Origin of the sequence: Tardisphaera saccharovorans (assembly GCF_046635845.1) — an archaeon.
Classification (GTDB): Archaea; Thermoproteota; Thermoprotei_A; order Marsarchaeales; family UBA168; genus UBA168.
Genome location: NZ_JAQQXN010000003.1, coordinates 58,320 through 115,990, shown reverse-complemented (window position 1 = coordinate 115,990; position 57,671 = coordinate 58,320). Strand labels below are relative to the sequence as shown.

The window sequence follows — 57,671 nt, the reverse complement described above, 5'->3', positions numbered from 1 at the left end:
GGTCCTCCGCCCAAGTAAACAACATCGTACATACGTGCCTTTATTATGGCGTTATTAAGTGTATTGCTGTGCTTGCACATGCCAATGCCTTAAAAGCTATGTAATAACGCCGTTATGAAGGAAGAAGTCGCTTTGGATCTCGATGATTACGGCCAAGGAAGGGCTAACGTAGATCAGCGGTACTTCAACGACAACCTAGCTCCCGTTCCAAAGAGGTCGAGGGACTGGAGTTGGGTTAGCTTTACGACCGTATGGGCTGGCATGGTCCACAACGTGGTGCAGTTCGAGATAGCAGGGCTGCTTACCTTCGAATTTGGCCCCATCCTTGCCCTCGTGATCACCGCTTTGGCCTATGGAACGGAACTCGTGGCCATGTACCTCAACGGCCACATGGGAGCCAAGTGGGGTATACCCTTTCCCACGAGCATAAGGGCCTCATACGGCATTAGGGGATCATACATACCCATAGTGTTGAGGGCATTTTCGGCCCTCTTCTTTTTCGCGATACAGACTTACGTCGGTGCCACGCTTATCAGCTCGGTTATGGGACTTTACTTTCCGTGGTGGTCTTCGTTAACTCAAAACGTGATCGGAATGCCCCTGAACATGGCCATTTCCTTTGCGGCCTTCTGGCTGGTCAACTTGCTTGCCCTGTTCAGGGGAATGAAGGAGGTTAAGTACTTCGAGCTGGTGTTGGGACCCGTCATATTGGCGTCCTTCGTGGGCATGATGGCATATGGCCTTTACCTAGCGCATGGGCTTCAGGCGCTAACTTACGTGTCTTCTTTGGCGCATCCCAGCGCTAGTCCCTACTCCATGGCCTTGGCGGTAGCCTCTTTGGCCGGCGCCTACTCGACGCTGGTACTTAACATAATGGACTTCACGCGGTTTGCCAAGTCACAGCGTGATCAGTTAATAGGCCAAGCCATAGGCTTTCCCGTGATCTTCGTGGCCTTTTCTTTCGTAGCGGCTGGAACCATATCGTCGCTGATATACGTGTTTCACATCCCCTCCTCAGAGGCCATAACCTACGTTAATCCTGTGAACATAATGTACCTCTTGTCGGCTAACAAGTTGATTTCAGCTGCCATAGGGGTGACGCTCATAGCGGCCACCGTCGGGGTTAACGTTGCCGCAAACCTCGTCTCCCCAGTTTACGACGTGCTTTCCTTCTTCCCAAAGCTCAATTGGAGGAAGGCATCGGTGCTGGCGTCATTGGTGGGCGTGGCGTTCGCCCCGTGGTACTGGTACACAAGCGCCACAAACATATTGAACGCGCTAAACGTTCTCGGGAGCGCATTGGGTTCCGTGGCCGGCGTGATGATGGTTGATTACTGGATAATAAGGAAGAGAAAGATCTCCCTGGCTGACCTCTTCTTGAGGGGCGGGGCTTACTGGTATAACAACGGGATAAATGCTATGGCTTTGGTGGCGACGGCTCTAGGCGCCGCTATACCGGTATCCGGAGCGCTGTTGGGATTTGGCCCCTTGAGCGATTTTGGATGGTACATGGCTTTATTTGCTGGAGGAGGTACGTACCTATTCCTCGCGAAGGCGATGAGGTATGGCTTTCGTTGGTCGCAAAGTGAGCAAAGTAAGCCTTAACACAAATAAGAAGGTTATTGGGCAAATACCCTAAAATAAGCAGGCATGAGAAGCTTATGCAAACAGTTAGTTCTGAAAGGCCAAGCGAGCCCTCCCTTGAGGTTTATCACAGGAACAAAGAGGAGCTCGAGAAAATGCCTGTGCTTGGAAGGACGAAGACGGTATGCCCCGTGTGCAAGCGGATAATAGACGGCGTGATTTACAGGGACGGAGATTACGTGATGATAAGGAAGGAGTGCCCTGAACATGGCCTATTTATCGAGAAGTACTGGGAGGACTACTATCTTTACGACAAGATGAGCAAGTTGCAGTACAACGGAAGGGGACTGGAGAACCCCAACTACATTCCGGACACGCTGGGGGCGAACTGCCCCTTCGACTGCGGGCTGTGCCAGAGGCACCTGTCGCATACCGCCCTTGCAAACGTGGTCATCACAAACAGGTGCCACTTGAATTGCTGGTATTGCTTCTTCTACGCCAAGGAGGGAGAGCCCATTTACGAGCCGACCCTAGACGAGTTTAAGAAGCTCTTCGCGAACCTGAGGGCGCAGCGCCCTATTCCTCCCAACGCCATACAGCTCACTGGCGGCGAGCCCACCATGCACCCACAGATAGTCGAGATAGTGAAGGCCGCCAGGGAAGCCGGTTTTGAGCAGGTACAGCTGAACACAACAGGTATAAACCTTGGTCTGAATCCCGACCTCGCCGTGAGGTTGAGGTACGCGGGCGTCAACACGCTCTACCTCAGCTTTGACGGGGTAAGCATGAGGGCCAACCCCAAGAACCACTGGGAGATACCCTTCATTTTGGACGCGGCCAGGAAGGCCGAGCTGGGGATAGTTTTCGTGCCGACCGTCATAAGGGGTATAAATGACCAAGAGCTGGGCGCCATGGTGAACTTCGCCCTTAACCACCTTGACGTGGTGAGGGCTGTGAACTTCCAGCCCGTTTCGTTGGTCGGAAGGATGCCCGATAAGGCGAGGGAGAGCATGAGGATCACGATCCCCGGCATGATAAAGGAGCTGGAAGAGCAGACGCATGGTGTCATAAACAAGGACGACTGGTATAGCGTTCCGTACACCGGGGCTTTTGATAAGTTCCTTGAGGCGGCCACGGGCCGCTACATGTACGACATGTCGATCCACTTCGCGTGCGGCATGGGGACCTACGTCATACTTGACGACGACAAGAGGATAATACCGATACCCGAGTTCATTGACGTTTTGGGCCTTAACGAGTACCTCAAAGAGGAATATGAGGAGATAAAGGACGACAACCGCATCAGCAAGAAGATCAAGGCCGCCAAGGTCTTGCTTGGCGTGAGGAAGTTCATAGACGAGAAGAAGCAGCCGAAGTCCGTTAACTTCTTAAAGCTTCTGACGAACTTCCTTGTGAACAAGGACTTCAACTCTCTCGGCGCTATTCATCACAGGACCCTTTTCTTGGGCAGCATGCACTTCCAAGACGAGTACAACTACGACATAGCCAGGGTGGAGAGATGCGACATACATTACGCGATGCCAGATGGCGAGGTGCTTCCGTTCTGCACTTTCAACGTCTTCCCGGAGATATACAGGGACAAGATACAGAGGCAGTACAGCATACCGGCAGATGTTTGGAAGAAGCAGCACCCGAACTGGAGTTACGACGCTGATAAGTACAAGAGGGACGTAAAGAAGCTCCAGGAAAGCGAGCTGTACAGGAAGGTATATGGAGGTATAGTGGACTACTTCGCGCTTCCGGTTAACGGAGGAAAGCCAGTGCCGTTCGCGAGGCCGGAGCTTCCGTCGGTGGTAGACTCGACGGCCAACAGCGAGAAGTTCGGGGTAAGGGTGAAGAGGTGACCGAACGTGTCAGAAGTCCAGGACTCGGAGAAGAAGAAGCAGGCGGATGCGACCGGCGAGGGCGTGGAAGAGACGTCAAAGGTGGGAATTAGGATAAACGCGCGCGCCATCGGAAAGCACAAGGAGACCCTTTCCTTTTCTGAGGCCGGAGCTTCCTACGAGGATGAGCTGATTGAGGAGCTTGGCAAGAAGTATCACGTACCATACAGGATCGTTAGAGAGGCAGTTGTAGCCGTGAAGAGGGCGGATCTGGGAGATCAGGGAAGGGCGGCCATGCTCCAGTACAAGCTCATGACCGATGATGCCATAATAAAGGCCAGCGTGAACTACGTAACGGGAAAGATAACCGTCATATATAACCCCAAAGGCGCCAAGAACCTGAGGCCCAAGACCGATCTCGATGCCATAGTCGCAAAGCTTCACGCGGAAGGGATAGAGCCACTCAGTGTCGAGGAGCACGATTACGATTACTACCGCGAGTTTTACTCCTATGCGTTTAACCCTCCTAAGATCAGGGATAGGCCTCCCTACGGATATGATGCCGAGAAGTGGAAGAAGGTCAGAGAAGATTACGAGAAGGAAAGGCAGAAGCACGAAGAGGAGAAGAGGAGGAAGTTCAAGGAGTGGCAGCAGGAATACTACGAAAGGCACCGCGACGTCTTGGATAAGTTTCCTGCGGACTTGGCCTGATTGACCGCGGTTTTAATTGAAGGTGAGCCTTTTCGCACAGTTGAATATGCGAAAACCGCCCATGGATTTAGCCATTGATTTTCTGATAAATCCGATTTTTATAACATCTTAAATTTCCTTGATTTTTTGTTCACGAAATAATTGCACTTAATAAAATTTCAAGCGAATTATTTAACGAAGTGAGTCTGCCGATAGGTTTTAAAGCGGTGGTCATATAGCTTTTCATATTGGCAAGCGATGAGTCGCGCCCTTTTTGGAAGGGCTTGGTTTCGGAGCTTTCGTCCTTTGCGAGATCGCTTTACATTGAGAACGTCCCGTCTTACGGAAACAGCTTCTGGTTTCAGCTTGGCTTCTACATAATAGCGCTCGGCTTGCTGTTGGGCCTTACGGGAGGGATAATGCTCCTATTCGGCCCCTATTGGTGGAATTACACCACGGTCGGCATGTACGTTAGCCAAATCCACTTTTGGGCAGCGGAGCTGCTCATAACTCTCCTCTTCCTTCACGTGCTCGTTAACTTTTCGACATCCGCTTTCAAGAAAAGGAAGGACACGTGGGTCGTGGGCGCCCTCATGCTTGTCCTTGCGCTTATAACTTATGCCTTTGGCGTGGGGCTTAACAACACGGTCGTTGCTCAGTACAACGACAAAAGCGCTGCTGGTTTCTGGAACTCCCTCTTGCTTGGCTACTGGATAAACCCAGAGAATTTCGGCGCCGTCCTCGGTTGGCACGTGATGGTGGTGCCCGCGTTGCTAGTATTGCTGCTGGGTGTCCACTTTCTCTTGGTTGAGAAAAGAGGCATTAGCCTCCCTCATAGGAATGACGTCAAGTACTCCATGGTGAAAGCGGATCACAAGAAGATGTTCGTCAGGACAGGGGCGATCTTGGTCATTGCGGTGGCGTTGGGAGTGGGCCTGGGCCCGCTTTGGGCTAATCCCTTCGTCCCCGCGCTCAATACCACTTGGGCGTCTCAGCACTATCCCGATCTGTTCGCCTCGACCTTGATACTCGAGTACAATCGCACCTCGGGGACGGCAACATACATGAAGCTGAGTCCCATAGGTTTCGTCAACCCCTACTCTGATTCTTCAGATCCCATGACCTACGTTAATACCACTTGGGTTTACGTCGTTGGGCCTTACGAAAGGTACGTCAACTTGACTGGAGCCACCAACGAGCTCTCGAGGTTTTTAAGCGAGCCTGCCCCTGAACGGGTCGATCAGATAAACGCGGCTTATTCGTACTTTGCCAATAACGGTTCCATTGATGAAGCGATCAACTCATCAAACCCCATGGAGAGCGTAGCAGCAGATCTCACGAAGCTGGCCATGGACGGGATTTACGGCGGAATCCTGACGTCGGAGACCTACGATCACAGTAGTCTCGATCAGACTTACGAGATAAGGCTGTTAACGGACATGGGGCTCATACACAATGTGGAAGGGATACAGTACAAGATAAACGAGAAGTACATGGGGATGATCAAGTACAACGTCGAGCCTTGGCAAATCGGGGCTTACTGGATGGCCCCCTATGATGTTCTAGAGGCATGGGGAGACGGCGTGCCCGGCTGGCATTCTTTGTACAACGAACTCATAGTAACGGCGCTCTTCTTGATTCTGATCCTGTTGCCGTGGATCCCAGGTCTCAGGGACTTACCGGACGCGCTTCACCTGTACAAGCTCTTCTGGAACAGGTTCACGATCCCAGAGATGAGACCGAGATCAAAGGAACCTGTCGCGAAAGGCGGTTAGCACGTAAAGGAGGTTTCTCTCGGAGTTGTACGTTATCCGTCCAGAGTAGCAAAGCTCCACGATCCAGTCGTAGAAGTCTTTCCCGAGGTATTTCCTCGATGGGTTTAGGTAAAGCTCTCTCAGTTCCTCAGAGAAGTTTCCCTCCGGGTTAACGTCGTCAAGAGAAGATAGGGTTTCCTTCCACGCGTAGTCAAAACCCAACTTAAGCCTTATTAACGCCCTGGCTACGTCCGGCTCGTAAATGGGGCCAAGCTCTTCAAGAGCCCTGAGCGCGTCGATGGCCTTGGGCGAAAGGTTCTGAAGGGCGTCCACGAGGGATATGGGCTTCATGGGGCTAAGGTAAATGGTGCTGCTCAGCGTTGCCCTCGGCGCGCTTGAAACGCTCTTTGCTATCCATTGTGAGGCCTCTGGCATGAGTTGTGAAAGGCTCCACTTCCGCTGGGTGGGAAGCTTCTCGATGGTGTTTATCCCCCTCTGTTTTGCGTAGGCGTAGGCCGCAAACACCGCATTGAGCGTGGCTTCGTCCTCGAGTACTGAAGGGCCCCACTTAGCTAGGTATATGCCCAGGGCTGGATCGCAAGACTTTACCCTATCAATAAGCTCCGCAAGGGCATCGACGTCGTCGCCTCCGGCCTGCACGTAGGCCCTGTAAACCGGCTGAGCCTTTTCGGCTGACAGCCCAGTCAGCCTCAGAAACCGCCTGAACTTTGGGTCCTCGGTTGCCACGAAAGGATAGTTGCAGGGGTTAATACGCCTTCGTAAGCACCAAGCATAAAATGGTAGAGCGGTTAAAGTCATGATAGCTTACTTGGTAAGGCACGGTGAGGCGCAGAACAACGTGCAGAGCCTGTTTCCGGACGACGAGCACTCCGCGTACCGCTTGACCGAGGTCGGTCGGGCGCAGGCAACGGCTGCCGGGATGTGGTTAAGGAAGGTGAAGCCGACCCTCATAATAACGAGCCCAGTTACTCGTGCTCGCGAGACGGCGGAGCTTATATCCGCCGCCACGGGAGCTCCCGTAAGGGTGGAGGAGAGGCTCAGAGAAGCGAGGCTTGGTTTGCTGGCAGGAAAGAACTACGAGGAATTTGCGAAAGCCGATCCCAATTGGTACACGGATTACTTCGACGAGGCCAGCAAGTACGGCATTGAAAAGTTCATGTCAATAAGGCAGAGGATGATATCGGCGCTGGGCGAGAATTGGGGGCCAGGCCCCATAGTTGTGGTGAGCCATCTGGAACCCATAAGGTCTGTTGTGTCTCTGGCCCTCGGCATAACGGGGCCATCAGTAAGGAAGATAAGGATATTTAACGGTTCCATAACGGCGGTGGAAATATGTCCGGCATCAGACCCTCAACTCATAAGCCTGAACTGCGTTCCCACACCTTAAAATACCCTGGGAGAGATAGCGTTATGGCTTCTCGCGTGTCCGTGGTGAGGGCTGAAGATCACGAGCTTGCGGTTGGGTCCGCGCTTAGGCTGTTGGCCGAAGACTTTCCAAGGAAAATCAGAAAAGTTCTCATAAAGCCCAACTTCGTGTCCACGAGGGTGAAGCTCAGCGCGACTCCAGTCGAGACGGTGCGCGGTGTGCTGCGCTTCCTGTACGATTTCTCTGATTCAAGAGAGGTTCTTGTGGCCGAGTCACCTGCGGTGGGTGGATTCGAGGACGCGCTTAGGAACTTCGGCTACTATGAGCTCAAGAACGAGTTTCCCAGCATCGAGTTCGTGGACCTTGATTCCATGGAAGCGAGAAGCGTGAAGCTGAGCGATCAGCGCGGGGAAAGCTTTGAAGTCCCGGTTCCCTCGGTGATGTTCGACAGGTCGGTGCTGAAGCTATCTCCGGTCCGCCCTAAGACCCACGATACCGTGGTGGTCACGCTCACCGTGAAGAACCTTGTGATGGGAGCCATAAGGAAAGGGTACAAGTCTTCCATGCACACGGGCTACCTTGCCATAAATCGCAATATAGCTAAGCTTTTTTCGGCCATGGGTCCTTGTTGCGGAGTTGTCGACGGCATCGAAGGCATGGAAGGAGATGGGCCGGTTTCTGGCAGGGCTAAGAGATGGGGTTACGTGTTTGCCTCATGTAACTGCGCTGCGCTGGATCGCTTGGTAACCTTGGCAATGGGCTTTAATCCCGATGACGTCGGATATCTCTACTTCTTGAAAGGTCTCGCCGGCGAAGTGGTGCCGGTGGGTGAGCCCCTCTCAAGGACGTTCACAAAGTTCACGCCGCACCGCTCGTACCTCGATCAGCTTTCGTGGAAGGCAGAGCTGGCCAACAACGAAGCCAACAACGAAAAGGCGTAACAGCTCCCGTTTGAGAAATTCATGCTTGGAAAGGCGAGTCCTGAGGGTTGGCCGCTGGATTCGGGCGAGGCCGGCGATCTCGTGGTTTCCACCGCGCCTGCCATAGGTTTGCCGAAGGATACCCTTCCCTTCTTTTCTCTTTCTTACGCCATCGGCAACCTTCTTTCCTCGTTTGCGGAGCCGGTTTACGCCGTTGATGAGGTGCTGCTCCCGCCCGGAGGGAGGGCTGAGGAGGCATTAGAACTTGTTGAAGCTGTACGGGCGGAAGCGAGGAGTTTTGGAATCAGGGTAGTCGGCGGGCATACCGGGGCTTATGAGGGAATCGAGTTGCCGCTTATCGCGGTCACGGCCTGGGGAAAGAGGATAAGAAAGGCAAAGGACCCGTCTCCGGGAGATAGGCTTTACCTCCTTGGTGAGCCCTTCTTAGAATCCGCGTGGCTAGATTGGTTAACGGCGCAGGGAGAAGTCGAAGTTGACTGGAGAAGGTTGACGCCCGTGCCGATCTTGAAGGAACTGGTACGCATGGACGTAAAGGCGCTTCATGACGTTTCGGAGGGGGGAATTCAAAGGGCGATCTACGACGTCACCGGCGACCTTGGCTTCACGGAAGGACCTGCTATGGAAGAGCTGAGGAAAGTAAGAAGCCTTAGCGATCCCTCGTATGGTTGCGTTGTGGCAGTAGTACGCGATGACTACGCCTCGGAGTTCGCGAGCAAATGCAGGTCAAAGGGAATGAAGTTCTGGGAGTTAGGGAGAGTCGGAGGCGAGCGGCTCAGCATGCCCCAAATAGGAAGCACCTATGAAGAGTACGGCTTTCCAGCGTCAAGCTATGACAGGTACCTTAACGCGTACTCATTTTTCATCAAGCGCCTGTCTAGGCTTCCTTGCATCGCCCAGCTAATTCCTGAGGTTGGGATGAACGTGGCCCTTTGGACGCCAAAGGGATACGCAGGGGTTGACGGCAGGATAACGAGGGCCGAAAAGGGCATCCGCGCCGGGAGGCCCTCCTATGGCGCATCCAAGCACGTAGCTAAAGTGCTTGATGAAGTCAGGCGCTTGGGGTTAAGCAAGAACCTTGCCCTGAACGTAAGGCTTTCTGACGACATCATAGCTGCCCTGGAACGCGCGGGAATACATCCCCTCGAGACAAAGGGCCACGATCCCTTCTGTCCACTTGCTGGGTTCATCGAGGAAACCAGAGCGCTCGCAGACGCGTACGTGGAAGAACCGAACGTTGGCATAGAGGGGAACGTGGTTCTTCTGTTTCGGGATTTCGATGAGGCAATTAAAGTCCTAGACGCGTTGTGCATGGCTCTTCACCAGAAAAAATGAAAGCTTATATGAGCAGATATGCTCTTAACCATGATAAGTTTCGACATGGATTACGCTGGGGTAAGGCTGTACTTCGGAGAGCTTTCCGTCAAAAAGCTCGAGTCTCACCTCAAGGGCTTTCCGAGCGTTGCGTTGGCTACCAGTAAGAGCGCGGCTAAGGTATCAGGTGCACTGGAAGATATCACAGGCCTCCTCGAGACGCACTCCATATCCTACGAGGTTTACGATAAGTTCACGCCGAATCCCACAATAGAAGAAACGGTTGAGTTTGCGAGGCTTGCATGGGAGCACGGCGCTCAGGCCATAATAGCCATAGGCGGAGGAAGCGTTATAGATGCCGCGAAGGTTGCCGCCATAGCTAGGCTCAACGGGAACAACGTAGCAGACGTGGTCTACGGAAGGTCGCATGTCTTGACCGGCGTTCCCGTCTTTGCCGTAAACCTCACGCACGGGACGGGGACCGAGGTCGATAGGTACTCGGTGATATCCGATCCGGAAAGAAAGGAAAAGAGGGGGATGGTATCCCTTTATCCAACGGCCAGCGTTGACGATCCGAGGTACCTTATCACTTTGCCCAAGGATCAGACCATTTACACGGCACTTGACGCGTTCTATCATTCTTACGAAGCTGCGACGCGCCTTAGCTCATCACCGTACGTAGAGATGCTCTCGCGCGAGGCGGTATCGAAGATAAGGGATTGGCTTCCGAGGTCCCTTGCTGACCTCAAGGGCTTGGAGCCCAGGTACTGGCTGCTTTACGCCTCCATGGTGGCGGGGGTAGCCATAGACATGGCCGGAACGCACGTGATCCACACGCTCGAGCACGTGGTCAGCGGCATAAACCCCAAGGTCATTCACGGTGCTGGACTGGCCATGCTTGGCCCAAGGTCCGCGTACTACACTCATAAGCTTAGTCCCGTGAAGTCGGCGGCGGTGCTTTCGCTTTTCGATCCAACCATAAAGCCAACTTCCGATGACGCAGAACGCGCAGAGAGCGCGGTGAGGCAATTCCAGGAGAAGGTTGGCTTTGACCAGCGCCTATCTGATCACGGCTTTGGCAAGGACGATGTTCCATCCATGGTCGAGTACGTCGTCAGGAACAGGGCGCTACCAGGACCCGATCTAGTCCCCATAACGGAGGACATGGTTAGGGATATATTTATAAAGAGCCTCTGAGAGCTCGAACTCAGGCAACGTTTATATGCGGCCTTTTTTTCTTTTAAATGAAGAGCACGCTGGGTCTTACGCGCAGGCTTCCGTTGGCTTGCTTGTTTTTAGTTGGGATTGCTCTTGAGTCAGCCTCATTTGTTCAAGGACTTTCCTTCGCGAGGTTTCCTGCCGAAGGAGCGCCGGCTGCTTTTCCCAATTCACTCTATTTTTTCGGGGCAGTTCTTGCCGTGGTCCTAGAGGCGGTCGTCGGCATAGTATTGATGTGTTTTGGCATGTATGGATTTCTCAGTGGCCCTGCGGAGTCAAAGGAGGTGTTTATGCTGGCCTGCTCTTCATGCATCACGCTTATTGAGGCTGTCTCCTTGGCGCTTATGGGATGTGCTGCCTTTCTTTGGAGTGCTTACGTGGCCATTGGAGCGGTTTTTGCCTACGGAGCCTTGAGCAGGCGGCGGCTTTCGCGGGCCTTTTCATGAGAAAAGAGAAGAGCAAATAAGCTCACGCATGGCTTTGATTATGGCGAAACTCAGCGCGATAATTCCAGTGATGGTTCTTTTGCTGGCTTTCTTTCAAGGCAGCGCCACGAGCTCAGCAAGCTCAGCACAGGAGCTGCCAAAGGTCATGGCCGCCGTCAGCGGGACCCTGGTTTACACAAGTACTATGCCGGTTTGGAACGTTTTTTCTCCCAACAATTACGTCACCACGACCCCACAGAGCCCTGACCTACCCCTCATGTTTTACAATCCCTTCACTAACGCACTTCTGCCCGCTTTGGCGACGAGCGTCGCGGAGTTTCCGCGTAACGACACCATGTTGGTCTACCTGAGGAAGGGGCTGTACTGGTACAACGGAAGCGCCACGCTTCCCTTCACGGCATGGGACGTTTACACGGAATTTTACTTGGGTTGGAAGGTGTTTGGGTGGTACTCTCCTTACTTAAGTGGAATCAGGGTCATCGATGCCACAGCGGTGGAGTTCGCGTTTTCGACGTGGTCTCCCACGTTGCCCGACCTCATCCTTTCAACTCAGATCTCCACGCCTTATTCCGTTTGGAGGACTTTGCTAAATCAGGTTCAGAACGCGACCTCAGCGAAACTCATCGCGCTGCGCCCAAGGGTTGAGTCATTTCTTCAGCCTCCATGGTTCCTTGGGCCCTATTACGTGAGCGTGCTCCCTCCGTACGTCATATGGCACCTAGAGCCTTCGTCGTTGCTATACGGATGGGGCACCGTATTTCCCTATCACACGTGGCAATATTACAGGGAGGTCGTGATATGGTGGACTGGGGGCGTGGGGGAAACCATGGATGACGTCAGTCCCACAGGCATTAACTGGGAGGTTTCAGACCTATCCCCGGCCGAGTACCAAGTGCTTCAGACCACGGGATACGCGCTAGAGCTGCAACCCGCGTACAATTCGTGGGGTATCCTGGTCAACCCGGCCATTTATCCCCTTAACTTAACCGGGGTGAGGTTGGTACTGGCGCTTGCCATCAACAGGACAGAGGTGGTTAGCTCCTGGAACGCGGACGGCCTAAGGGTTTACGAACCTCAATCGATCCCGATCGGCTTCGCGCCTTACTCAGCGTATCCTCGGTGGCTTGACGCTTACGTTCAAAATTTCAGTTACGACCCAGCCAGGGCGTCTCAAATCCTCTTATCGCTGGGATTTAAGAGGATGGGAGGGCTTTGGTATACTCCCCAGGGGCAACAGTTCAAACTCACGCTCCTGCTGCCCTCCCAGTGGACTGACATGGATACCATGGGAGAGAACGTAGCATCACAGCTTACGGAATTTGGCATAGTGACGACGACCAGATCGGAGGACCTTTCAACTTACGAGTCGGTCGCCCTGCCCGCCGGTCAATTCCAGCTAGCCATATGGTATCTTCCACTTTATCAGGCAAGGAGCTTCTCGTCAGCTTGGATCGCGGGAAACTGGTGGCCTTATGACCTCGAGTACGTTAGCGGTAAGGGCTGGTCACCCAATGAATCCTATCCTTTCCAGTGGCCAAACGGCACGCTATCTTACTTCGATTTTAACGATTGGTACTCGCGCGTGATGCTTGAGGAACCCATGAGCGCGGCTTACAACGCAAGCTTTTCTCAGCTGGCCGCTTTTCTTTCTTACGAGATCCCAAACATACCCATAGCTGCGGGCTTCTACGGCGTGGTGTTCGATCAGCGCGCGTACAACGTGAGCTGGCTGAGCGGCCTCCCGGACCTGACTTACCAGACGGTGCTTTATCCTGGCATAAATCCCTTCTTCGTTGGCCAGGACACGGTCCTGTATTGGTTCACGCTTTTTGGCATAGGCCCGCAGGGCTTCCCGTCTCCTTTGGCGGTGGCGATATCTGAGAGGTCGGTAAGCCCTCGCTTTGCTGCTTTTATGGGTTTACCCTCAGAGCTTTCCTCGCATTATAAGCCAATGGTCATATCGCTGAGCTTAAGCGCGTCCGCAACGGCGGTCAGGACCAAAGGCGCGGTGCGGCTGAGCGCGCGGCTCACCTATGCAAACGGCACGCCAGTGGCTCGTGCTACGGTTATTTTCATGTCAAACGGTACATGGATAGGATCCGCTACTACGGCGAGCAACGGCGTCGCGGAGCTGAGCTGGGTCCCCGAAACGCCTGGCAACGCGACCTTGACGGCAGCTATGGAGAGTTGTCCGTCATGCGTATCGCGGTCCGTCACCATTACCGTGATATCTCAGGAAGCCGCCAGTTCCCTCTACTGGGTTCCTTACCTAATCGGGGCAGTTGCCGTGGGGCTCGGGATATTTTGGGCGGTAAGAAGGAACGAGCGCCCTGACAGAAAGAAAGAAGACGAGACGCCACAGGGATCTGTTCCCTGGGAAAGCGTTTAAGCGAGTGCCCTTATGCCCCCATGGAGTCCAGCTGGATAGATGTCAGCGTTGACCTAGAGCCTGGCATGGTCACGTACGAGGGGGACCTGCCTTACGAAGAATACGAGTTTAAGACTCATGAAAGAGACGGAGTTCACATAATGCGCGTGCTCATGGAAACGCACACCGGAACGCACGTGGATGCGCCCTATCACATGATTCCCAATGGGAAAAAAATCAGCGAGTTCGATCTGGATCGTTTTATAGGGAAGGCGCTGGTAGTAGAGGTACATGGAGATGAGATCGGTGAGGACGCAATTCCCCCTTCGTGTCCCCGCGTGGTCTTGTTCAAGACAAAAAATTCCTACCTTTACGATCGCTTTCACGGAGATTATGCCTACTTAACGCTTGGTGCGGCGCGCAAGCTCGTTGAGCACAAGGTCAAGGTCGTGGGCATAGACTACCTTTCCGTGGAGCGTTTTGGGTCGCCCAGATTTGACGTCCACAAGGAACTGATGAGTAATGACGTGGCCATAGTGGAGGGACTCAACCTTGCCCAAGCAAAACCAGGAATTCACGACTTTGTGTGCCTTCCTTTGAAGATGGGGCAAGACGGAGCCCCTTGCAGGGCAGCGATATCGAGAGGTACAGAAAGCGATGGTGGACTCGCACAGCAGCATTAGGAGAATAGCGCTGCTGGGCACCTTCAGGACCTTTCCCATGGCGCTGGTGGGCCCATTTACAGGACTGATACTCTACCTCAGGGGAATGCCGCTTGCGTACGTAAGCGCCTACTACGCCGTGCTTGCTGTCCTGGGAGCTGGAGGCCAACTGGTAGGAGGGCTTCTTTCAGACAGGAACGGAAGGAAGAGGACCATGATAGTTGGTCAATCGATGAGCGCGCTGTTCCTTTTTCTCATGGGTGTGGCGTTGGCGTTTCCCGGCTACGTTTGGTTTAGCGTTGCTGCTCTCACTCAGACTTTTTTCGGCAGCATTTCATTTTCCGCTTATAATACCTTCATAGGCGACCTTGGAGTTAACAAGGAGGGACTGGTGACCAGCTACGGGATAGCGAGGATGGGAATTAACATGGGCTGGGCGCTTGGCCCTCTGGTAGGTGGGTTTTTGCTTGAGGATGTGGGTTATCCCTTGACTTTTATGATCGCAGGTGTCCTCATAGGGGCGGCCATGGTGCTCTTCATAGGGCTGCAAGAGCCCGTAAAGCGCGCTGGGTTCGATCTTAGCGCCCTGAGGGACTCTCGTTACGCCTTGAGCATATTGCCCTTTGTGCTTGTGTTTGCATTCATAGCGCAGTTCGGCCTCACCCTCACCGTTTTCGAGAACACCGTGAACGGCTTCTCCTTCCTTGATCTGGGTCTCTTTTACTTAGTGAACGGTTTAACGGTCGTCGCGTTTCAGTACCCAATATCGCGTTTCTTGGCGCCAAAGGACCCGGTCAAGTGGGTCAACGCGGGGCTCATGCTTTACGGGATCAGCTACATGATGCTGGCTTTCGTCCGCGGGCTTTACGGCGTCATGTTCTCGGTTTTCGTGATGACCATAGGAGAAGACATAAGCACGCCCCTTCTGATGACCATCGCGAACTTGCTGGCAAGACCCGAGAAGAGGGGAAGCTACATGGGCATATACGGGGTCGTGAGCAGTTCGGCGAGGTCCGTTGGTTCCTCCATAGGAAGCGCTCTGATGTCTAGCTTAATCGGTTATCCAGAGGCGCTATGGGGTAGTGTTGACGTCCTCGGCATCGTCTCTGCTGTGGCAACGCAAGTCGTGACGGGGAGGTCGCTGAGGCAGAAGACGGCGCATGCGTGACCCGCTTTGCTAAGGCAGCGGACGTCGAGCGGTTTAAAACCCAGCACGCCGGAGTTTTATGAAGGTCGCTCAGGGCATTGACCTGATAGACGGAACCAACGCAAACGTTTACGTTTTCGCCGTGGACGGCGCGGTTGTCCAGGTTGACGCGGGTTTCGATAAGTCAGCCCAAGAGGTATTGAGCTATTACGAGAGCAAGGGGATAAAGCCGACGGCCGTCATCCTCACGCACTCTCACATAGACCACATAAGGGGATTAAAGGTCATTTTCGACCTGTATCGTCCTTCGGTCTATGCTCACAGGTACGAGATTCCCGTTATAACTGGTCAGAGGCCTCAGTACTCCAAGAACAGGCTCATGAGTATTCTCTCGCCTTTTTTCAAGGCCCCTCCCGTTCCGCTGATCAACGACGTAACTGGATTGACCCTTCCTAACGTGAGAGTAATCGAGACGCCTGGTCACACGCCGGGAAGCATAACGATTTTGCTTGAAAGGGCAGACGGAAGGTTTGCTTTCGTAGGGGATGCGGCTTTTGAGAGAGACGGGACGCTTTACGTTAACGAGAGGTACTCGCTTGACGTGCAAAAAGCCCGGGAGTCCCTGAGGGCCATAACGTCGCTTTCGCCGATCACCGTCCTTCCAGGCCACGGAAAGCCCTTGCGCGTTTAGGTTCAGGGCGGGCGCCCTGCACAGCTCTTGTTGTGCATCATGCCTTGCCTTTTCCTCCTGAGGATGTAGCCAACGGCAGCGATAGCGATCGCGATGAAGGCTGCGATAACGGCTATCGCGTAAAGGTAAAGGGCTGCTGAGGCACCAGAGGCGTAGATCGAGGTAGTGGATGTCACACCATCCAAGATCGCGCTTACGCGAGTTGCCCCCAAAGGTGGTTTGTAGGTCAGCGTTGAGTCGCCCGTCCCATTGGTCTTGGCGCTGGCCACCAGCGTCCCGTTGGCGTAGAAGTTTACGAGGGCTCCGCTTACGGGCGTCCCGTTGACATACGCGGCATGCGCGATCAAAGTTACAGAACTGCCAACGATCGTTGAGTTGGGAGATGCCGAAAGCGTCAGCGTTAGCTGAGGCAGCGTCACCGTTAGGATCTCGTGTGGGATCTGCATCAACGGCGAAATGATTGAATTGGGAAGTCCTATAGTGATCACGTATTTGCCTTCCGATGATGGCGCGTAAGCCGCGGACGCCAGCCCTGTCCCATTGGTCTTGGCGCTGGCCACCAGCGTCCCGTTGGCGTAGAAGTTTACGAGGGCTCCGCTTACGGGCGTCCCGTTGGCGCTCACGAGCGCGCAGGTGAGGGTTAGCGCTTCTCCCTCGGGTACCTTGGCTTGGCTGAGCGTAAGCGTGGAATAAGCGATAAAGGGGCTGTAGTAAAAGATCATCGGAGAGCTCTGGTGATCGAGTACAACCTTGCTCTGGTTAACCAGATAATACCCGTAGGGCAAAGATACGTTGGTTCCCCGTTCGTTGGCCCTGACCTCTTCTATTAGCAAGCGATCCCTTGAGTAAATGTAGACCGGGACGGCGCTTGTTGAGAAGAACGAAAGCGTTCCGAAGGAGCTTGATGCTGGCGTTGCGTTTACGCGATCTTTGGTTATGGTGATCACGGCGTCTGAGCTGAGGGACAAGGAGAAACTAGCCGCTCCGCTTTCACCCACCGTTATGACAGACGCGTTCGTGACGCTTCCAGTCGTCGGGTTCCAGCGTTCAAGCCAGTAAGAGCCCGGCTGCATTCTTAGCGCCACCTTTGCCGAAGTTGCCCTGCCTAGCTCGTAGTAGTTCGCCCAGTCGCTGGCTAGCGAGGAGTTAACTAGGAAGATGAGGGCGGCCGTCCCGTTTCCTACCGCCTCAGCGCTTCCGGAGCTTGACGAGACATCCAGTGGCCTAAACCCGGAAAAGTTGAGCTGGGAAACGAGGTTGCGTACCGCTTGAAACTGGAAGTACAGGTCGTTTGGGTCCACGAAACTGTCCCACCACCAGGTCATGGCCGTTCCGGCCGAGCCGCTTGCGACGGCAGACCACAACCCAAGCTGAAGCGATATTCCGACGGGGTCGTTAACGGCGCTTATGTAGCTTGCGCCAAACTCTGCGACCAAGATGGGCTTGTGAAATGACATGTACTGTCCAACCCAGTAGCTTATGTTGCTCGGTATCGCGTAAGGGCCGGACCCGTACAGGTGGAGCTGAGCGTAAGATATGCCAGGTATGCTGAAGAGCGAAAAGCCCTCCTCTGGGTTGCTTACGCTTATGGTTATCATGTGACGGTAGGGGTCGTTCTTCTCTATGTAACTGACCATGGCCCTGGTCCAAGCGGCCACAGCGGTCGAGTTGTAGCCTGGGGCTCCATCCACTTCATTGAAGAGCTCCCACGAGAACAGGTTTGGAAATGCGGAGTACTTCCCTATGAGGCTCCTTATCCAGAACTCCTCGAGCTTTATCATCTTCGGCGAGGAGAAGAAGGCAGCAGGGGCAACGTTAAACCACTCAGGTCCCTCATAGAAGCTTTGATCCGTGTACGGGCTGAAAAGGCAGAGCTGAACGTAAACGTGATTCTTGAGTGCGAAGTCCAGCATGGCGCTGTAATTTCCGGAGAACCAAGTGGCAGCGTAAGGGCTCCAGAGCCTTACCCAATTGCCTCCATTCTTGGCCAGCTTTCCGACGTAGTACTCCCAGCCGCCTGCTGAATCTCCTGGCGATGAGGCCCATGCCACGTCTTCTCCTACGAGGACGAGCGGGCTACCTCCCGCGTGGAAGTAGCTCTTGCCGGCTTCCGCTTCCGGCATGGGCTTTGGCCCGGCACTTACCAAGATCTCTCCCCCGCCTATTACGAAGGCGCCGGAGGAGTTCGTTAGCACCACCCTATAGGTGTATGTGGAAAGCGCGGTTGGCGTAAACCTTACCCCCCAAATTCCCTTGGCGTAGGGATAGCATGGCAACGAAAAACTACTTCCCTGACTTGAGAAGAACGCCGTCACGTTGACCTGTGTAGTGTTAAGCGGGTTCTCGTAACTTGTGGACGCCCTGAATTTGAGCAGGATTGGATATCCGAGCGTGGCCTGCGTGTTCGTTCCCTGGCCTGAGGCGCTGGCCACCGGGATCAGGACCAACAGAAAAATCGTTATGAGCGCGTACTTCATGAGTAAGTATTTTGAAAGAATTTTTAAGTCTATCTAGCTTGTGTTCAAGGTTATTTTCATTTTTCTTTTATTTTCTTTAGCAAATCTGCTGAGCGCGGTCTTAAGCATAACGGGATCTACACCGAGTTGCCCCGCCGCTGCGTCGCAGTCCTCAATGCCGTAGGCCTCCATTCCGGCCTTTAAAAGTGGGGTGGGCTTCTCCCTCACGTCACGCCACGTTATCTTCATGTCCCTGAGAAATATTGAAACAGTAACGTCGCCTATACCCTTTGCTAGCCCCTTTATCCTTTGTTCCAAGTCGTTCTCGTCGGTGGACTTCTCATGAAGGGCGCTCAGGGTTCCGTACCTTTCTTTGAGGTTCTTGGTAGCCTCGAGTATCTTTGTCGCTGTCGAAAAGTCATACCGGACGTATCCGCCGCGGTCGAGCGCCTCGACTAGCTTGGCCCAACCCGCGGCGAGCAGCGAGTCTGGATCCACAAGGCCTTCGGTCTCCAGGGACCTGTAGGTTCTGATAGCGGTTTCTTCCCTTATGGGTTTAGCGAAAAGCAGGGACGCGAGGAACCACTTGAAGATTTCCCTTTCGTCTCCGCTCTTGAGGTCGATTCCCAGCAACTCCGAATAGGGCTTGCCCAGCCTTTTTACGAGGTCGCCCAGCTCCTCCATGAAAAAAAGCGCCCTTAAGCTAAACGCCTTGTGCCTGATTATGGGGTAAATCCTTGGAAATTTTGGACTCAAAAAGTTAATAAAGGGAGTTCTCTTGGATCCCGATAAATTTTGGAGTACAAGTGGACAGCGCTGAGCGTGACCACGGTTGGCGCCATACTTGGTAGCATGCAAGGTTCGGCGTTGATGATAGCGCTTCCCAGTATGATGAGGGACCTGGACTTGAACTTCTTCTTTGCCATGTGGATAATATTGATTTACATGCTTCTCACGGTTGCCCTCGTGCCCATGTTGGGTAGGTTCGCGGATATAGTGGGCAGGAAGAAGCTTTACAACGTGGGCTTTGCCATATTCGGCCTTGGATCTTTGCTCAGCGGAATGACCATGGGAAAGGGGGCGGTCGCAGGGGTGGAGCTCATAGCCTTCAGGGGAATTCAAGCCGTTGGCGGGTCCTTCCTCATGGTTAACAGCGTGGCCATTGTCACGGATGCATTCAAGAAAGGCGAGGTAGGTCTCGGCCTTGGCGTCAACCAAGTGGCAGGGATAGCTGGTTTCACGACCGGCCCAGTGGTTGGTGGCATGCTTACGGCAATATCCTGGAGATGGGTCTTTCTCTTCAATATACCCATAGCCATATTTGCCGTTCCGTGGGCCTACTTTAGGCTAAGAGAGGTCGTTGAGCCGCTTAAGAACGAGTCCTTTGACTTCGTAGGTAACGTGCTGCTCTTGACAGGGCTCACGCTGATGTTGCTCGGCCTAACGTTCATAGCTTTTCCCGGCTTTCCCGAGATCTACACCGTGTTCCTCCTGATCGGCTCCTTGCCGTTTTTCGCGCTATTTGTTTACGTCGAAAGGAGGGTAAAGTATCCGCTGATAGACTTCTCGCTTTTCAGGAACAGGCTTTTCGCCTTGGGTAACATATCGAACCTTCTCAACGGCATAGCCACGGGAGCAGTGATGTTTTTGCTCATTTTCTTCCTTCAGGGTCCCTATGGGCAGACTCCGCTATCAGCGGGTATAATGATGATTCCCTTTGGTTTGGCCTTTCTAGCCGTTGGGCCCGTAAGTGGCAGGCTTTCAGATAAGTGGGGCTCAAGGATTTTAAGCACGGCGGGGCTAGGGGTAACTGCGATCGGCCTTCTCTTTCTGGCCACCATAACGAAGCAGACGCCCTATCCTTACCTAGCGGCTTACATGGCCATCATGGGAGCGGGAGGAGGGCTATTTGAGTCTCCGAACACCAATGCCGTCATGACCTCGGTGGACCCTCACAAGAGGGGAATCGCTTCGGGTGTTAGGACGATGCTTAGGAACACTGGCAGCATGCTGAGCCTTGCCGTCTCCTTCCCGTTTCTCATAAGCCGGGTCTCGGTTAACGACCTGATGCAGATAATGATATACGGTGGAGGAGTGCAGGATAAGGCCTTTAACCTCTCCTCTTTTGAGTACGGCCTTCACCTCGCCTTCTACTTCTCTTTGGTCATCAGCGTGGTTGCCATGATCTTGTCTTCGTTTAGGCCATCTCACTCTCCCATGGCAGAATCGCGGGCGGATCAAACTAATGCGCGTTAAGTGCTAAGGATACGAGCAAGAGATCTGGGCTTAAAATTTCGCCGGTTAAACGTTTGGAGAAGGGCATGAGGCAAGGGCTTACCTGAAGGTTAAATTTTAGAGGCGTGGCGTTTTTTGTGAGGTGGTAGTCTTACGAGAACTTGGGATAGGCACGCGTGAATCAGGGTTGCGCTCACAACGCTTCCGAGCAACTCGCCCCTTATGCACTTTAACTCTTCGGCTGAAATTTTCCTTTCCGGCTTGGCACTGGTTTGGCGGTTTACGCGTTTTAACTCGAGCTTGGGGAGAGGTAAAATCCCGTTTTCATGAATGGGTTTGTTCTTCGCGAAAAGCAAAAACTTCTACTTAAGGCCGTAGGCCCATTGCCCGATGGCGCCTTCCCGCAAAGCGCGGGCAAGGTGCTCGCGGGATGAGACAAGCGCGGCCTTTGCTGCAACCGCGCTTCAGGACTTAACGCCGCCAAATGTTCAATTGCCCTTCGGAAGCCATGGGCGCAAACTTTCTACACCTTAGCCATCTTTCGTGGATTACTGGGCTCCTACTCTGAGAACTGCGTTGAGATCAAGAGCAGATCCTTATCGCCTTTCACGAGTACAACTTCCGCAGTAGCTGGAATGCTATCGCTTTTACCGCTATTGCAAGCTAGCTAACGGGATCCCCGTTATTTGTAAGCCCGTTAGCCTACACGTCAGAGGTGCGATCATCGTTTCGCCATAAATAATTCTCATTGTATCTTGCTCTGTTGCACGCCTGCAGTTGCTGGGAAAATGCACCCTATTTGCCCTCTTGACGGCGATCTATGGCGCAATTAGCTAGCACGTTTCGCGGCAACGAAGACCACGACCGAATGGTCGTCGCTTGAGTCCAACAATAGCAGCGCGGCGCCGGCCTTGGCGTCTCATCATCGTTATCGGCGTCCCGTGAAGCGTGGAGTCTGCCTTTGGGTGCGGCGGCGTTCTTTGTCAAGGCGCCCAAGTAGGCAAAGTCAAGGACCTTTCGCCAGAACAGACAGCCTTATCGTTCATGCGAAGGCCGCAAGGGGTCGCAGGTGCTATTCGCCAAAAATAGCAGGCGCCAACGTTGGGTCGAGCGCGGTTGACATCGACGTACGGTCAACCCGAACTCGGTCACATGCCTGCAGCGGTCACAACTCCAAGCAACCACAGGGTGCCCTGCTTACTACGCTGGCGGTCTCGCCCTCAGCAGGCGCGGCAAGAAGGGACCGCAACAGCAGTGAAAATAAAAATTTCATTTCTCTCTTTTTTTAGAATCGTGGTAAATTTTTCCTCTCTGTTTTCCATTTTTTACTAATTCTAACACCCAGTTTGCAGGGCCCACGCGTAAAAGTGTGCCGATTCGTCAGGCTTTAAAGCCGTACCCAGAAAGGCATCATGAGCAAGCTCGGCTCCGCGCTTTACCTGCTGTTTTACACGCCGTACCTAATAGTGAGGCGCATATGGATGCAGCTTGTAGCTTTAGCGATTATGTTCGGTTTCGGCACCGTTGTTTTCATGTACTTCCAACATCTGGATTTCCTAACGGCGCTCCTGGGATCGGTTTCCACGATAACCACGATAGGCCTTTACGCGCCCAACCTCGTCACGATACCTCCGCTGGAAAAAATATTGCTTATAGTTATCTTCATAGTCAGCGTCGGGTTGGCGGCGTCGATAGTCCAGAGCACGGTTTCTGCAGCCGTCAGAAAGGAGATCCTAGCGGAGGAGGCGAGCAAGTTGAAGGCAAAGACCATGAAAGGGCACGTCATTGTAGGAGGATATAAGTTCTTGGGAAAGTACGTGGTCGACTACCTCAGGGAGCTTGGGCTTGACTTTGTGGTGTTGGTGCGCGATCAGACGCAACTCGACGCGCTTAGAAAGGACAACATACCCGCTCTTGGCGCGCCCATAACGCACACGTATGAGGCGCTTAGGGAGGCGAGCGTCGAGAAGGCATCAACGATAATAACGACGTTCGACGACGATGGCGACAACCTCCTCATGATACTAAACGCGAAGAAGCTTAACCCCAACATAAGGGTAGTTTCCATAGTCAACGATAAGGAACTCGTGGAAGGGGCGAAGACCGCCGGCGCGGACGTGGTAGTTGTGCCTAGCGAGCTGATAGGCAACGTCCTTGCGCTTTCGGCCATATCGGATGAAGTGGAGGGCGTGTTCCTGAACAACTCCCTTGGATTCAGGCATATAGCTTCATTTAACGTGGAAAGGGACGGCGTGGATTACAAAGATCTAAAGGGGATCTGCCCCATACTTTTTGTCAAGCGCGGAGATGAGATAATATATGACCTGGAAGGGAAAACGCTCAGAAAAGGGGACGTTGTGTACGTCCTAACCGATCACAACAGCCTAGAGGCGTTTCGTGAAAAGATAGGTTTAATAAACGCTAAGTCTGTCGATTATAAAGCTTAAATATCGCCACAATTTTATTTTATGATAATTAGCGGTGAGGTTCATTATCCTAGGGTGCCCAGAGAGCTGTGGATCGATCGCCTTAAGAAGCTCAAGAGGGCTGGCTTCAATTCCGTCACGCTTTACTTCTTCTGGAATTTTCACGAGCTATACCCAGGGATTTTTGACTTCTCGAAGCAGAGGGACGTGGGCTTTCTTATTGAAGAAATAGGGAAGCTTGGACTTAATGCCATAGCGAGAGTAGGCCCTTATGACTGTGCAGAGTGGGATAACGGAGGCCATCCGGCTTGGATAAGCTCAAGTGGAGCCAAGCTGCGCTCCCTTGATCCCGGTTACATGGGTCCCGCAGATCGCTGGCTAAGGATGGTGTTGTCATTTATCTCCAAGTACGACGCGAAAAACGGTGGGAACGTAATAGGTGTTCAGCTAGAGAACGAGTACTTCTGGGGTAACATCCCCTACCATGAGGCCTTAGCTAAGATAGCAAGGGAGTGCGGCGTAAAGGTCGATCTTTACACCAATGCCAACAGGTTTGCCAGAAACACGAACTTCATAGACACGCTGGACATGTACCCCGATCCCTGGAAGCTCGACTCGGTCGTGGGCCAGCTAAAGGACATCGCCGTCACTCAGCCCTCTTTTGCTCCAAAGATAATGGAGTACGAGGGAGGTTGGTTCTCAAAGATAACCAAGCCATTGCCCACCGAAAGGGGGCCCATACCAGCCAAGTGGACAAGGATGCTCTTCGCCACGGCGCTGGCCTATGGTTCCGACTTGATAAGCTTCTACATGTTCCACGGCGGTACCAATTTCGGAAGGTGGACCGGGCGTTGGATGACCACTACCTATGACTACGATGCCATGGTAAGGGAATGGGGAGAGTTGAGCGACAGATACTATGAGGTGAAGACGGTCGCTAAGCTCGCTCCGCTCCTGGAAGGAAGCCGCATGGTCTCAGAAGAGAAGCTCGATGACGGCAGGATCAGGATAGTAAGGGAGGCGAGAGGCGCGCTTTTTGCCTTTAGGATAAATAACTCGGACCAGGAGTGGCTAGACGGTGACGTTAGGGTTCCGGCAAGGGACGTGAGGATAACGGTTCACGATCTTAACTTTGGCGGGATGCGCGTTAGCTCCAACATCGACCTCCTTGGCGTGTACGACGACACGGTCATTTTCTTCGGCGACGAGGGAGAGAACTTCAGGGTCGAGTTAAACGGAGGTAACGTGGTGTCGAAGTACGGCGTCGAGCAGGAGGGCGGTTCGGTAACGGGTAAGATCAGCGGCGTAAGCGGTTGCCTAGTGGAGGCGGAGGGCCGCAAGAGGGTCCTAATCCTTGACAGAAAGCTCGCGCAGCGCACATGGGACTTCGGGTACCCGATCGTAAGCGATGCCTACTACGTGGAGGATGCTGACGGTTCGGGGATAACCGCCCAGCTTACCGGGCCCTCAACTTTCTACCTGCCTTTCCAGTTAAAGGACTGGATACCGGAACTGGCCCTCGGGAAGTTAAGCGCCTACGTTTCCCCATTACCGGTAAGCGCGAGGGTTTTGAGCACAACGCAAGCTCCCCTCATAGTTGAACCTCTGGGTCACTTCGACAACCCTCCCAGCGAGGAAGACCTTGGGCTATGGAGCGGGGCCATACTCTCTTACTCCACATCGCTTCCGAAGCAGGCTGATTACGCAGCGGTTGTAAACGACTTCGCCGTATCCTACGATGGCAACGCTAGTTCTGGCTACTGTGTTCTCGAGGGGAAAGCAGGGCCCGGAAACCTGACCCTCTTCGTCGACTTCACGGGTCGTCCAAACCACCCGGAGTGGAGCTTCGTGCCATACAAGAGCGGCCTTGTATCCCCTGTTTTGTACGGAAAGAAGGGCACGAGGAAGCTGACAAGCTGGAAGCACTCCTACGTCGACCTTGGTTACAGGTATCAGCCTGGACTCGCTACCTTCAACGACTACTCAAAGCTTTTAAACGAGGACCTTGAGAAGCAGCTTAGCGCTGCGAAGGACTGGTCCGAATCCCTACCGGAAGTGAGGTCACCTCTCATCATACTTTACTCGAAGGTTGAGTTCGAATCGGAAGGAGGTCCCATAACGCTCAGGATAAGCGATCAAAGAGCGCCCGTCGCCGTCATGCTGAACGGCAATCGCGTTTACCTTGGAAAGGGCAACGATGACTTCGACACGTACGTTTACGGGCAAGCGCAGGCCGGCGTCAACACGCTCGTGATAGCTTCTCCGGTCTATTCGGCTTCTGGTCAGGTTCGCCCCGCTTTCGGTGGCGTTGAGCTAACGCAATGGGAAGGTGAGGCTCAAGGGTACGAGGTCGGCCTGCTAAGGGAGGGAGAGTGGCGCGAGCTTTCTCGCGACCTTTCTTTCACGGCATCGTCTCCATCATCCATTTCCATCACCTTTGACCTATCTCAAGACCCCACCGGTGACGAGATCTCTCCCCTCTACGTTGAGCTTGACGGTCCCTTTGTCGCGGAGGTGCACCTCAATGGCCAGATGGTTGGCCACTACTACGACATAGGTTCTCAGAAGAGGTTCTACCTTCCCGAACCATATCTCAAGAAAGGCGACAACGAGCTGAAGCTCATAGTCCTGCCCACACGTGAGAACGCTCAGGTCAAGGTGGCCTTCGGTTCCTACTTCTCGGCCAAAAAAGTCAAGCTCCACAGGTAAGCGCTTTTTACCTAAGCCGCTACGGGGGCGTTGATGAGACCCATGACCGCGTTAGCAGCCGTTAGCGACGCCGCGAACAGCGCGTAATGAAGCAAGCAGATCAGGTGTCGCATGAACGCGACGAAGAATCCTCGTTTGAAAGGGTTTTCTATCGTTACCGTTATTCCAGCCCGCGAGGAGCATAAATCTGGCAGGACCTTCATCGCGACCCTTGAGACACCTGATTTCGGGATTGAACGCCAAAGGTCTTTCTCTCAGCGGGTAAAGGCCGATGAGTACCGCCTTGCCCAACACTGTTGCACGAGTAAAAACGGCTTTACGGTAAAGCTTCAGTGGAACGCCTCGGAAAAACGTCATGCGCGGTGGCCACGAAAGCCACCGATCCAGGTTTTCCCATCATAACAACCAGGATCAGGGCGATTCGCCCCTTTCCTAACGTCTGGATAGCGGATATAGCTCGTCATATGGCACATTTTGGGTATCAGCGGATTCGCGAAGAAGTTACAGATGAGAGTTGTACCGAGCGGCTCCATCAGAAGAAGTTCACGGCGGGAAAAGACGAAGTTTTGCCCTTGCGTTACGCTTGCGCTATCAGCGCCGCTCCCGTGGCCGCGTAAGGCGACATAACTCAATGCGGCGTTTGCGTTAAAGTGCGCGCGCTCCGCGCCGTTTCCGAAGCTGCGTTGATACGCGAATAAGAGCTTGAGTTCTCCCCGCGTCAATTTGCGTGCCGCACAGCGCTAGTCGCGGATCGGCGCGTGCGGTTTAAAAACCACCGGCTTATAACGTTGTCATGAAAGTAGGAGATAAGGCGCAGGATTTTTCGCTACCAAATCAGGACCTGAAGACGATCTCGTTGTCGCAGTTCTCCGGGAGAACCGTGGTTCTGGCCTTCTTCCCAGGGGCGTTCACGTCTGTCTGCACCAAGGAGATGTGCACGTTCCGCGATTCCATGGCCAAGTTCAACAAGCTAAACGCCATTGTACTTGGCATAAGCGTGGATCACCCGTTTTCACTTGCGGCTTTCAAGAAGTACAACGGGCTTAACTTCGATCTCCTTAGCGACTTCGACAAAAAGGTAAGCTCGGTATATGGCGGTCTTCATCACGATTTCGCTAGCGTGAAGGGGCTTGTGGCCGCGAAGCGCTCCGTGTTTGTGATCGCACCAGACGGTACCATAGCATACAGCTGGGTGAGCGAGGATCCGGGCAAGGAACCCGATTATTCCCAGATAGAGTCGGTGATCACGAACGTGCGCAAGGGCTCATGAGTCGAGCGGCTTTTGAGCCCTCAATTTTTTGATGGTATTCGTCGTGCGGTGAGTGTAATCAAGGCATGCCGGGCGCGAAAAAACGCAGCGCCAAGCTCAGCTCAGCATTATTACGTTAGCCGAGTGAGGCCTCAGCGTTACCCTCGCGGTCTGGTTCTCTAACCTCATGTCCTTTACATCCTCCACCTTAACCCTGTTGGGCTCGTCGAAGTCGTTTCTGTCGTTCTCGGATTCACCCGAAACCACCAAGTGTGTCGCGGAGTTATTCTCCCTGTTTAGGTGAACGGTAAGCTCCAAGGGCTCGTCCTTGTTTTTGTTGACAACGTGCAGGTATATGGTGGAACCAGATTCCGTGGCCGAGGCGTCCACGTACTCAACCCAACTGTCAAGCTCCTTCGAGTAAAAGCGAGGCGAGATCACGTCCGTGGCCAGCGCGGTATTTCCCGCGTTTTCGGTGAAGATCTTGAACACGAGGTACTGCGGGTTGACGTACATGCGGCCATCATCTCTTGTAACTACGAGCGGAAGCACGTTCACCGTTTGCGCGAAGGTCGCGATGGGCACGAGCTTGGAAAGCCTCTCCAGCACTATGAGCGTGTCACCCGTGAACACCCCGTCGGCAACCGAAGTTCCTTGGTCGTGAAGCGGTGGTTTTGCTACTGGATACCAGACGTTCCACTCGTCGAAGGATATGCCGATGTCTCTCTTTATCTCGTACTTTGTCCTCGCAAACTGAATGGCCGCTGACTTGGCGCGAAGCATTTCCTCGATGCCCTGAGGTGCTGCCATGAGATCTTCGTAGCTGCTCGGGTTTATGTACCTGTGCACGGATAGGTAGTCGATGTAGTTTCCAGCCGTCTTCACGACCTCTTGGTCCCATTCCAGGTCGCCGGTGCCGCGCCACCACGCATCTCCTCCAACCCCCACTATCTTTATGTTGCGGTCCACCATCCTCATCTCGCTGGCGAACTCCACGGTTCTCCTTGCGCACTCCTCCGCGCTCAGGCAATGCCCTATCTGCCAGCTTCCCCAAAGCTCGTTTCCGATGCTCCAGTACTTAACGTTATAGGGCTCGGGGTGCCCGTTTTTCCTGCGCAAGTCCGCGTACTTAGTGCTCTTGCTCGAGTTGCAGTACTCAACCCAGTTAGCTGCCTCCTCTGGGCTTCCGTTGCCAGCGTTGACGGTTATGAAGGGCTCAGCCCCGATCATCCTAACCCACTCCATGAACTCATCTGTCCCAAATTCGTTTGGCTCCTCGGCGCCCCAAGCCATATCGAACTTTTTCGGCCTATCTCCTCCAACGCCTTCAAGCCAATGATAGCCTGAGGCGAAGTTCCCGCCGGGCCACCTGACAAGAGGGGGGTGCAGGGCCTTAACCGCCTCGAGAACGTCCTTCCTGTAGCCTTTCACGTTCGGTATTTGGCTTTGCTTCCCGACCCACACCCCTCCGTATATGCACTTGCCGAGGTGCTCTATGAACTGGCCGTAAATTCCCTTGCTGAGAGGAGACCTTACATTAATGTCCACGAAAACCTCCGCTTTATCGGTCAACTTGACTCCTGCATTTCCTGCTTTATTAGGCTTTCGTATAGGTGAATAAATCTTAATTAACAAGCCCGATAGAATAAGATCTTTGATTAGCGTCTGTTGTAATCGGCCTTACGCACTTGAGGATCACATGATGATGTATAGTGCCTTAGATTGTAATCTTCTAGGCTTCTTATCCTGTCTGAGGCGTAATTTTTCAATGGTCAAAGGCCTTCAAGGAATACTTCGATGACATCTAATCAGACATATTAACAATAATTCCTGGGTAGAAGTTTATTCGTGGAAATATATAAATAAATTTTAAAGCGATCGTTATTGTTGACAAGGCCTCTTACTATTTTATTTTTAGATTAGAGATTAAGTTCATACCCGTGGGCCTTATGTTGGTATTGCAGCAGAGTTGTTCCTAGATTCAAAAGAGGGGCATCTATTGCATAGTGTATGGGACCGTCATAAAAATACCGAGCATAAGGTTGCTCCATCTATTAGTGTTAGAGCGAAAGGCCTGTATTATTGCATAATTCCAGAGAATTTTCATCACATAAGATGAGTACTGGTTAGAGCCACAAAGTCATGGCAGGCAGTAGCCCTAACCAGTGGAATGGGTCCTACCAAGAGATAAGCCAAAGCTGCCAAGTGCCAGTGAACTTGAAATTATTGCAGAACAAATAGGGCTGAAAGCCAGTTTGGTTGAAGAGTGCTTGGTTTACAGGTTCGACAAGTCAGGAAAGCAGAGGAGAAAGCACGTCGTTATAGTGATAACCGTGGATGCTAAGGGCAGGGGCTGCTGGGCGTTGACGTTTGCGTTGATGCAAGAGGCCATTCAACGGCAAAGACGGCCACTAAGATCGCCGGTATTAGGGAGAAGTGGAAAATGATAGAAGTCCATGGCAATGGCGCTTACGATACGAACCTTGCATTCTCTCTTATGGGAAGTGGATATGGTCGAAGATTAGAACGAGCGCGACCACTGATCGTTCCCGCGGTTTCAGAGGAGAAGATATGAAACTTAGAAATACCGTTCCCTGGGATACAGAAGGCGGAAAGGGCAAACATATTACATTAAGCGCTGGGCTGTTGAGGGCTTCTTCTCGGCGAAGAATCAGCTTTGAAGAGGAAGTTCGGTGAGTATACGAATTCTTGGATGCCTCAAACACTCATAGCGGAAGCGCTTCAGAGGGCCACGGGTCTATGATGCCATGACTTACTATGCCAAGGTTAGGGCGTAAAAGTAAAAACGAGCAGTGGATAGCGCGAAATCCTATAATCCAGGATTTATTCAAAAATTCAAAAGATCAAGGAGCTGGAATCATGCTTTAATTGAAGATTAATGTGCTAAAGTTTAAAAGCTAATGCTAACAATAAGTGGAGAATAAGTTGAGGAATTTCGTTAAAAAGGTTGCGGCTCTTTTTGCAGTAGCGGTCTTCCTGTTAAGTAGCCTCGCGATGGGTGGCTTCATCGCACCCGTTTCAGCTCAGCAGGCCCCGCAAATAGTTACCACGCAGAACTCCACTCTGTTGTACACGCCTTCTATGCCTGTTTGGAATATCTTCAATCCGTCGAGCCTTATAGACGCACAAGCCACAAACGATGTTCCCCTTATGTATTACGATAGGATGAATAACATATTTTTGCCAGGTCTAGCCGCGGGAATTTCCGAATATCCTCAGAATAGTAGCTTTATCTTGTACCTTAGGAAAGGATTATCGTGGTATAATGGAAGTGCTGCAATGCCGTTCAGCGCTTGGGACGTTTATGCACAATTTTATATTGGCGCAAAAGTTTATTCATGGTATGCGCCTTATCTTAATGCTAGCAAGATAAAGGTTATAAACAACTATACCATTGAGTTTACCCTTAACACATGGGCGCCAACGGTTCCCGACCTAATGCTGACTTCAGACATAGCCACGCCTTGGTACCTCTGGAAGTCGTGGGTAACAAAGCTTCAAGCAATGAACTCCACAGAGGCGGCGGCCCAGGGCACTGCAATAGAACAATATAACCAGCCACCATGGTTTATAGGTCCTTACTACGTTACAGTATCTCCGCCTTACGTCGTTTGGCACCTTGATCCTCAGAACTTGCTTAACGCGTGGGCAACTGTGTTCCCATACCACACGTGGCAAGACTATAACCCCGAGTTCATAATATGGTATACTGGTGGTAACGGACAAACGATGAATGCAATTCTAGCAGGACAGGTAACTTGGTCGACTGTATCTTTCTCGGCATCGCAAATAGGAGTTTTGAAGAGTGCAGGACAAGACGTGATGCTGGCTCCTGCTTTCTGGGGTCCGGAGCTTACGATAAATCCTGGTTTGTATCCACTTAATTACACGCAGGTAAGGTTAGCTCTTGAGTACGCTTTTAACCGTACCGAAGCTTGTGATGCTTGGAATGCACCGGGTGTCGAGTTGGTTGAACCCAATTATCACATCTTAGGCTTCACTCTGCCATACGACGACATACCATCATGGTATAATAAGATGCTGACGAACTTCACTTATAATCCTCAAGAAGCAGCACAATTGCTGGAGAGCGTTGGCTTTACTAAGAAAGGCGGAGTCTGGTATGCTCCCAACGGCCAAGAATTCACTCTGGCGATACAGACTGTTGCAGGATGGACAGCGGAGGACGACATAATCGAAAACGTGGCTAGCCAGTTGACAGCTTTTGGTATCCCAACGCAAGTATACGCAGACGATGCGAGCACGCTTTGGGGTAGTATAGAGCCCAACGGAGATTTCCAGCTTGGATTGATAGGCGCCATAGCGTTGGCTAACAGCTTTGCAACGGCTTGGCAAATCGGCTGGTGGTGGGCAGGTATTTATCCTACGTCTACTGCAAATGGCTGGTTGCCAAGCAAATACTATCCAATCACATATCCTAATGGGACAAAGGGCACTTTCCAGATGAATCAATGGTTCACGAAACTCGAATCGAGCGTGCCACTAAGTGCAGAGTACAACCAAACGATGATCCAGCTTGCAGCTTTTGTTGACAGCCAAGCTCCTGTGATTCCAATAGAAGCAAAGATGATACCCGTCCAATACAATCCGAAGGTCTTTAACTTGACCTGGATTAATTCCTTACCTTATACCACGCAGGAGCTATGGGAAACAGTGGCAATGTTGCCTTGGCCTCTTAACGCTAATATGGTTCAGTACTACACAATTATACTTGGAGTCACGCCACCAGGTGTTAACTCGCCCTTGGAGGAAGCTATAACAACTAATAGTCTTTCACCCGAATACGATGCCTTCCTCGGTTTGTCCCCGTCCTACTCGGCTCGGTATAGTGCCAGCGCACTGTCGACCAGTAAGATCTCGCTAATTGCCAGTCCCACGACCATGATTGCCGGGACTCCTACTACTTTAACAGCAACAGTTACCTACGCCAATGGAACTCCTGCCGCAGGCGTCACAGTTGCCTTCGTTGCGAGCGGAGCTGAAATAGGTTCAACTGTTACAGGATCTAACGGCCAGGCATCATTTGAATACACACCAACTCAAGCTGGGACGCAAGTTATCGCTGCTTACTTGGCTTATGAACCTACGATTAAGGCACCTGGTATTACGATAACCGTTGAGAAGCCAACCACCATAACCCCGACGAAGGTCTACCCGACCCTGTCCCTGTCCGTGAGCAAGTCCTCAGTCATACAGGGCTCTCCTGTGGTCCTTACGGCAACGGCCACGTTCCCGAACGGCACTCCCGCATCAGGCTACTCGGTTGGCTTCTTCGCCAACGGCGGCGGAATAGGTACTTCGACGACGGGTAGCAACGGTCAGGCCTCCTTCACCTACACGCCTTCCGCCGTTGGCGTTGAGACGCTAATGGCCAACCTGGTTTCGGCCCCATCCATAACCTCCAACACGGTATCGCTTAACGTCACCGCACCTTCAGTAACGCCTACACCTACCACCCCCTCCAGCAGCAACACCACGCTCTACGCCATCGTTACGGCAGTCGTGGTCGTAATAGTAGTGGTCGCAGTGGTGCTCGCGCTTAGCAGGCGCGGCGGCAAGAAGGGACCACAATCACAGCCGCAGCAGCAAAAATAATTTTTTCTATAAATGTTTGATTATGTTCCGAACATGAAGATCTTAAACGCTGAACTAAACATAGCTGACGATGAAAGCTTGATGCCAGCCATGTGAGCGTGCACGGTATTGTGACGAAGTTGATTGCTTTAACTGGCCGGATTGGTTATGGCGAGACGTTCTCCATATTTAGGTTTATGCTGGTTGCCTCTCCCATGAGTCAGGCACCGAGCTTTATACCGGTTGGGACGTCAAGCGGATAAGCTAGAATTTCCTAAAGGTAAAAGAGGGAATTTTTATCTCTCTAGTCTGTTGAGTCTGTAACTGGCAAGCCGTTTGATAATCTTTTCGAAAAGCTTGTGGCTTGGTATGAAAATATCGTCCTTGATTTGATGAATAATTTGAAATCTATTTATAAAACTGCTCATAAATTTTGGAACAAATCGTATTTCATGGAGGATCTTTGGCTTGTCTTGATTTCCTTCGCTTGATTTTCTTCATAAGAATCAATATGTGCTGAAAATTCATGAGCATTATCTAGCAGAACGTCTTGCCCAAACACTTAAATTTATTTTTCACATAAAATCTATGGAGTTTAAGTCTGTTATGGGGCTTCTTTTAATAGCTCTTTGCGCAGCAGTTCCCCATCAGACGCTGGCGCAAACGGCATCATCATCGTTCCCTCCCACTTACTCCTCGCTTCCTTGGATAACGGTGAGAGGCACGCGCCTCGCGTACTATAACGGCACTTACGTTCTCCTTCATGGTGCGGATTACTCGGGGCCAGAATTCGATAGTTTCACGTGCACTCTTGAGGACTTCCAGGCCATGGCCTCTTGGGGATTTAACGTGATAAGACTGCCCATAGATTGGAGCTTCGTAGAACCGAAGCCCGGGGTTTACAATTCGTCATACATGAGCCAGGTAAAGCAGGCAGTAGCAATGGCAAATCGCTACGGTATATACGTTATTATTGATATGCAACAGTTTTTGTGGTCTTCCGTTTTTAAGAGCGAAGGGGGTTATGGTCTTCCACTTTGGGCTGTGCCTTATGCAGGAGGGGAGAACGCGATGGAGAAGGACAAGGCCTACTTCTGGTCCAACACCACGGTTGAGCAGGACTTCGCGAACATGTGGGAGTACGTGGCGTCCCAGTTCGCCAACGATCCCGGAGTTCTGGGTTATGACCTATTCAACGAGCCCACTACCCCTACCAACTGGACTTCCCAGCAGATGTACGAAAACATGGCAAGGGTTTACGACATGGCCATATCGGCCATAAGGAAGGTGGACCAGAGGCACGTGATATTCTTCGAGACTTCTGAATGGGACTCTGGAACGCATCCCAACAACTGGGTTGAGCCAACCGACCCAGCGCACAAGTTGGCGCTGGAGGTTCACGACTACTGGGCTAACCCCTTGAGCGCTCCCCTTTACGCGGCGCTTACCGCGGGAGACCGTTGGGATGTGCCCGTTTACGTCGGGGAGTTTGGGTCAGGCTACAATTCTCCTCTCCTCTCCACTGAGGCGTTTAACCAATATGGCCTTGCCTGGACGTACTGGGGATATGGTTGGACCGGGTGGTGGCCCGACGTAAATTATAAGAGCAATCCCTTCTTGGGGATTCTCGATGAAGCCTATCCTCGCCTATCTTCAGTTCCAGTATCCTCACTTGTCGTAATGAACGTCACGTCAGATGGTGTCGTTAGCTCAGTCGTAGTTAACGCCACTTTCGCGGGTAAGTCGGGCTGGGCTGACTTCTTCATACCCGAGGGCTTCAACGTGGCATCTCCCAGCGGCGTCTTCAGCCCTTCCTCCAGGACCTTCAACGTCACCTTTGATGACGGCAACGTCTCCCTTCGCCTTAGCCCGCCTCCCGGGTACGGTTTCGCTGGGGCCCTTTTCACGATAGCGACCTCGCCGAGCGAGCCTTTGGCCGGTGTCCCGTTTAACGTAACCACTTGGGTCACCTCGTCAAGTGGCTTTGCCATGGGTAACGCAGATGTTATACTTCTCATAAACGGCAAGGAGGTTGCCAGCTCCACCACGGACGCCCAGGGCATGGCCCAGTTCACGGCCACCGTTGATGAGGCGGGCAACGTCTCCTTGGCGGTTGAGCTCCAGAAGTACCCGTTCGCCTGCGGAAACAGGACTATTCAGGTCCTTCCGCCTCCTTCCATATCCCTCTTCGAGTCGACCTCAGCGGTTCCGGTTGGTCATGAAGTAATCCTCACGGCATCTGCTACAAGTCAGGGAGCTCCCGTCTCGCGCGTTTCGATATCCTTCTACTGTAATGGCTCATATGTAGGTAGCACCACGACAAATTCTTCTGGCGTCGCAACGCTGGTATATATCCCCAAATCCGTTGGAGCCGTTTCGATAATGGCATTGCTCTCTTCTTATCCCTCGGTAAGCGCGTCCGGAAAGTTGACGGTCATACCTGCAACTGCGTTCAGAATTCAGATATCGGCAAAAGCTCCATCGATCATAATGGTTGGGCAAGCAGTAACCCTGACTGCCGTTGCTAAGTTCACAAACGGTACTCCAGTCAAGGGCGCAGATGTAAGCTTCTCCGTAAATGGTACAATTGTGGGAATTGAGACCACAGATGTTCGGGGTGTTGCGAACTTACCCTACGTGTTCTCAAAACGCGGAATCGCCAGCATTACTGCCTCGGTGGACGGTGTTAACTCTTCAACAAGCACTAGCGTTCAGCAGGCGAACAGGAAACAGGCCCTGTTACATCTTGTTGTTTACGCGGGCATAGTCGTACTTATACTGGGTATGATTGCCATAGTGTTCTTCTCTGTTCTTCGTCATCGCAAGCATCGATAACGCAAACCGAATCTGAGCATGTAAGCATCAAGGGCCTTAGCTGAGAAGCAGCTTAGCTACATATAGTGTTTGCGCGTCGTTGCGTTGACAAATTTTAGGCTACACTATTTTTGCCTCGTATACCTTCACAAATTGTCCTTTACCGATTTTGCGTTAGGGTGGCAAACGATCGCCTTGTATGTCCCTCCCCTTTGAATATCCTCCATCATAATTGTTTGGATTGTCTTGGTATCCTCATAAAAGTTTTTCTCTATTATTGAGAAAGACACTTCTGTAGAGCATTTCTTTCCATATCAGGTCTCTTCTTTTCGTTGCCTTGTAGCCTAAATAATTGTATCATGGGTTGCTAAAAATAAAGGCGCGCTATGGCTTTTTATAGAGCCGAGACCTCTTCCGGAGTTAGCACGAGGTCTCCAGCTCCTGCATCTTCAACCGCGTGCTCTGGCGTGGATGCCTTGGGTATGGCTACCACCTGCGGCTTGGAGACGAGCCAAGCCAGAGCAGCCTGAATCCAGCTCTTCCCGTGAGCGTTGCCGATCTTCTCCAGTTTTGCTCTTACCTCGTCCTCGCGAGAGAAAACCCTTCCGTGCTCCAAGGGGCTGTACGCGATCACGGTTATTTTCTCCTTCTCGCAGTAAGGCATGAGCTCCTTTTCTATCTTTCTATCCCATGGGCTATACCTCACCTGATTCGACACTACGTCGTACTTCTTCATCGAGGCCCTTGCCTCCTCAAGCTGTTTGACCGAGAAGTTGCTTACTCCTATGTACCTTATTTTCCCCTGGTCCACCAGCTCTTCCATGGCCTTCACCGTTTCCGATATGGGAACGGAGGGATTTGGCCAGTGGAGCTGGTAGAGGTCGATGGTGCTTAGGCCAAGCCTCTTCAGGCTTCCCTCGCATGACTTAATGACGTCGTCGTGGTGAAAGTGCTCAGGCGATACTTTCGTGGCCAGAAATACCTTAACGCCCTCAGCCTTTAGTTTTGACAGAGCTCTTCCCACTAGCGGTTCGGTTCCATAGGCCTCCGCCGTATCTATAAGGTAAGCTCCTGCTTTTACCCCAGCTATGAGGGCTTCCTCCCCGCGCTCGCCATAAAGGGCCCACGTGCCCAGCCCGATGACAGGTACCTTCTCTCCTGTCCGGCCTAATTCTTTTTCTATCATGATCTTACTTTGTGTCGTAAGATTAAAACCTGATGTCCCTAGCCCTCTACACCAGCGATTTCGCTCCTTGAATAGGCCTTAGGAATCGGGAGCGCTTAAAAGGGAATGCGCCCATGCCCTTATGCCTTACCTTTGGCCAAAGGCCAAAAAGGAGCTTTACAGGAACGGATGGATAGATCACAATAAGAACGGAATGAAGGATCCTTACGAGGATCCCTCTCTACCCATCGAGAGGCGCGTTGAGGACTTGCTCTCTCGCATGACGTTACAGGAGAAGCTTCGCGAGCTCAGGTCGAGCTTCAAATCCGATTCAGGCGTAGGGAACCTTTCAGTGGTTTTGAGGACCTTAGAGCCGCGGCAGGCGGCTGAAGAAGCCAACGAGCTTCAGAGGAAGGCGATCGAGGAAACGAGGCTTGGCGTACCCGTTATAGTTCACGACGAATGCCTTCACGGCTGCGTTGCCAGGCACTCCACGGTCTTTCCGCAGGCCATAGCGTTGGGTGCCACGTGGGATCCAGAGCTCGTGGGAAGGGTGGCGAGCGCCATAGCCAAGGAGACTAGGAACAGGGGAATAAGGCAGTGCCTTTCTCCAGTCGTCAACCTCACATGGGATGTTAGGGCAGGCAGGACCGAGGAGACCTTTGGAGAGGATCCGACCTTGGCCGCGAGCTTGGCCCGCTCTTACGTGGAGGCCTTTTCCCGGGAAAAGGTAATAGCTACCCCAAAGCACTTCATAATGAACTTCGTCGGGGAAGGAGGGAGGGATAGCGGCGAGATCCACCTCTCAGAGAGGATAATCAGGGAGACCGAGCTTATTCCCTTTGAGGAGAGCTTCAGGGCAGGAGCCCTTTCGGTGATGGCTGCCTACAATTCGATCGACGGTGTGCCGTGCTCTTCAAACAGGTGGCTGCTGACCGACCTCCTTCGCGGTGAGCTGGGCTTTAGCGGATTTGTGGTCTCAGACTACGGATCCGTCGCTGGCATCCTTTACAAGCACAGGGCCGCATCGTCGCCTGAGGAGGCAGCTGCCCTTGCGCTCAAATCTGGTCTCGACGTGGAGCTTCCTCAAGCCGAGCTCTACGAGAAGCCACTGGAGCGCGCCCTTGAACAGGGGCTGGTAAACGAAAAGGACGTGGACGAGGCGGTTAGAAGGGTGCTCAGGGCTAAGTTCGCAATAGGCCTCTTTGACGATCCCTACGTAAATCCCGATGACGCAGAAGCCGAGGACGCTGGGGCGCGCGAGCTCGCTTACGAGGCGGCCGTTGATTCCATGGTCCTGCTTAAGAACGACGGAATTCTTCCCCTTGCCAATGTGAGCTCGCTTTCGGTGATTGGAGAGTTTGCGGAGCGCGATAACTTGGGAGGCTACGCGGGGACGCCCAGGAGCGTCAAGACCATCCTTGAAGGCATAAGGGAAGAAGCGCAGAAAATGGGTATAAGCATCACGTACGAGCCTGGTTGCGATCCCGACATGGATGCCGATCTGACGATTCCGAACAGCTACTTAACGGCCCCCGATGGAAAGGAGAGAGGCCTTCTAGCTCAAGTTTTCAGCACCTCTGAGGGGGAACCGCGGGAAAAGCCAACCTGGAGTGGCATAGTCTCCCCTTGGGATGGGTTCTGCAGGTTTGACTGGGGATATGGCTCGCCCTTCCCGGGAATATCTGGCCAGTACTTTGCTTCCTTCTCGGGGTTTTTGAGCGTCCCCAAAGAAGGGAAGTACACCTTCAGGCTGGTGAGCATGGGAGGCGAGGCCACGTTAAACATCGATGGGAAAGAAGTGGTTCGGGCGCGCGATTCGACGGAAGATGGCTCCATTTCGCTTAGCGCTGGTAAGCGCGCTTTCGGCCTCGAGTACAGGAGAGCGGCTCACGGCTACGCGTATGTAAGGCTTGGTTGGGAAAGGGATGACGAGGCCGAAATTCGCAAGGCGGCGGAGGTCGCGTCAAGGGCGGATGCGGTAGTGGTAGTCGTCGGGCTGCATGAAGGTGAGCAAAGGGATAGGGCAAAGCTCGCGCTTTCGCGTCCCCAGGAGAAGCTAGTCAAAGAGGTGCTCAATGCCAACGAGAAAGCGGTGGTGGTCATAGTCGGTGGCTCCGCGGTCACGGGTGACTGGCTCAAAAAAGCAAGGGCCGTACTTCACGCCTGGTACCCGGGAGAGGAAGGAGGCTCCGCGGTGGCCGCCGTGCTCTTTGGAAAGGAGGACCCAGGTGGAAGGCTTCCCTTCACTTGGCCTCTCTTCGAGGGGCAACTTCCCCTTTACCACTACCAGAAGCCCTCCGGAAGGGTGAGCGATTACGTGGACATGCAGGGAACTCCACTTTTCCCCTTTGGGCATGGGCTGAGTTACGCGAGCTTTCGGTACGAGGATGGAAAGCTGGAAAGGGAAGGAAATGGGTGGAAGGTGAGGTTGACGATCGCTAACTCCTCAAGCAGAAGCGGGAAGTGCGTGGTGCAGCTTTACGCGCGTTACCCTCCTACCCACGTCTCCACGCCGCAGGTAGCGCTTAAGGCCTTCAAGAAGGTAACCGTAAGTGGCAACTCGAGAATTGCGGTGGAGCTGCCGCTTTCCCTTGACGACTTGGCCATTTACGATAGCGAGATGAGGAGGTACGTTCCCGCCGGGGACTACGAGCTTCTCGTGGGAAGCTCTGTGGGCGACCTTTCCCTTTCGCTGCCCTTAAGGGTTGAAAAAGAGATAAGAGCTAACGCGAGAGTTGAGAGGACTTCCCAATATGAGTTGAAAGTCGAGAACGGGGGACCGATTGCTGACCTGGTTCCCATAGAGCTGCTGGTCGACGGCAGGCCTCAGGTGCGCAGGCTTTACCTTAGGGCGGGAGAGGTAAAGGAGATGCGTTTGGTCGAACTGGGCGTCGCTCGAAAGCCCTTTACTTTCGGCAGAAGCCTGGGGGGCTTTTTTCCTTTTGAAGGTAAAGAAAAGGAATTTATGAGTTTAATTTCGGAATTACCTTTATTTCTTCTGGAGCGCTTTGTTTATCGCTGCTGACACCGGTGGACGCAGCGAGGCAGGGCCGTGCCTCACGCCCGGGCCGAGCCTGGCGGCAACTGACGGGCAAAAACCGAAGGGAGCGGTTGGGTAGGGCTCGGGCGTGGACGTTTTCGAGCGCTTAAAAGTCATGGGCAAGGCGTAAATTCTCACAACGAAATCAAGTGTGGCAATTGGCAAGCTCGCATCGCTAACCGTGTTAGTTGCGTTTTGCGTTGCCGCGTTTTTCGCGGCATTGCGCGAGGAAACGCTTTTGAGGCCTTACGTTGGCGGATTTTCGGTCTACGCGGCCCTAATAAACGTCACCATAGGTTCGGTCATCTTGCTCATAGGAATAGCGGCGCTTATGAGAAAGCGTCAGCGAAAGAAGCTGGCCGGAAATCAGGCGCTTGGACTCGACGCTCCTCGAAAGCGTCATCATGAGGTGGAAGCGACCCACGCAGGAGCGTTGCCATGGTATCGGTTAGCGAGCGAGCAGCCAAACGATCATCGGGCCAGGTTCGCGATTTGCCCACGCGTAATAGGGTACAGCGGTGAAGTTGACCGGAACCCTTTGAACATCGCCTGCTTCCTTCCTTTGGTACGTCCACTGCGCTGTCCTTAGCGCCGCTCCATTTCCCCTTACGACTTTTATCCTCATGGACTTTAGGACTCCGTCTTCCGCGGTAAACTCGTCGCTTGCGCTGATCGCAAGGTCCCAGGGGTCAAAGTCGTTACCTGCATGCTCTACGCAGTAAACGAGGGGTCCCCTTTTCAAGGCCACGCTTCCCCTGTCGTCAAGCACGCGTGGGTTTGCGATGAGCTTTTCCACGGGCATTGGAAGGTCAAGCTCTGCCTCGTCCTTGACCTCGATTTCCGCGTAGGTCCCCGGGACGCCTTCCACCGACTTTCCTTCAGCGCTTATCCTTGCCGAGCGAGCCCATCCGGGTATCCTAAGGTGGAGGCTTACGGGTTCCTGCGCGTCTACCTCAATCCTTATCCTGCCATCCCATGGGTAATCGGTCTCCTGCCTTACCTTCACGGTCCTTCCTGCGTGGCTTATGGTGGAGCTGCTCTTACCGTAAAGGTTAACGTAAATCCCGCGATCGGACACCCCATAGAACAGCGAGGGGAGATAGGCGAGAAGCCTTATTATGTTCGTGGGGCAACAAGCGCAGTCGAACCACTGCTGTCTCCTACTCTTTCCGCGATCGGCAAGCGGGTTCACGTAGAAGTAGCTGAGGCCGTCCAGCGATATCCCTGATAGCGCTCCGTTGTAGAGCGCGAGCTCCATGGCGTCCGCGTACTTCTCGTCGCCGGTTATGAGAAGCATCCTGTGGTTCCACATGACGTTAGCTATGGCCGCGCAGGTCTCGGCGTACGCGCGGGCGTTGGGAAGCTCGTAGGCCTCCCCTATGCTTTCCCACTCGTACCTGGAGCCGACGCCGCCGGTTACGTAGGTCTTCTTCTGGAGGTCTTCCCAGAGCCTACTCAAAGCTGAGAGGAGCGAGGCGTCTCCCGTTTCCGCGTAGACGTCCGCGACGCCGCTCATTAGATAAAGCGCCCTCACAGCGTGTCCCGTTATCTCCTTCATATCTCTGATTGGGACGTGATCGAGCTGGTAAGGGCTTCCCCCGATTATCCCCCTGCCCCTTAGGTCAATGAAGAGTTGTGCCTGATCTAGGTACCTTTTCTCTCCGGTCTCCCTGTAAAGCTCCACGAGGGCCATCTCGGTTACGGGGTGGCCGGGGACGGTCTTTTCTTTTGCAGGTCCGAAGAGATCGCAGATCAGATCGGCGAAGCGCCTTGACGCGTTAAAGAGCTTGGTATCGCCCATGGCCCTTTTTGTTGCTATACCTGCCTGAATTAGGTGGCCCGCGCAGTAGAGCTCGTGGTTATCCCTTTCGTTCTTCCACCGGTCCTTTTTTCTTTCACCGGTGAAGTACGTGTCGAGGTAGCCGTCAGCGTCCTGAGCCGCCACCACCTCATCTATGACGCTCGACGCCATGCCCATGAGCTCATGCCTGCCCGAATAGGCGTAGGAGTAGGCGACGGCCTCGAGCCACTTGTAAACGTCGCTGTCGTTGAAAATTAAGCCCTGAAAGTCTCCTGATGCCTTTCCCGCCGCCCTTCTGAAGTTCTCGATCCTTCCGGTTTTTTCAAAGATCTCGAGCTGGCTCGGGAGCGTGACCTCCCACAGGGTCCTCAGCCTGGGTGCCCAGAAGTCGTCCTCAAGCCTAACCGACCGAACGTCGATAGGCCTCATGAATACCCGCTGGCTTTTTGACATATCTATGACAAACGCCATGAGCACGAATCGCGGCCTACGTATAAGGCTGCGCTCGCTGTTCGTCAGCACCTTCTTGCTCTTCTGATCCCTCCGCGCCTTTCTCCAACCCGTACCTTCCCATCCCGGATGTCCTGCCAGCGCCAACGCCCACGATCTCCCCAAACCTAAGGAGTGCCGACGCCGTTTCGACCATCTTTTCGTAGTAAAGCTTCTTTGAGAAGGAGAAGTTTGCCCTTCCCACGAAGCCCACTGCCCACTTGTTAGTCATGGGATGCTCGTAAACCCTTTTCGTGAATATCCCGCCTGGGAAACCAGAGAGAAGAACCCCTCCCGCCTCAACCCAGCTCATGAACTCCTCAAGCCCTTCTCCTATTCCCACAAATTCCCTCCACGTCCTCACGAGGCTCCTGAACAGGAGGATCGGATCTGGAAGTGGAACGAACCTGTAAGGCGATGGGACGCTCGCGTTAAGGGAGTACTCCTTGGCAAGGTCGATCGGGGTCGCGCGAAAGTAGGTTGGAGTGTAGAAGTTCAGCGCGAAAGAGGAAAGCCTCTCCTTTGGCATGGAGAGGGGGTCTATCTGCTCCAGCCTGATCGTCGTGAGGGGAAGCTCCGAGTCGACGAGCTTGACGGTGCTCATACCCTTTCTGATCGCCTCCTCTACCACCCTTGCCTCGTCGTCCCTGAACAATATGAAGGAGAAGTCGGCGAGGCCCGGCGAGACGTGATCGTAGCACACGACGTTTTCCCTCTCCCTGTGCAGGATGACGGGAGTTACGGCGAACGGTGCCAACGCCTTTCCCTCATGTATTGACGAGGCGAGCGTTTCGTTAAGAGATGAAATGACATTGTAAAAGAACCCCCTTACCTCGAAGCCCGAAAAGCTCTGAAACTTAAGCGGCTGGGGGACGGCGAACTCGAAGGTTATCCTGTGAAGCATTGGCGCTCAGATAAGCGCGTTCGCTAAAAAGCGTTCGCCATCTATCGCTTCTCTGGAGATGCCCATGAAGCTGCGATCTCTCGCTATGGGGAAAGTAATTGCCGAAGGGCATGAACACCGGGAATGCTCCCCGACGCAACATCGCCGTGGAAGATCCGAACGCGAGCGCGAACCTCCTCGTTCTTGTGGTGGGCTTCGTGGCGCGCTGCTCCCCTCTTTTCTTTTTGTCTTTTCTTTTCTTGTCTTTTCTTCCGTTTGCGCGCTCCCCAATCGTGCCGCTCCCTGAGGCGCTGGGCCGCGTTTAAATCGCGATCGAGCGCTGCCAAGATAACTTCGGCTTTCAGGTAAGCATCTCAGAAATGCCCATGCGTTGGTTCATCTGCATCATCTTTTCTTGTCTTCCTCGGTCTTTCCCTAAAGATGGAATCTCCAGTTACGGAGATGAAGTCACGTGCCGAGGCACTTAAAAGTTGAGGGGAATTATGCGTTGGAAAGTAGATCTATATGGCTAAGCTCAGCTCAGTCCCAGTTAATTGCCCAAGGTTGAACGCCCAAGTCATCTTCGTGCTTAACTCCGACGGAAGCTCGAGCGTAGAGGGATGCCCGTACTATAGGGCGGGCGAGTGCACGTTGCCGTCGGCTCGCCCTTTCCACCTCTCGACGATCTCCGATAGATACTACGTTGATGGGCATTACGTCTGCCCCCGCTGCGGCACCCCGCTGGTCGCTACCCCTCAGGGCATACTGGTATGCCCAAGGGATGGAAGCGCTTACCTTCCCGCGAACTTGAGGGTGCGCTGTCTCTTCTACGCCGAGGGCAAGGAGCGATGACCTGAGCCGCAATGGGGTCTACGAGAAAATGAGCAAGCAAGAAAGTTCCATCCTTCAGGGATGAGATGAATTGCGAAAGACTTCTACGGTGATCACGTGCTCGCTCGTCAGGATAACCAACCGATGGTAGCGGGGACGCCCGAATTCACGCCTGCGGAGATCAACGCCTCCGTAACCCGCTTTCCGGGCGTGGCCGAAGGAAGGTTTCCAGCGTCGGGAAACCGCGCTCCGGTGGCATGGGGATCGAGCGCGGTCGTTGAAGCACGAACCTCACTCCCTTCAGGGAGGAGAGGATATCAGCCTAACGGGATCGGTGGCGAAGTCCACCGAAGGTATATGGTCTCTCATGGAAATCTGCAAATGACGTCGCGGCCAATGTCCGCAGAGCGCGGCCCGGATGCGCTCTCGTGGGTCGCTTCCTTGGTCCCTATTAGGTGCGCCAATGCAGGCGCTCGTCAGCCGTCAAGGCGGGAATCCCCCGCGCGTCAGTGCGCGGATTAGCTCGCAATGCAAGTTCGAACGCAGAGGCTCTTGACGACCCTAAATCGCTGATGGACAGATGGCGCCATAATTAAATTGTCTTTAAGTTAAGGGCGAAAAGCTGCGCGTTTGCGAGGTCGGCATTAGAGCTCATTACCCGGAGCGCGGGCATCAGGTCCCTTAAGTTACCAACACCGTGGTCTCGGTGACTAAGGTTGCAGTTCCTCGTAAAGCTTGTCGGGATGCCTAGGACGCGCTCATGATAAGTTCGGTCAAAGGGTCTTCCTTGCCTGCGTGAAACGATATTCTGATCGGGAACGACGTCTCCGGGTCTGGTTTTATCGGGAAAGCCCCCAAAGTCGGTTTGTCTTGCGCCCTTTCAAACCCGCGATCTGCCTCTGAAGTCGGCGCTTCGGTGCTGGCGTTACAAGGCAGCTTGGCTTTGCTTGACGCACTCGGGAGCGCGATGGGCAAAACGCGTAAATCCTTTTGGATCGCTTTTGCGATGACCCGGTTGAAAGTTGAAGTTATCTCGACTCCCCTTCTCTCTTTTGATGGCAGAAGGGGAGCGGCCCTTGTAGTTTTCAACGACCAGCGGAAACCGGTGAAGCTGAGCGTAAGGGGAGCTGAACCTGAGCAGCTTACCGCTGGACCCTTTTACTCTTACCACCTCCTGAAGATGTCAGGAGATGGGCGCTTGGAGGTAACGTCCGAGCTTGGCGAGAATTTCGAGTTCGACGTGAGGTTTGGCAGGCCAAGGCGCTTCAGGGTTTACCTCGTCCCCACCGTCCACACAGATTGGGGCTACACCGCCCCGCAGGACCAGGTGGCGGAGATACACAGGAAGAACACCGAGACCGGCCTCCAGTTGGCCTCCAGCGGCGTTAAGTGGGTCGCTGAGGTGATTTACCAGATGGTGGGCCACAGGGATGATCCGGCCATAAGGGAGCAGAACGCTCGTGGTTTATTCGGAATACAGGCCCTTCCCCTCAACGTCCTCATAGGTCTCTGCTCCCACGAGGAGCTGATCAGGCTTCTTTACCCGGCGGCGGAGCTCAGGAAGAGGGGTTACAGGATCAAGGTAGCAGCGCTTAACGACATCCCCACCGCCCCTTGGGGCCTCGTGACGGCCCTGGCGGACGCCGGCATACCCTACTACATACAAGGATCGAACCCCGACAGGGGGCCTCTGCACGTCAACGGCAACATAAGGAGCCCGTTTTACTGGGTAGGACCAGGAGGGAAAAAGGTGCTCGCCTGGTTCTCCGGCGGTTACGACGGCCTTCTTTTCGCCTTCAACGGCTACCACCAGGGGATGTCAGCTGGTCTGCTCTCCGATGCCTCAACGGCCGCCGCCGGTATAGGGCTTTTCACCGCCGAGTACGAGGCAAGGGGCTATCCTTACGAGGAGCTGCTCATGTACGGGGTATACGTGGACAATCGGCCCATAGACGGGAAGTACGCCGAGGTCCTGAGCGATTACTCCAAGGAGTGGGTCAACCCCCAGGTCCTCATCTCGACCCCCGAGGAGTTCTTTGAGGAGATCGAGAGAAAACATGGAGCGGAAATACCCGAGCTAAGAGGAGACTTCGGCTCGTACTGGGAAGATGGGGCGGCCTCCTCGGCGCGCGAGGAGGCCGCGAGCCTAGAGGTCAAGCGCCTTCTTGCTGGGTATGAGGCAATGAACGCCCTTGGCAAGGCCAACGACGAACTCGCGGCGCGCGCGTGGGACGACGTGATCTTCTGGGACGAGCACACGTGGGGAGACGCGAAGAGCGTCAGCGACCCGCACTGCGAGGCCCAGCTGAAGCAGTGGGAAGTCAAGTCGGCCTTTGCCACGAGGCCTCTCTCAGAGCTCAGGAAGGCCATGGGCGAGGGATTCTACTTCAACCCCTATCCCTATCCGCTGGACTTCTACGAGGAAGGGTCTCACTACTATCTCCCCTCCCTCTCATCGGCTCCCAAGAGGCCTGCGGATTCAGCCCCCAGGGCGTTCCCGGGCTTCCTCGAGGACGAGCACTACAGGTTGGACTTCGAGGGCGGCAGGATAGTGAGGGTAGTGGACAAGGAGACCGGCGACGTCATCTTCAAGGCAGGGACCTACTCCTTCGACGAAGTCGTGTACGTCGAAGGCGGAAAGGGGACAAAGCTGGAAAGGACGATCACCAATTGGTGGGACTTCGGCCAGGTGAAGGAGGCCGAGGAGGGACGCGACTACGTCTTGCAGAGGGAGAGGGCAGAGGTTGAGGCGTACGATGAGGGGCCAGAGCTCAAGAGGGTCAGGATAAGGGGCACGTGCGGCCCGGTGGTCGTTATAAAGACCATCGAGCTGGGATCGAGGAAGAAGGAGATACGCGTGAGGAACGAGGTCGTGAAGCCCGAGGTCTACGAAAAGGAGGCCCTTTACTTCGCTTTCCCAACGGGCATGGAAAGGCCCGAGGTATACGTGGAGGAGCCCGGGGCCTTCACCAACGTGAACTCGGAACTCGCTCCGGGCGCCTGCGCGGGCTGGTTCTCCACAAACGGCATCGTCGTGGTTTCGGGCTATCCAGATGGCTCCCGCCTGCTTAGGCGCAAGACCTCTGTCTTCATCAAGAGCTGGGACGCCCCACTCGTGACCGTTGGCGACGTAAACCGCGGGCTTTGGCCGAGCCAGGCTCCCAGCTCTGGGCTGGTCTTCTCCTACGTCATGAACAACTACTGGCACACGAACTACAAGGCGGCGCAGGAGGGGGGCACGTTCACCTACAGCTTTACTAGCTTTCCTACCTCAGAGAAGACCCTCGCAGAGGCCTCGAAGTTCCTCTCCAAGGGCGTCCCGGTGGGCAGTCAGGTGAATGGGCCTCGCCTCGAGGTAAAAGGAAACGTGGTTTGCACCACATTCAAGAAGCTGAAATCCGGCGATGGCCTGCTGCTGAGGCTCCTTGAGGTAGACGGAAGGGGAGCAAGCGTGGAGATCAGCGCTGAGGGAAGCTGGGAGTTCTACGATGCCAGCGCGACCGAGGAGATTGGGCAAAAGCTGGGGGAGGGCAATCAGGTCGAGCTCTACGTAGCGCCAAGGAGCTTCAGGGCGGTAGCTATCAGGCCCTTAAGGGAGTCGAAGGGAGCGTGAGCACGCGCGGGTCCGCGAGTGCCTCTTGGCCCTTTGGCTGCAGGCCTTGGCAAAAAGGAAAAGGGCGCACGCCGCTCGCGATAGAGCTTGGTATTGAATGGTGATGCCCTGCCTATCCCCTCTTTCTGTCCTTCGCTCTCCTTCCTCCCTTCCTCTTTCCTCCCTCTTTTCCTTCACCTCTTCCCCGCGATCAAGGGTACCCTAAATCGTCTGGCGCGCGGCTAAGGCGCTGAAAATATTTTTAAGCGCTTGCGCCCCCTGCCTATGTCCATAAGCAGCCTACCTTTCTTGAGGGATTATGAGAGCAGGCGCGCCTCCAGCTACGACAGGGATGGGGGCAATCACGACTACTTTGACGTTCCAGCTGGAAAAGAGGTGGTGCTCGCGGAGATGGAGGGGCCTGCGGTCATACGCCACATGTGGATGACGCTTGGAATTCCCAAGGAGGACTACACCCGCAGGATAGTGCTGAGGATTTACTGGGACGACTTTCCGGAGCCGAGCGTCGAGGTTCCCATAGGCGACTTCTTTGGGCTTGGTCACGGCATCAGGAAGAACTTCGTATCGCTCCCTCTGCAGATGGCGCCCCAGGACGGAAAGGGCTTCAACTCCTATTGGCCCATGCCCTTCCGCTCGAGGGCGCGCGTGGAGGTTGAGAACCAGGGAGAGCAGGGCTACGCCCACTACTTTTACATCGACTACGAGAGGTATCGGTCGGTCGATGACCTTAAGGGCATGGCCTACTTCCACGCCCAGTGGAGGAGGGAGGCCGACACCGCCGGCTGGGCCTACACGGAGAGGTTAAGCCGCGAGTCCACCTACTCTGATCCAAGGGCCCACAGAAAGCAGGAGCTCGAAGGCGAGAGCTACGTGGTGCTTGAAGCCAAGGGAGATGGGGCTTACGTGGGCGCCCACCTGGACGTCGACTGCTTCCACAGGAACCCAGATGACTGGTACGGGGAAGGGGATGACCTCGTGTTCATAGATGGCGAGGAGAGGCCCTCCATACACGGCACCGGGACCGAGGACTGGTGCAACTGCGGCTACAGCCCAACACAGGAGTACAACTCGCCCTACAACGGCATAATACTTCACAGCGGCACAAGGGGATGGCCTTGGAAGGGAAAGCAGACGCTTTACCGCTATCACGTGGAGGACCCCATAAGGTTCAGGAAGAGCATACTGGTGATGGTCGAGCACGGGCACGCCAACGGGCTGAGCAACGACTACTCCAGCACGGCCTACTACTACCTCAGCGAGCCAGCTCGCGGTGGTCCTAAGCTGCCCCCCGTGGCGGACAGGTTGCCAAGGCCCGATGACGAGGTGTACCCGCCGAACGCCCGGGACTAGGAACCTGGCGCCCCGCAGGGAAAAGCGCGAAAAAGATGATAGTTGAGACGAAACGTGAGTGTTGCAGGCGCGATCAGGGGCGTCTGCGCCATACCTTTGGGTGCCGCTCAAAGCGCTGGGCGTCCAACGATCACCGCGCCCGATCAGCATGGTAGCGCGCCCGAACGGCGTGCACGGAGTCGATATCCTTTTAAGCGTTTCGGCATCTAAATGAAATGTCTAATAGAGCTTTCAGGGGTTACCTCTCAATCCTTCTTTTCCTCCTTCCCTTCCTCGCGATCTCTCCTGCGGCGGCAGCTCCCGTAATAGGGGGGCCGATGGTACCGCTAAGGCTTGGGAGCACGAGCACGACATCGCTTAACTGGGCAGGCTACGTAATAACGGCAGGCGACGGCAGCGTTAACTCCGTGACGGGTTCATTCGTGGTTCCCTCCGTCACGGGGACCTCTGGTACAACTTACGTTGCGCTCTGGGTCGGCATAGACGGTTACAACGACAGGACCGTCGAGCAGACGGGGATAATGATCGAGGACAACGGCGGCGCCCTTTCCTATTACGTCTGGTACGAGTACTATCCCAAGTCACCCGTTTACGCTCCCTCAAGCGATACCGTAAGCCCAGGCGAAACCGTGGAGGCCTCGGTCACTTACAGTCATGGAGAGTTCGACACGACCATCGAGGCCATAGTGAACAATGAAGTCCAGTGGACCTTCTCGTCTGGACCCACCAAGGTCAATGGCGCCAACGACGACTCGGCCGAGTTCATAGTGGAGAGGCCCTCGACCCTTACTGGCCCCACGTCGCTTGCCGACTTCGGCACCGCTGAATTCGGGCAATACTACACCGGGATATCCGGTACGTGCACCGCGGTGATAAACGGCCAAACTTACACCTTGGCCACGGCGGCCGGAAGCACATCGGCCTCCCCGGCGCTGCTTTTGGGCCCCGGTCAGGGGCACGTCTACGGCAAGCACGTCAGCTCCAGCTCCTCTGTGGGCCTCGTTTCAATCACCATGGTCGACAGCGCGGGAACGACCTTGGCCGCGCCCAACCCGTACTTGAGCGACGGAACGAGCTTCACGGTAACCTACTACAATTCAAACTGAGGTAAACTGAACCTCTTTTTTTATTCGGCTTTGTGGTCGAACGGCATTCAATCGGTAAGTGCTGGAAACTACCGCGATCTCCGTTTACGATGGCTAGGCCCTCGCGCTCTGCCATTGAGGCGTGCGCCCAAGCCACCGCGAGCTTGGCCAAAACCCGTGGGCGCGGCAACAATCGGCGCTTGGCTCCACATGACTGTGTCCTTTGCCGCTTCAGGCCGTCAAGGCCTTTCTCGCGTTAGCGGCTTTTGATCGCGAATGTTGGGGCCTTGCCTGCGGCGAATGCAGGGCAGCTATAGCCCGTGAGGTAGGCGCGTCTCTCTGCCTTTGGCCCCGACCGTCCTCGTTTAGAGCGTCCATCTGGGCCTTTTTGAGCGGTTGCGTCACGTCGCCCAGCGGTCCACCTTTCAGGGATGACGAGCGCTTGACTTCCCTCTTTCCGCCAACTTTAGGTCGCTACGCGTAAAAGCTGCAGCGCACCTCTCGGTGTGGCTGTTTGAGCTATCCGACAAGAGGCTTTCGCTTCTGAGGGACGAGCTCTCCTCAAGGCCCGTGTCCGAGGACGTGAGGGGATGGAGCTTCTCCTCTCCTCCCGTTAGGCCTCCCTCCTCCTCCTTCTCGCTCACTGTGAGCGAGCTCGCCGCAAGGTACTGCGATACCCTCAGGGACGTTTACCTGAGAAGGGTAAAGAGGGTGGAGCAGCCCTTCACCTCGAAGCTGGCAAGGGGGACGGCCTTCCACGAGGTCATAAGGCACACAATATCTGAGTCCAAGAGGTTCATATACTCGAATCCCTCGGCCTGCGGCTTCGACCTCCTCTCGAGGTACGGCGATGAGGACATGTCACCCGTCATCTTCAGGGGGCTTCCGACCGCGAGGGGCAAGCTCCCGGACGACGAGGTGGAGTCGCTGGTCAGGGAATCGACCGACCTCCACAGGTACCTGCTCATAGGGATAGCGTCAAGGCTTGACGACGCCCGCTCGAGGTTCCCCCACGCGGCAGAGGACTCCCTCGTCGCGGCGGCCGTCCCCTCGGTATCCGAGAGGAAGGTAGACGGCACGCTCGTGGGGCTTTCGAGGGAGCTGAGCGTCGACCTCTACACTCCCTACAACGCCGTCGTGGACGTTAAGACGGGTGAGGTGAGGGACTTTCACTCCCTCACGGCCGCGGGGTACGCGCTCGCGCTGGAGAGCGAGGGTCAGGCAGCCGTCGACTACGGCGTCATCACATATATGAGGATGAGCGGCAAGGTCCCCTCCGTTGACAGCAAGTACTTCGTCATAGGGGACGAGATAAGGAGGGAGTTCCTCGAGATAAGGGACGAGGCCTTCAGGGTGCTCGAGACCGGAAAGGACCCGGGAAAGCCGGACAGGTGCCCAACCTACTGCCCCTACTACTCTGTCTGCAATCCCTAAACCGCCCGCAAGGCCGCCCGCTTTCGCCCGGAAAGGCGTATAGGCGCCCGCGGGAAATTTCCCGTGAATGGCGAAGGCGGACCTGTGACCGTTTTTCTCCTGATTGGCTCGTCTTTCTTTCTGGTATCGAGCGCTTTGGCTACGGTGTTCCCACCGCTCGTCTTCGTCAGCCCGCTTTGGGCTCCCTTTGGGGCGGTGTCGTCGAGCTACCTCGCGCTCGCGGCGTGCCTTTGGTCGCTCACGGTCCTCTCCTTTTATTTGACGGAAAGGGTGAGCTCTGGCTACCGGGATGCCTACATCCCGCTGGTCCCAGCCGTCATCTCCGCCCTCTTGTTCTTGCCCATAGCGATGAGCGTCGTGGGGGTGGCTGGGCTTTCGGGGACGGCCTTCTGCGCGTTAAGCTTTGCGGTTGCCGTTGCTGGATACCGAGCTCGCGTTGGCTTTCCAGCGCAGGGCCTTTTTATTCGCGAGCCAGCGGTTTTTCAGATGGCCCCATAGCGCTTTGCGCTCGTGAAGTCAGACGGCTTCCTTTTACGTTCACGCGCCACTAGGTTATGCGGCTCCTGATAAACGAGCCGGGCCTTTTCCTCGGCGTGAGGGAGGGGATGATCGAGGTCAGGAGGCCGAGAGGAAAGAGGAATGGGACTAACAAAGGAGAGGGAAAAGAGAAGGAAAAGAAAAGGGAAGGAGAAAAAGAAAACGAAAAAACAAAGGGAAATGATGGAGATGAAAGGGTGCTCGAGGTCGCCCTCCCCAAGCTCGACCAGGTCTCCGTTCTCACCAGGAGCGTCGCCTTCTCCTCGGACTTCGTCAGGCTCCTCTCCGAGTACCACGTCCCCCTTGTCTTCTACTCCGGCTACGGCTACCCCGAGGTTGTGGTGGGCGGCGCAGAGGAGACGGGATCTGTGGCGCTCAGGAGGGCGCAGTACGCCGCTAGGGACGGGCCCCTTGGCGTCGCGCTGGCTAAGTCCTTCGTCTACGGGAAGCTGATGAACCAGAGGGCCCTCCTCTACTCCATGGCGAGGAACAGGGAGAGGAGCGATCCAACCCTATCCGAAGCGCTCTTCAAGGCCTCCTCAGCGCTCAGGGATTTCGCTGAGCAGGCGGTTGCCGTTAGGGCGGAGACGTGCGATGAGGCTAGGGTTCCCCTGATGGAGGTTGAGGCCAACGGGGCTTCAGCTTACTGGGATGCCGTTGGCGCTGCTCTCTCAAAGGTTATCGAGTTCCCAGGGAGGAAGAAGAGGTACGACGGGGCCACCGATCCCGTCAACGTGGCCCTGAACTACCTCTACACGGTTCTTGGAACGGAGTGCGCGCTCCAGCTAAAGCTGAATGGTCTTGACCCTTACGCAGGTTTCTTGCACGAGGACAGCCCCAGGAGGCCGGGCTTGGCCATGGACCTAATAGAGGAGTTCAGGGAGCCCGTGGTGGACAGGGCCATCATAAGGCTCGCCTTCGAGAGGAAGCTGGACAAGGCGGTCGAGGGGGATAGGCTGACGAGGGAGGCGAGGAAGGAGGTGTACAGGGCTTACGCTGAGAGGATGGAGGCACCGGTCACGTTCTTGAACAGGAGGCTTCCCATACAGGACCACCTGACGCTGCAGGCGAGGAGGATAGGGGAGCACGTGATGGGGAGGGAGGACTACACACCGTTTGCGGAGGGGTTATGATGTGATGGAGGTAAGGGGAGAAGAGGGAGGAAAGGCGGAAAGAGGCGGCGAAGGGGGAGCAGAAGCGAGGGGAAAAGAGAAAGGGAAAGGAGGTGGAAGGTATGCACACGCTCGTGATTTACGACGTGACCGAGGACGAGCTAAGGGGAAAAGTGGCTCAGATATGCAAGGCCAAGGGGCTTGTGAGGGTGCAGAAGAGCGCCTTTTTGGGAGAGATAGGGAGCGGGACGAGAAAGGAGCTGGTGGCGGCGCTGAGGAAGCTGCTGCAGGGCACGGAGGACAACGCGCAGGTCTACGTCATATGCGACCCGGACTTCTCCATGAGGGTTGAGCTGGGGAAGGAGTACAGGGGAGAGGAGAGCGACATGCTGGTGCGAGGTGATGAAGACGTCGGAGGATGAGGAAGCCAAGTACATACCCGTCAAGTGGATAGAGAACTACACGTACTGCCCCAGAAAAATTTACTTTTTGGCCATGGGATTAAGAGAAAGGCAGACTGAGTTCATGAAAGAGGGAAAGGAGGAGCAGGAAGGGCTTGAAGAGAAGGAAAGGAGGCGCGGAACGGTGCTTGCGAGAAGGAAGGAAAAGGTGAAGGAAAGATGGTTCGACGTGCCTCTTAGGTCGGAGGAGCTGGGACTTGTGGGTCAGGTCGACATGGTGATTGAGGTGGATGACGGGCTCATAGTGGTGGACTTCAAGGACGCATCAGGGGAGAGGCCTACGGACGGGTTCGTTTACCAGACTGCGACCTACTCGATGATGGCTGAGCAAAAGTTTGGAAAACAAGTAAAGTGCTTCATAGTTTATTATACAAAGAACGATAAGGCCTTTGAGTTACTTCTCACGGATTCTCTTAGGAGGCACGTGAACTTCGTGGTTAAGCGCATGAAGAGGATTGTGAGTGAGGAAAGAGTTCCTTCGGTGGTGAACGGAAAAAGGTGCGTATCGTGCGGTTTCAGATACGTTTGCAAGGGACGATAGCCCATGAGTCATGCAGACAAAATGGTAGGTAGCGGAGCAATACGCTTTTATCTCATGTGGATTAAGAGTTTGGTAATGTGTGATGAGGAGCCAGAATCTCATAGAGAGAATTGAAAGCTCATGTATAATTCTTTTGTGATACGCGATTTGATCGGAATCTCATAGAGAGAATTGAAAGTGTTAGAAGCATACGGTAATGAACTGCTGGCATCACTGAATCTCATAGAGAGAATTGAAAGACGCGACGCAAAGCATGATGGAAAGCAAGAACCTAAGCGCTGGAATCTCATAGAGAGAATTGAAAGTCATCTCCTTCTCCCGAAACACCCATCACGGACTATGCGAATCTCATAGAGAGAATTGAAAGCTAGCTAGTTTAGCAGGCGGCGCTAGCACTGATATGAATCTCATAGAGAGAATTGAAAGTAATTGTTCCTTTTGCTTCCCTTAAACTGGGATTCTGGTATCATTGAATCTCATAGAGAGAATTGAAAGACACGAATTTTTGCCCGGCCTCCTTTATTACTGAATACGTGAATCTCATAGAGAGAATTGAAAGATGGGTAGTCTCCGTATTTTTTGCGATAAGAACCTAGGAATCTCATAGAGAGAATTGAAAGCTTGGGCTTGAGGCGGAGGGGAGATGAAGGTTAAAGGAGAATCTCATAGAGAGAATTGAAAGTAAAAAGGAAAAGAGGGCGTCCGCGGAAAACCGACCTAATGAATCTCATAGAGAGAATTGAAAGTCCTTTTCGCCGAGCGCGGGCTTGTCTTCCTAACCGCCGAATCTCATAGAGAGAATTGAAAGTCTTTTGCCCAAGTGCCATTTTTAACCATTTTAACATGAATCTCATAGAGAGAATTGAAAGCCATTGCCGCCTGCCGCTGTAATAGTAGTAGAGTTAAGAATCTCATAGAGAGAATTGAAAGAATATTACTAATAACGTGTTCAAAGCAAAGGCACCCGAATCTCATAGAGAGAATTGAAAGACGGAGAGAAGTTATCCGCAAACTGCAATGTAGCCGTGCCTGTTGTCGAGCGAGAATCTCATAGAGAGAATTGAAAGCGTAGCCTTCAAAATTGCAATTGGTGGGATATCGGGTGCGAATCTCATAGAGAGAATTGAAAGTGATACCTCATGAAGAGGTAGTCCACCAGGTAGTCCAGGAATCTCATAGAGAGAATTGAAAGTTTATACCATGCCTCTATCTGCTTTTCAGAGGGATTGAATCTCATAGAGAGAATTGAAAGCTCTTCGAGCTTGGCCGCATCGCCCGCTTTCCCGTGACTGAATCTCATAGAGAGAATTGAAAGCCAGGCATCCTTGGAATGCCTTTAGCCCGCTTCGGGGAATCTCATAGAGAGAATTGAAAGTAACAAAATTGCAATTATAATTACTACTGCAATTCCTCCAAGAATCCAAGAATCTCATAGAGAGAATTGAAAGTTAAGACTTGATCCAACAGTTTTTTCTGTGCTAGTTGCGGGAATCTCATAGAGAGAATTGAAAGATTTGATATCACCTCTAATCGAAATTTATGCTTACCGGAATCTCATAGAGAGAATTGAAAGTTTGGTTCCGTGACTTCATCCTCGCTCATGGCCTTCTTGAATCTCATAGAGAGAATTGAAAGTTGCCTATTGCCACTATTCCGTTATATAAAAATGACCCAAGAATCTCATAGAGAGAATTGAAAGTTTACAAGGCGCTCCGAGGTTCGATCACGTATGAATCTCATAGAGAGAATTGAAAGATCGTTGCACCCACGGCTAGGCCCCAAAGGCCATAAGAATCTCATAGAGAGAATTGAAAGATCTGGCTTGCGGTGAAGGTCCTTGCCTGGCCTGGGAATCTCATAGAGAGAATTGAAAGATCTGGCTTGCGGTGAAGGTCCTTGCCTGGCCTGGGAATCTCATAGAGAGAATTGAAAGATACGAGAGGACTGACGAATGGAGAAGAGCCTGATGAGAATCTCATAGAGAGAATTGAAAGTCATGTACTCAATGCCCACCAAGGCCCCGCTAAACGCGAATCTCATAGAGAGAATTGAAAGAATAGCATTGCCGAGCTTTCCGATCCCGAAATTCTTGCGAATCTCATAGAGAGAATTGAAAGAGACCTTCACGGCATCTGGAGTGCATATGATCGTTCTGAATCTCATAGAGAGAATTGAAAGTCGACCTCACCAACTCCAGCAACCTCAGTTTCTTCAACAGGAATCTCATAGAGAGAATTGAAAGTCACACCGGTGAGGACGGGAAGGTTCATAATAGCGAGAATCTCATAGAGAGAATTGAAAGCAGGGCCAGGCCCTCGTTTCCAATCTCCAGAGTTTGTTGAATCTCATAGAGAGAATTGAAAGTCAGGCATAACGGTAAGGAAATCATGAAGGGATGGTTTGAATCTCATAGAGAGAATTGAAAGACGAAATTTGGAAGTGGAACCCCGGCCAGCAACTGGGAATCTCATAGAGAGAATTGAAAGAATTGAGGAATTTGTGCGCTACGTAGCCAATGAGCGCGAATCTCATAGAGAGAATTGAAAGAGCCTTCTATCATGTCGCATCACCTACAAGGCAAAACCGTCACGAATCTCATAGAGAGAATTGAAAGTAGAGCGTGAGACCTTTGCCTGCACCGAGAACCTTGAAGAATCTCATAGAGAGAATTGAAAGTGGGATGAACATCACCCTCTTCCTTCTTTTATCCGTGACGAATCTCATAGAGAGAATTGAAAGAGTTGCTCGCGACATCGAGACGGGCAAATGGACTTGGGGGGAATCTCATAGAGAGAATTGAAAGTGAGAGTTCAAACCTCTCTGCGGTCGCGAAATTGGCTAAGAATCTCATAGAGAGAATTGAAAGGAACTCACTTCGGCGGCACGAGAGTGGAGAGCCATATGAATCTCATAGAGAGAATTGAAAGTTTTTTAGTCACCTTCTCCGAGGTCACGAAAAAGTTCCGAGGAATCTCATAGAGAGAATTGAAAGGAGAAGGAGGAGTTTGCAATTGTTTACGTGGATTGCGAATCTCATAGAGAGAATTGAAAGTGAGAGTTCAAACCTCTCTGCGGTCGCGAAATTGGCTAAGAATCTCATAGAGAGAATTGAAAGCAAGTTCTGTGACGAGCTTATTAGAAAGTTCCTTGAGAGCGAATCTCATAGAGAGAATTGAAAGAACCTTTCCGCCTTGAGCAAGGAGGGCCCGATACCTTTGAATCTCATAGAGAGAATTGAAAGACGTACGTTCCTGCCCAATGGCACTCGTCCCAGAGGAATGAATCTCATAGAGAGAATTGAAAGTGAAAGGAAGGGCCTCATAACCCTTACGTACACCCCACCGAATCTCATAGAGAGAATTGAAAGGATCGGTCTTCGGCCGTGCCGTTTCCCCAACCATTCCGCGAATCTCATAGAGAGAATTGAAAGTCATCAAGAATGGAATAAAGCTCATAGAGACCAACGGGAATCTCATAGAGAGAATTGAAAGGTGAGAATCACAATCGAGGCCTGAGAGACGTCAGAAAGAAGAATCTCATAGAGAGAATTGAAAGTAGCTCCGTAACGATCCTTGCATTCGTACCCCAGCTCTTCGAATCTCATAGAGAGAATTGAAAGCTATTCCAGTTCGTTTTTATTTGCTTGTTGTTGGCAGGCGTGAATCTCATAGAGAGAATTGAAAGAAAAGTCCAGCAAAAGCAGGAATGAATCCCGTTTTTCGGGAATCTCATAGAGAGAATTGAAAGAGACTTGTTTGTAACCGCATTCACGTCCGTC

General features: G+C 53.4%; 38 protein-coding genes and 1 CRISPR repeat array (1 of these 39 only partly in view). Of the genes, 30 read left to right on the top strand and 8 right to left on the bottom strand.

All coding sequences use genetic code 11. The features are described 5' to 3' along the window. Positions 1-32: the 5' portion of a dihydrolipoyl dehydrogenase family protein gene (locus PRZ02_RS06090; protein WP_449464947.1), read on the bottom strand. 1,306 nt of this gene lie to the left of the window's left edge; the window shows 32 of its 1,338 coding nt (coding positions 1-32); its start codon is at positions 30-32; its stop codon lies beyond the left edge, outside the window. An 82-nt stretch (positions 33-114) separates the two neighbouring features. Between PRZ02_RS06090 and PRZ02_RS06085 the strand changes: the two genes are divergently transcribed. From PRZ02_RS06085 to PRZ02_RS06070, 4 genes are all read left to right on the top strand, one after another. Further along, the gene (locus PRZ02_RS06085; RefSeq protein WP_449464946.1) at positions 115-1,605 is read left to right on the top strand and encodes a cytosine permease; all 1,491 of its coding nucleotides are present in this window, start codon (positions 115-117) and stop codon (positions 1,603-1,605) included. Positions 1,606-1,661: 56 nt separating this feature from the next. Then, a complete protein-coding gene (tes, locus tag PRZ02_RS06080; RefSeq protein WP_449464945.1) occupies positions 1,662-3,449 on the top strand; it encodes a tetraether lipid synthase Tes in 1,788 nt (595 codons plus the stop codon). 6 nt (positions 3,450-3,455) lie between these two features. Beyond that, the gene (locus PRZ02_RS06075; RefSeq protein ID WP_449464944.1) at positions 3,456-4,139 is read left to right on the top strand and encodes a hypothetical protein; all 684 of its coding nucleotides are present in this window, start codon (positions 3,456-3,458) and stop codon (positions 4,137-4,139) included. Between the two features lie 227 nt (positions 4,140-4,366). Further along, the gene (locus PRZ02_RS06070) at positions 4,367-5,893 is read left to right on the top strand and encodes a cytochrome b N-terminal domain-containing protein (RefSeq protein ID WP_449464943.1); all 1,527 of its coding nucleotides are present in this window, start codon (positions 4,367-4,369) and stop codon (positions 5,891-5,893) included. Here PRZ02_RS06070 and PRZ02_RS06065 read toward each other — a convergent pair. Then, positions 5,864-6,619, bottom strand: coding sequence for a hypothetical protein (locus PRZ02_RS06065; RefSeq protein WP_449464942.1), 756 nt, complete (start codon positions 6,617-6,619; stop codon positions 5,864-5,866). The genes PRZ02_RS06070 and PRZ02_RS06065 overlap by 30 nt on opposite strands. Before the next feature lie 70 nt (positions 6,620-6,689). Between PRZ02_RS06065 and PRZ02_RS06060 the strand changes: the two genes are divergently transcribed. Genes PRZ02_RS06060 through PRZ02_RS06020 form a run of 9 tightly spaced genes read left to right on the top strand, consistent with a single transcriptional unit; the run spans position 6,690 to position 16,043 of the window. Then, complete coding sequence (locus PRZ02_RS06060; RefSeq protein ID WP_449464941.1) at positions 6,690-7,280, top strand: histidine phosphatase family protein; 591 nt, start codon at positions 6,690-6,692, stop codon at positions 7,278-7,280. A gap of 23 nt (positions 7,281-7,303) precedes the next feature. Beyond that, positions 7,304-8,200, top strand: coding sequence for a DUF362 domain-containing protein (locus PRZ02_RS06055; protein WP_449464940.1), 897 nt, complete (start codon positions 7,304-7,306; stop codon positions 8,198-8,200). A 21-nt stretch (positions 8,201-8,221) separates the two neighbouring features. Further along, complete coding sequence (locus PRZ02_RS06050) at positions 8,222-9,532, top strand: thiamine-phosphate synthase family protein (RefSeq protein WP_449464939.1); 1,311 nt, start codon at positions 8,222-8,224, stop codon at positions 9,530-9,532. Between the two features lie 30 nt (positions 9,533-9,562). Then, positions 9,563-10,708: an iron-containing alcohol dehydrogenase gene (locus PRZ02_RS06045; RefSeq protein WP_449464938.1), complete on the top strand. Its 1,146-nt coding sequence runs from the start codon at positions 9,563-9,565 to the stop codon at positions 10,706-10,708. A gap of 47 nt (positions 10,709-10,755) precedes the next feature. After that, positions 10,756-11,175, top strand: coding sequence for a hypothetical protein (locus PRZ02_RS06040; protein WP_449464937.1), 420 nt, complete (start codon positions 10,756-10,758; stop codon positions 11,173-11,175). Positions 11,176-11,215: 40 nt separating this feature from the next. Continuing rightward, a complete protein-coding gene (locus PRZ02_RS06035; protein ID WP_449464936.1) occupies positions 11,216-13,564 on the top strand; it encodes an ABC transporter substrate-binding protein in 2,349 nt (782 codons plus the stop codon). 20 nt (positions 13,565-13,584) lie between these two features. Continuing rightward, positions 13,585-14,226 carry a cyclase family protein gene (locus tag PRZ02_RS06030; RefSeq protein ID WP_449464935.1) on the top strand — a complete coding sequence of 214 codons (642 nt, stop codon included), beginning with the start codon at positions 13,585-13,587 and terminating at the stop codon, positions 14,224-14,226. Beyond that, a complete protein-coding gene (locus tag PRZ02_RS06025) occupies positions 14,201-15,373 on the top strand; it encodes an MFS transporter (RefSeq protein ID WP_449464934.1) in 1,173 nt (390 codons plus the stop codon). Before PRZ02_RS06030 ends, PRZ02_RS06025 begins: the two co-directional genes overlap by 26 nt. Positions 15,374-15,431: 58 nt before the next feature. After that, positions 15,432-16,043: an MBL fold metallo-hydrolase gene (locus tag PRZ02_RS06020; protein WP_449464933.1), complete on the top strand. Its 612-nt coding sequence runs from the start codon at positions 15,432-15,434 to the stop codon at positions 16,041-16,043. A gap of 2 nt (positions 16,044-16,045) precedes the next feature. On the opposite strand, the gene PRZ02_RS06015 is transcribed toward PRZ02_RS06020, so the two are convergent. Together PRZ02_RS06015 and PRZ02_RS06010 are read right to left on the bottom strand one after the other, a co-directional pair. Next, positions 16,046-18,520, bottom strand: a complete 2,475-nt coding sequence (locus PRZ02_RS06015) for a DUF5060 domain-containing protein (protein WP_449464932.1) — start codon at positions 18,518-18,520, stop codon at positions 16,046-16,048. Between the two features lie 33 nt (positions 18,521-18,553). Then, positions 18,554-19,183, bottom strand: coding sequence for a hypothetical protein (locus PRZ02_RS06010; RefSeq protein ID WP_449464931.1), 630 nt, complete (start codon positions 19,181-19,183; stop codon positions 18,554-18,556). Between the two features lie 111 nt (positions 19,184-19,294). On the opposite strand from PRZ02_RS06010, the gene PRZ02_RS06005 reads away from it, so the two are divergent. The 4 genes from PRZ02_RS06005 (at position 19,295) to PRZ02_RS05990 (ending at position 27,139) form a co-directional block, all read left to right on the top strand. Then, positions 19,295-20,755: an MFS transporter gene (locus tag PRZ02_RS06005; RefSeq protein ID WP_449464930.1), complete on the top strand. Its 1,461-nt coding sequence runs from the start codon at positions 19,295-19,297 to the stop codon at positions 20,753-20,755. A gap of 1,391 nt (positions 20,756-22,146) precedes the next feature. Further along, positions 22,147-23,181, top strand: coding sequence for a potassium channel family protein (locus PRZ02_RS06000; RefSeq protein ID WP_449464929.1), 1,035 nt, complete (start codon positions 22,147-22,149; stop codon positions 23,179-23,181). 21 nt (positions 23,182-23,202) lie between these two features. Beyond that, positions 23,203-25,869, top strand: coding sequence for a beta-galactosidase (locus PRZ02_RS05995; protein ID WP_449464928.1), 2,667 nt, complete (start codon positions 23,203-23,205; stop codon positions 25,867-25,869). A gap of 793 nt (positions 25,870-26,662) precedes the next feature. Continuing rightward, positions 26,663-27,139 carry a peroxiredoxin gene (locus PRZ02_RS05990; protein WP_449464927.1) on the top strand — a complete coding sequence of 159 codons (477 nt, stop codon included), beginning with the start codon at positions 26,663-26,665 and terminating at the stop codon, positions 27,137-27,139. A gap of 96 nt (positions 27,140-27,235) precedes the next feature. Here the strand turns inward: PRZ02_RS05990 and PRZ02_RS05985 are convergent, their stop codons facing one another. Further along, positions 27,236-28,690: an alpha-N-arabinofuranosidase gene (locus PRZ02_RS05985; RefSeq protein ID WP_449464926.1), complete on the bottom strand. Its 1,455-nt coding sequence runs from the start codon at positions 28,688-28,690 to the stop codon at positions 27,236-27,238. A gap of 698 nt (positions 28,691-29,388) precedes the next feature. Here PRZ02_RS05985 and PRZ02_RS05980 point away from each other — a divergent pair. The 3 genes from PRZ02_RS05980 (at position 29,389) to PRZ02_RS05970 (ending at position 35,569) form a co-directional block, all read left to right on the top strand. Then, a complete protein-coding gene (locus tag PRZ02_RS05980; RefSeq protein ID WP_449464925.1) occupies positions 29,389-29,565 on the top strand; it encodes a hypothetical protein in 177 nt (58 codons plus the stop codon). Between the two features lie 487 nt (positions 29,566-30,052). Continuing rightward, positions 30,053-32,755 carry an ABC transporter substrate-binding protein gene (locus tag PRZ02_RS05975; RefSeq protein WP_449464924.1) on the top strand — a complete coding sequence of 901 codons (2,703 nt, stop codon included), beginning with the start codon at positions 30,053-30,055 and terminating at the stop codon, positions 32,753-32,755. 567 nt (positions 32,756-33,322) lie between these two features. Next, a complete protein-coding gene (locus tag PRZ02_RS05970; RefSeq protein WP_449464923.1) occupies positions 33,323-35,569 on the top strand; it encodes a cellulase family glycosylhydrolase in 2,247 nt (748 codons plus the stop codon). A 373-nt stretch (positions 35,570-35,942) separates the two neighbouring features. On the opposite strand, the gene PRZ02_RS05965 is transcribed toward PRZ02_RS05970, so the two are convergent. After that, the gene (locus tag PRZ02_RS05965; RefSeq protein ID WP_449464922.1) at positions 35,943-36,734 is read right to left on the bottom strand and encodes an aldo/keto reductase; all 792 of its coding nucleotides are present in this window, start codon (positions 36,732-36,734) and stop codon (positions 35,943-35,945) included. A gap of 121 nt (positions 36,735-36,855) precedes the next feature. Here PRZ02_RS05965 and PRZ02_RS05960 point away from each other — a divergent pair, with 121 nt between their 5' ends. Further along, a complete protein-coding gene (locus PRZ02_RS05960) occupies positions 36,856-39,741 on the top strand; it encodes a glycoside hydrolase family 3 protein (RefSeq protein WP_449464921.1) in 2,886 nt (961 codons plus the stop codon). Between the two features lie 463 nt (positions 39,742-40,204). On the opposite strand, the gene PRZ02_RS05955 is transcribed toward PRZ02_RS05960, so the two are convergent. Together PRZ02_RS05955 and cas6 are read right to left on the bottom strand one after the other, a co-directional pair. After that, entirely contained in the window at positions 40,205-42,028 is a 1,824-nt protein-coding gene (locus PRZ02_RS05955) for a glycoside hydrolase family 127 protein (RefSeq protein WP_449464920.1), read from the bottom strand. Positions 42,029-42,044: 16 nt separating this feature from the next. Continuing rightward, positions 42,045-42,950 carry a CRISPR system precrRNA processing endoribonuclease RAMP protein Cas6 gene (gene cas6 / locus PRZ02_RS05950; RefSeq protein ID WP_449464919.1) on the bottom strand — a complete coding sequence of 302 codons (906 nt, stop codon included), beginning with the start codon at positions 42,948-42,950 and terminating at the stop codon, positions 42,045-42,047. Between the two features lie 504 nt (positions 42,951-43,454). Between cas6 and PRZ02_RS05945 the strand changes: the two genes are divergently transcribed. The 9 genes from PRZ02_RS05945 (at position 43,455) to cas4 (ending at position 53,893) form a co-directional block, all read left to right on the top strand. Further along, positions 43,455-43,781, top strand: coding sequence for a hypothetical protein (locus tag PRZ02_RS05945; protein ID WP_449464918.1), 327 nt, complete (start codon positions 43,455-43,457; stop codon positions 43,779-43,781). Between the two features lie 985 nt (positions 43,782-44,766). Further along, on the top strand, positions 44,767-47,373 hold the full coding sequence (locus tag PRZ02_RS05940; RefSeq protein ID WP_449464917.1) for a hypothetical protein: 2,607 nt from the start codon (positions 44,767-44,769) through the stop codon (positions 47,371-47,373). A gap of 264 nt (positions 47,374-47,637) precedes the next feature. Further along, on the top strand, positions 47,638-48,723 hold the full coding sequence (locus PRZ02_RS05935; protein WP_449464916.1) for a glycoside hydrolase family 172 protein: 1,086 nt from the start codon (positions 47,638-47,640) through the stop codon (positions 48,721-48,723). Positions 48,724-48,938: 215 nt separating this feature from the next. Then, positions 48,939-49,829 (top strand): G1 family glutamic endopeptidase, encoded by an 891-nt coding sequence (locus tag PRZ02_RS05930; RefSeq protein ID WP_449464915.1) that lies wholly within the window; start codon positions 48,939-48,941, stop codon positions 49,827-49,829. A 483-nt stretch (positions 49,830-50,312) separates the two neighbouring features. Beyond that, a complete protein-coding gene (cas4a, locus tag PRZ02_RS05925; protein ID WP_449464914.1) occupies positions 50,313-51,242 on the top strand; it encodes a type I-A CRISPR-associated protein Cas4/Csa1 in 930 nt (309 codons plus the stop codon). 63 nt (positions 51,243-51,305) lie between these two features. Beyond that, on the top strand, positions 51,306-51,740 hold the full coding sequence (locus tag PRZ02_RS05920) for a hypothetical protein (RefSeq protein ID WP_449464913.1): 435 nt from the start codon (positions 51,306-51,308) through the stop codon (positions 51,738-51,740). 56 nt (positions 51,741-51,796) lie between these two features. Next, on the top strand, positions 51,797-52,912 hold the full coding sequence (gene cas1, locus PRZ02_RS05915; RefSeq protein WP_449464912.1) for a CRISPR-associated endonuclease Cas1: 1,116 nt from the start codon (positions 51,797-51,799) through the stop codon (positions 52,910-52,912). A 101-nt stretch (positions 52,913-53,013) separates the two neighbouring features. Then, positions 53,014-53,313: a CRISPR-associated endonuclease Cas2 gene (gene cas2 / locus PRZ02_RS05910; protein WP_449464911.1), complete on the top strand. Its 300-nt coding sequence runs from the start codon at positions 53,014-53,016 to the stop codon at positions 53,311-53,313. Further along, positions 53,294-53,893: a CRISPR-associated protein Cas4 gene (cas4, locus tag PRZ02_RS05905; RefSeq protein ID WP_449464910.1), complete on the top strand. Its 600-nt coding sequence runs from the start codon at positions 53,294-53,296 to the stop codon at positions 53,891-53,893. Before cas2 ends, cas4 begins: the two co-directional genes overlap by 20 nt. Before the next feature lie 93 nt (positions 53,894-53,986). After that, positions 53,987-57,640: a CRISPR direct-repeat array (repeat unit 24 nt; unit sequence GAATCTCATAGAGAGAATTGAAAG). Positions 57,641-57,671 lie beyond the last annotated feature (31 nt).

Coding starts and splice junctions, on each gene's coding strand:
- cas2 (WP_449464911.1), top strand. CDS start 53,014: ATGCACACGCTCGTGATTTACGACGTGACCGAGGACGAGCTAAGGGGA.
- PRZ02_RS05995 (WP_449464928.1), top strand. CDS start 23,203: ATGATAATTAGCGGTGAGGTTCATTATCCTAGGGTGCCCAGAGAGCTG.
- PRZ02_RS06055 (WP_449464940.1), top strand. CDS start 7,304: ATGGCTTCTCGCGTGTCCGTGGTGAGGGCTGAAGATCACGAGCTTGCG.
- PRZ02_RS06015 (WP_449464932.1), bottom strand. CDS start 18,520: ATGAAGTACGCGCTCATAACGATTTTTCTGTTGGTCCTGATCCCGGTG.
- tes (WP_449464945.1), top strand. CDS start 1,662: ATGCAAACAGTTAGTTCTGAAAGGCCAAGCGAGCCCTCCCTTGAGGTT.
- PRZ02_RS05930 (WP_449464915.1), top strand. CDS start 48,939: ATGTCTAATAGAGCTTTCAGGGGTTACCTCTCAATCCTTCTTTTCCTC.
- PRZ02_RS05960 (WP_449464921.1), top strand. CDS start 36,856: ATGCCTTACCTTTGGCCAAAGGCCAAAAAGGAGCTTTACAGGAACGGA.
- PRZ02_RS05935 (WP_449464916.1), top strand. CDS start 47,638: ATGTCCATAAGCAGCCTACCTTTCTTGAGGGATTATGAGAGCAGGCGC.
- PRZ02_RS05940 (WP_449464917.1), top strand. CDS start 44,767: ATGACCCGGTTGAAAGTTGAAGTTATCTCGACTCCCCTTCTCTCTTTT.
- PRZ02_RS06060 (WP_449464941.1), top strand. CDS start 6,690: ATGATAGCTTACTTGGTAAGGCACGGTGAGGCGCAGAACAACGTGCAG.
- PRZ02_RS06025 (WP_449464934.1), top strand. CDS start 14,201: ATGGTGGACTCGCACAGCAGCATTAGGAGAATAGCGCTGCTGGGCACC.
- PRZ02_RS06010 (WP_449464931.1), bottom strand. CDS start 19,183: ATGGAGGAGCTGGGCGACCTCGTAAAAAGGCTGGGCAAGCCCTATTCG.
- PRZ02_RS06085 (WP_449464946.1), top strand. CDS start 115: ATGAAGGAAGAAGTCGCTTTGGATCTCGATGATTACGGCCAAGGAAGG.
- PRZ02_RS06040 (WP_449464937.1), top strand. CDS start 10,756: ATGAAGAGCACGCTGGGTCTTACGCGCAGGCTTCCGTTGGCTTGCTTG.
- PRZ02_RS05990 (WP_449464927.1), top strand. CDS start 26,663: ATGAAAGTAGGAGATAAGGCGCAGGATTTTTCGCTACCAAATCAGGAC.
- PRZ02_RS06030 (WP_449464935.1), top strand. CDS start 13,585: ATGGAGTCCAGCTGGATAGATGTCAGCGTTGACCTAGAGCCTGGCATG.
- cas6 (WP_449464919.1), bottom strand. CDS start 42,950: ATGCTTCACAGGATAACCTTCGAGTTCGCCGTCCCCCAGCCGCTTAAG.
- PRZ02_RS05945 (WP_449464918.1), top strand. CDS start 43,455: ATGGCTAAGCTCAGCTCAGTCCCAGTTAATTGCCCAAGGTTGAACGCC.
- PRZ02_RS06050 (WP_449464939.1), top strand. CDS start 8,222: ATGCTTGGAAAGGCGAGTCCTGAGGGTTGGCCGCTGGATTCGGGCGAG.
- cas4 (WP_449464910.1), top strand. CDS start 53,294: ATGAAGACGTCGGAGGATGAGGAAGCCAAGTACATACCCGTCAAGTGG.
- PRZ02_RS06045 (WP_449464938.1), top strand. CDS start 9,563: ATGATAAGTTTCGACATGGATTACGCTGGGGTAAGGCTGTACTTCGGA.
- PRZ02_RS05970 (WP_449464923.1), top strand. CDS start 33,323: ATGGAGTTTAAGTCTGTTATGGGGCTTCTTTTAATAGCTCTTTGCGCA.
- PRZ02_RS06000 (WP_449464929.1), top strand. CDS start 22,147: ATGAGCAAGCTCGGCTCCGCGCTTTACCTGCTGTTTTACACGCCGTAC.
- PRZ02_RS05955 (WP_449464920.1), bottom strand. CDS start 42,028: ATGGCGTTTGTCATAGATATGTCAAAAAGCCAGCGGGTATTCATGAGG.
- PRZ02_RS06035 (WP_449464936.1), top strand. CDS start 11,216: ATGGCGAAACTCAGCGCGATAATTCCAGTGATGGTTCTTTTGCTGGCT.
- PRZ02_RS05965 (WP_449464922.1), bottom strand. CDS start 36,734: ATGATAGAAAAAGAATTAGGCCGGACAGGAGAGAAGGTACCTGTCATC.
- cas1 (WP_449464912.1), top strand. CDS start 51,797: ATGCGGCTCCTGATAAACGAGCCGGGCCTTTTCCTCGGCGTGAGGGAG.
- PRZ02_RS06020 (WP_449464933.1), top strand. CDS start 15,432: ATGAAGGTCGCTCAGGGCATTGACCTGATAGACGGAACCAACGCAAAC.